The organism is Flavobacterium cerinum (genome assembly GCF_024496085.1).
Taxonomy (GTDB): Bacteria; Bacteroidota; Bacteroidia; order Flavobacteriales; family Flavobacteriaceae; genus Flavobacterium; species Flavobacterium cerinum_A.
Genome location: NZ_CP101751.1, coordinates 3805031 through 3862701 on the forward strand (window position 1 = coordinate 3805031; position 57671 = coordinate 3862701).

Genomic DNA, 57671 nt, shown 5'->3' on the forward strand with positions numbered 1-57671 from the left:
CATAAGGATTATAATTACATTCTTTTTCAAATTCCCAAAAAAGATCGTTCGTTTTTACCGGCAATCTATTATCAACACACATATATTTGTATTCACAATCTCTACATATTTGAATATCATCTTTTTTAACATGCCAATAATTTCTAAAATCAGGTATTAGCAATATTTCGCTTAAATCCATATCACGAATATTTCCAAAAATCATTTCGTCTCCTTCATATCTCAATATACATCCATTAAGATCGATATAAACTCTTCTGTTATAAAATGTATTGAACAATCTTGACTCCATATATAAATCAAGATTAGGCGTAAAATCAGAGATATCGGTTATTTCGTTTTTTACATTAATAATATCTTTTTTTGTACTAAAGAATATACCACCGGCAAATTGATCACTATACTCTTCTTCACTAGCACTAACAATTAATGAAACTCTGTCGTTGATTTTGAAAACACTTTCTACTAAATGCTTTTCAATTGTAGTTTTTTTATCAATCAACACTTGTATTATTCTAGTCGGCATATTATTAAATTCCTTTAATACCGCTATAATAGTATCATAAGTAGCATTAACAAATCGCAATACCAAACATTCAACTTTTACCTTAAAAATATTGTTTAATAATATATTGATATAATTTATCTCAAAAGAATCGATATCAACTATCATTGTAGAAACATTATAAGGCTTTGAAAACTCAATTTGATATTTGGGAAAAGAAGAACTTTTCAAGTTTGAAAAAAAAATGAATTCCTTATTGTATAAAAAATTAAAATAATCAAATAAAGTTTCCTTGTCTTCATTAAACTCAAATGAGTTTAAAAGGTTAGTAAAACTTATATCCTTATATTCTTCTAAAATCTCGTGTAGTGTATTAGGAATATATTCAAAATCTTCTCTTTGCAAATCATAAATACAGGATCTATTATGCCCTTTAACTAAAATACAAGAAGCAAATAAATGAAATGGGATATCAATTGGAAAGCTTGTCATATTACTATATTAGAATGTTCTTTTATAGAATAACTTGACTACAAGATGCCTTGTTTTATGAGAACTTGAATAACAGAGTTTCAGAACTGAATTATCAGCAATTTCACTTTCCGGGTCTATTAATATTAATTGAAATGAAACATTATGTTCCGATTCTAAAATTTTAATTATCTCTTTCATTCGTTAATTTTTGTTCATTACTTAATGACATCAAATCATTCGCAATAATTTTTTCTAAGTTGTAATTACAATTTAAAGAAACCATACCAAATTGTCCAACCGGATTAATTTCCAAAAATACATAGTTCCCTTTATCATCATAAATTAAATCAATGGATCCTGTGTTCAAATCGAGCTCATTTAATAACATCAGTAATTTTTCTTCTTCTTTCTCCGGTAGTTTAAAAGGGACATATCGATTTGGTTTTTCCCAATTGTAATTTCTAAAATCAACTCTTGTTTGTACATCATTTTGGCTGAACATTGCCATAGAGTAAACCCTATCCCGATGAATAAACGTTCTTATCTCAAACGCCTTGTTAATGTTTTCCTGAAATAATGACGGGAAAAACAGCTGAGGAAAATTCTTTATATCATTTTCAGAAACTTCTTTAGTATACATAGGTGCTACTTCTTCTCTATATCGAAAACAATTTGCCTCATAAATAGGCTTAGTGATTATATTTCCATGTGTTTTCAAAAATAATTCGACTTCTTTTTTTGAAGACGTTACAATAGTAGCTGGAATTTTTATCCCTTTATCTTTTGCTCGTAAGAGTACATCTAGTTTATTAATATTTCCTCTTGCCTTACTTGGCTTTGGTATCCATATTTTATCCTTAAATATTGAAAAAACACCATTAATATAAGCTGTTGATTCCTGTTGTAAATACTTGTTATAAGCTTCAACTAAAAGTGTTTCATCATTTGTAAAGCCAAGTTGTTTGAATTTCTCAAAAAAAGTTTTTTTCTCAGTTGGTTTAATCCATCTTCTGTACCAGACTATACTGATTTCATCAGGACTAATCTCTTTTTCATCGTTAGTTACAACAATATTATTATTAATGTCAATTTTTACATTTTTATTTTGCAAAAAGTCATCGCCATTCAAACGTAAAAAACGTGCATTGTAAAAACTTAACCAATCAATAATATTATTTGTCGGTTCATCGATATGTTCATGAGATAGAATTAATATCATGATAAAATGGTATTACTAAATTACAAAGAATGTTTATTTACACTCTTTGTAATTCTAAAATGGCTTTAATTAGTCGACATTGTCGTCATCCCCACAGTCTTGTTCACGAGTACCGTCCGGAAGATTCGTCACTATCCCTTTACACTTTGTTTTGGTAAAGTCAGCGTAAATAAGACCTCCTTTAATTGTTTTCATTTCTTCTCTAGTAAAGAGTTCTTTCTTTAAAGATTCTAACTTTTTCATAATATAAAACTTAAGTATTAATAGCACAGTTATTTTTTATTAAACGAGTCAACATAGTCTTTTAATTTACCCAATCCCATTTCCTTTCTCAGTTCATCAACTTTACCGGGAAATTCAAGCTCAGGATCCGGAACCATATATCCTGCTTCATTACGACCTAGTTGTGTTCCATATAATTGTTTTTCTCCTTTATTTTTCTTTACTCTGTCGTACAAATAAGCGTAATTCCTTGGTAAAACATTATTTTTCTTTAATTCTCTTTTCATAGCTTTTAACATTTCTTCCTGAAAAACCACATCATGATCGCTATGCTGTACCAATAACCAAAATTTTACAGAAGTGTCTCTTCCATTCTCCTTAAGTCCGGGATAAGCATACTTTTTGTAATATTTTTTTATAGTTTCACAATTCGCTCTAACAACTTTATCCATCTCAAACTCCATTGAGTCTATATATTTATCATCCATTAATCGTTTGGTGTCCCAATCCTGAAGTTGTTGATCTTTATCATACATCCTCACCAATTCTGTCTTCATTTCCTGAGAATATGGTTTTGATATCTTACATGAATTAAATAGTATAACTATAAAAACAAAATAAATTTGTGTCTTAAAAAACACACTTTTTCTAATTTTTATTGTTGCTTCCGTTCCTTTTACAGAATCGATTTTCAATTTTTCCGGAATTAAAACATTTGGGAGAAGACATAAGTTGATCCTGTATTTCTTGTTTTTTTGAACCATGGGATTAAATCTTTTTATTATTCAGACATCCTGAAATTAATTCAAACCATACAACTTAAGCTACTTACAATTAGAATAGTCTTTTTTTCGCACCTAATTGTCTATTTGTTAAAATTCACTAACCACTGATCATCAATACAATAAAAAAATAAATTATAATAAAAAGGGATGCCGACAGTTATCTTGACACCCCTTTATAAAGAAATCTGTCAGGTTTAAGTACCTGACAGGTTTATAAAATTATTGCACCGCTAACTGTGCATTGATATTACCATGACCGAAGTCTCCGTTTTTGGTCGGATAGAATGTTGACGATTGTTTCATTTTAGTTAATACCTGATCTCTTGTCCATCCCGGATTTTTAGCCCAAACCAATGCCGCAATTCCGGCAGTTGTAGCCGTTGCCACAGAAGAACCGCCAACATAATTAGCCGCATTATTATAATAACTCAATACCGGCACATTGTTATTCGTTCCGGAGCGTTCCATTACAATTGTAAAATCGATTTTACCACCTTTATGGCAAACATCACATTCCTGGAATGTCGTTCCTTCTTTTACACCGGTTACCGCTACCGCTTCACTCATCGAAGCCGGGAAAATCACGCCGGCAAAGTTGGTAAAACTTGTTGATGTTCCGCCGGCACAAAAAATCAGTTTTCCTTTGCTGTAAGCATATCTTACACCATCCTCGATTTTTCCAACCGAAATAATATGTCCCATAGACATTGAGATGATTTTCACACTATTGTTATTTCCTAAAGCTGTAAAAGCCAGTTTTACACCTTCCTGTTCGTGATAGCCATCCAGAACCACATTAGATGCTGCTCGATACGTAATTAAATTGGCATTATAAGCAACACCAACCGGTAAACCACTGTTATTTCTCGGTGCAGTTGCCACAGAAGCCATACTCGTTCCGTGTCCGCATTGATCATCAGGTCCGTCAAATCCGGATGACCATGGCCAGATTGAATCTACATAAACACCAAATCGCTGAACCGTTCTACCGGAAGAGGATCCGGAATTAAAACCGGTATTCATCAGACTTTGTTGCGGCGATAATCCGGTATCAACAACTCCAATTGTAATACCGCTTCCCGTACTGTAATTCCAGGCTCCCGGAATATTGTGTTTATAAAAATTCCACGGTACTCTCGCATTTGGCGTTATCGTAGTATAATCGGCTGAAGATATTGTTGCCGATGAAAAGCCGCAGCCTGAACTGGAACTCACTTCCGGTCCATAAACCGGACGCGCATCAATTACATCAAAATAACGGTAATTAGCAGGCTCAATATAGCGGATGTTTTTCTCTTTTAATAAAGCTTCCAATGTCTCTCGTTTTTTGATCACTACTTCTATAATATTCAGATCGTTATCTTCTTTAAAAACAAGATCTCGTCCGACGCTCTTTTCCGATTCCAGAATCAGGTTTTTCAGATGTGTTTTGATCTCATCTCCTTTTCCGGTTTTATGTGCATCGAAATCGCCTGCATGTTCTCCGAATCCGATCGTCACCATATTATCACCTCTGATAATAGCACTCCATAGCATCTGGTAACCTCCGTCTTTCCAATGGAACGATCCTTTTTCATTACTAATCTGATCAATACGAGAATTAATCGCTGCTTTGGACAGTGTATCCTTCTGAAACAATTCTTGTCCTGACTGATTTTCTCCCGAATAACGATCTTCATCTTTGGAACAGGCCGAAAAAAGCACCGCACTTAGCAGTACCAGCATAACATAATTTTTTTTCATTATTAAACTGTTTTTGGGGTTATATTTCTTAAAAATAACAATATTTTTAACACAAAAACAAAATATTTATAACAAAAAGATTTAAAAATACTACATAATACACAACAAAGCCTTATAAATACTGGTTTTATAAAAAATAGTATCTTTAAGCACTAATGCTAATTCAAAATGAGAAAACTACTTTTTCTATTCCTGTTCATTATGACATCTTCTCTCTATGCACAAGAAGTGACGACTACTTATTTTTTGATTCGCCATGCTGAAAAAGCGGATCAATCTAAAGACACTGATTTATCTGAAAAAGGCTTTGAACGAGCCGCTAAGTGGGATCAGGCCTTACAGCATATTTCTTTTGATGCCGTTTATGCTACCGTTTACAAACGCACACAGCAAACCGCTCTGCCAATCGCTGATCGCAATCATAAAACGATTATTATATACGATCATAAAAATCCGGATATCCCGAAATTTAAAAAAGAAACACTCGGAAAAACAGTATTGATTGCCGGGCATAGTAATTCGATTCCCGGTTTTGTAAATGCTTTAATCGGAAAGTCGAAATACAAAGAAATTGATGAGACTAATTTCGGAAATCTGTATATCGTCACCATCAAAGGAGATGCAACGACAGACTATCAGTTACAATTCTAAAATAAGAAAGGCTGCTAAAGAGCAACCTTCTTATCAAAAAACCACTAAACCACGTAATTAGAATCGCATCCCAACCCCTAATCCTAATAACCATGGATTTATTTTTACATCAGCCGGAATACTCAAACCATCAGCCAGATTGGAAGCATCCACTGTAACATCTGTTTTTAAGAATAAACGTTTTACATCGGCATTGATAAAGAACTTATCGGTTATCATAAGGTCAAAACCAGCCTGAACCGCATAACCTAATGCATTATCATATTTTACATCTTTAACTGTATTTCCTGCTTTTACATCATAAAAGAAGGTATAATTTAGTCCGGCGCCTACATACGGTTTAAACACTTTTTCACTCATCGGATAAAAATGATACTGTGCCATCAAAGTAGGCGGTAATAACCGAACGGAGCCTAGATCGACATTAGCATTAGTCGGTCCGCCCACAGCCGAAATATCAGATCCAACGGTATGCACATCGTGTTTTGAAGTCCCCAGAATCAATTCTACAGCAAAATTTTTGGTGAAGAAATAAGAGAAATCCAGTTCCGGAATAACCGTATTCGAAATAGAAGCGTCACCGCCAATTGTATTAATCGTAGCACTTTCGTTTGGCACTACACCTACTCCACGTACCCGAACCTGCCATCTTTTAAAATCATCGGTTTTATTTGTTTCCTGTGCCTGTACCCAATTTGTTCCTAAAAAAAGTGCCATTGCAGCTAATAACGTTATTTTTTTCATGTCTCTATCATTTAATATTACAGGACAAAAGTAGTGGCATAATTACAGGCAAAAACTGACAAAAATCATAGTACAGCAACTTTTTCATTAGTAATTGGAATCTCAAAATTTTTACGATTCGCTTTTTGTTATTACCTTTGCCATCCTATGCAAAAAACAGTTAACATACTTAATAAAAGAGCGAAATTCGATTATGAGATACTTGATAAGTATACGGCCGGTATTGTATTAACCGGTACGGAGATCAAATCAATTCGCCTGGGTAAAGCTTCCATAGCCGAGAGTTTCTGTGAATTCCACGGCCATGAACTGTTTGTTATCAATTCGCATATCGAAGAATACCTGTACGGTACGCACTATAATCACAAAGCCAAAAGCGAACGCAAACTGCTCTTAAACAAAAAAGAACTGAAAGGTCTTTTAAAAAATATGCAGAATAAAGGGCTAACTATTATTCCGCTTCGTTTGTTTACCAACGAAAAAGGGCTCGCTAAACTGGATATTGCATTATGCCGCGGTAAGAAAAACTTCGACAAACGTGAGACAATCAAAGACCGTGATAATAAGCGTGATCTGGATCGTGTTAAAAAAACCCACTAATTATTATTCAAAAGTGTTTTGATTTTGCCGATTTATGACTAAAATTGTCATGAAAAAGCAAGAAGCATGAAAGACTTACTCAAAAATGCCCGCGAACAAAAAGGGCTTAAAACCCGGGAAGTGGCACAAATGCTTCATATTGATCAAGCATTAATCAGTAAGTTTGAAAACGGTCAGCGAAAACCCACACGAGACCAACTCACTAAATTAGCCACGCTACTGGAAATTGATTTTGACACACTTCTGATCAGTTGGCTAAAAGAAAAAATCATTTACGAAATCGGTCAAGATGAATTCGCTTTAAAAGCCATACAACTGGCGGAAGAAGAAATCAAACGCAATGCTTTTAAAAAAACGTATCCGATTTCCGCTGCACTTCAGCTATTATTAAACGAAATCGACAATTTAAAAGAAAAAGTGACCCGTTTTCGTTCCTTTGAAACCGAAGCAATCAAACAGACGATCGCTCTGGATTATATTTTCAACAGCAATCAATTAGACGGAAACACTTTTTCACTCGAGGAAACAATTGCCGTTATTCAGAAAGGAGAAACCATTGCCGGTAAAAGCATGCGGGAACATCTCGAAGCTATTAACCATATCGAAGCTTTGCGTTATCTCGAAACACTATACAGTAAAAGTGGTTTTATTTCCGAAAAAGAAATTTTCACGCTTCACAATCTTTCCGTTCGGGGTATCACACCGGAAGAATCCGGAAAATACCGTACAACCGATACCGTACAGAATGAAACGTCATATAATCTACCTCGTTTCAACACGATACCGAAATTAATGGCGGATACTTTTTTATGGTATGAAACCAATAAAATCAAATTACATCCGGTTATTCTGGCCGGAGAAATTTTAGCACAACTCCAACAGATACAACCTTTTGCTTTCGGAAATAACAAAGTAGCCCGAATGATTATGAATTTTATCCTGCTGCAACAGGGCTATCTTTCAGCCAATATAAAAGGGGATATGGCTTCCCGAATGCGTTTGGAACATGCTTTGAATGAAGCACAAACTTCTCAAAGTAAAGAGTTGCTGTTACTTCAGATTGCCGAAGCCGAAAAAAAAAGTCTGGAACGTTATCTGAACCTACTGGTTTATCAATAAAAAAACGCCCGAAAAGGCGTTTTAGTTAATTTTTATCTTCCAATAACGGCACAAAACGAAAATCTCCGAATTCATGCTTTTCAAATTGTGTCTCATTTTTCCGGATCAGTAACGTCATAACCTGAACATCTTCACCCAACGGAATTACCAATCGGCCACCGATTTTCAGCTGTGCCATAAGCGGTTGCGGAATAAACGGCGCTCCGGCTGTTACAATAATCCCGTCAAAAGGGGCGAAATTCGGCAGTCCTTTATAACCATCACCAAAGGATAAATGTTTCGGACGCATACCTAATTTCGGCAATAATAACGAAGTGCTTTTAAACAATTCGTTCTGACGTTCCACACTGTATACCTTTGCTCCCATTGTACATAAAACAGCCGTCTGATAACCGGATCCGGTACCGATTTCTAATATTTTATCGTCTTTTTTCACCTGTAATAATTCCGATTGAAATGCTACGGTATACGGTTGCGAAATCGTTTGTCCGGCACCGATCGGGAATGCTTTATCCTGATAGGCGAAATCTTCAAATCCTGAATTCAAAAAAAGATGTCTCGGTATTTTTTTGATGGCTTCCAATACATTTCTGTCCGTAATACCTTTTTGTTGTAAAACGGTTATCAACTGATTCCTAAGACCTTGATGTTTGGCTGTATCTCTCACTTTTATGGCTATTAATTGACGGTAAAAATAACAAACAAATGTACAATTTGAAATCCATCATCTAAAATTATTAACACCCCTTTCCTTAAAAAAAATCACCTAACTTTTAAATTTGAAATAGAAGATTTTACGGCGAAATCTTTTATTTTTGTTGAAAATAGACAATTATGCTAAAAGTTGGCGTATTAGGTGCCGGCCACCTTGGAAAAATACATTTACGATTACTCAATCAATCTGAAAAATATGAATTAGTCGGGTTTTATGATCCGAATACTGAAAATGCCGAGAAAGTTGCACAGGAATTCGGTTACCGAAAATTCGATTCGATAACAGCATTAGTTCAGGCTGTCGATGTGGTAGACATTGTAACGCCAACACTTTCTCATTTCGATTGTGCCAAAGAAGCTATCGAAAACGGAAAACATGTATTCCTTGAAAAACCGATTGCCAATACCGTAGAGGAAGCCCGTGAGATTATTGCCCTGGCAACCAAACACAATGTAAAAGGACAAGTTGGTCATGTAGAACGATTTAATCCGGCTTTTAAAGCAGTAAAAGATAAAATTGAGAACCCGATGTTTATCGAAACCCACCGACTGGCTGAATTTAATCCGCGCGGAACCGATGTACCGGTTGTATTGGATTTAATGATCCACGATATCGATGCAATTTTAAGCGTGGTGCGCTCGAAAGTAAAAAACATCAGTGCCAGTGGTGTTTCCGTGATTAGTGATTCTCCGGATATTGCCAATGCACGGATTGAATTTGAAAACGGCTGTGTTGCCAATGTAACTTCCAGTCGTATTTCAATGAAAAACATGCGAAAAGCCCGTTTTTTCCAGAAAGACGCCTATATATCGGTCGACTATCTTGATAAAATCTGTGAAGTCGTTAAAATGAAAGATGCACCTGAAATTCCGGGTGATTTCGATATGATCCTGCAAAATGCTGAAGGTGTAAAAAAACAAATCTATTACGATAACCCTTCCGTACATCAGAACAATGCCATCCTGGATGAACTGGAAACATTTGCAGATGCCATCAACAACAATACAACACCAATAGTAACACTGGAAGACGGAACAGAAGCCTTACGGGTAGCCCACCAGATTATTGACTGTTTTAAAAAATAATCCATGTTCGAAAAAGTGCTTCAGGATACGGAAACTTTGGTTCATTTCGCTATTATCTGTGGAATGACGCTGTTGTTTTCCTATTTTGCCAATCTATATCTGAAAAGGCTTATCCTGAAAAAATCCAACATAATGGATAGTGATCCTACCAATTATGTCTTTTTCAAACATTTTGCCACAGCCATTATTTATCTTTTCGGATTCGGCTGGGCTTTATTAACTTTACCGATTGCAAAAACCTACGGACATTCGCTTTTGGCCGGAGCCGGAGTAACCACTTTAATAGCGGGATTTGCCTCCCAACAAGCTTTAAGTAATATCGTAGGCGGTATTTTTATCCTGATTTTCAAACCGTTCCGCGTGAATGATTATATTGAATTTCAGGGCAAATCAGGTCGTGTACTGGAAGTTAACCTGCATGACACCGTTATTTTGGATGATACAGACAATAAAATCGTAATCCCGAATACGTTATTATCAAACGGAATTATAACAAACATTAAAAAACAACCATAAAATGAAAAACATAGCTGTAATCGGAGCCGGAACAATGGGTAACGGAATTGCACATACTTTTGCGCAAAGCGGTTTTAAAGTATTATTAATTGATATTTCCGAAAAATCACTGGAAAAGGGAATGGCTACAATCGTAGGTAACCTGGATCGAATGATTGCCAAAGGAACCATTACGGAAGCCGATAAAAAAGCAACTATTGAAAACATCATTACCTATACTGACATTGCAGACGGTGTTGTTAATGCGGATTTAGTAGTAGAAGCCGCTACTGAAAATGTAACTTTAAAATTAAACATTTTCAAACAGCTAAGCGAAGTTTGTAATGAATCTACAGTTCTGGCTACCAATACCTCTTCTATTTCCATTACACAAATCGCTTCTGTGGTGAAAAACCCGGAGCGGGTAATCGGAATGCACTTTATGAATCCGGTGCCGATTATGAAATTGGTAGAAATCATCCGCGGATACAATACTACGGATGAAGTTACAAAAACCATCATGGATTTATCTGTAAAACTGGGTAAAACTCCGGTAGAAGTAAACGATTATCCGGGATTTGTAGCCAACCGTATTTTAATGCCAATGATCAACGAATCTATCGAAACACTATATAACGGTGTGGCAGGAGTATCCGAAATCGATACGGTAATGAAATTAGGAATGGCACATCCGATGGGACCATTACAACTGGCTGATTTTATCGGACTTGACGTTTGTCTTTCGATCCTTAATGTAATGTATGACGGATTTAAAAACCCGAAATATGCTCCTTGTCCTTTATTGGTAAACATGGTAATGGCCGGAAAACTGGGTGTAAAATCAGGAGAAGGTTTCTATGATTATTCCGAAAGCAAAAAAGCAGAAAAAGTAGCGAAAATGTTCGCTTAATTATTTAGTATATCCGATTGGCAATTGGTAATCTCGGTTATCAATTGCCAATTTTTAATTTTGATTCAATGGCACTAATACAACCTTTTAAAGCGGTTCATCCTACAGCTGACAAAGTAAGTCTGGTTACCTCCCGTTCTTATGACGATTACGGAGCGGCAGAACTTGCGGCTTATCTGGAGTTTAATCCGTTTTCTTTTTTACACATTTTAAATCCGGCTTATGTAAACCAACAGAAGATCGGATTTGACAAGCGTTTTAAAGCGGTTGCACACAAATACGCCGATTTTAAAAAGGACGCCATATTGGTTCAGGAAGAAAAACCGGTATTATACCTTTACCAAATTGAATCTAAAAATCATAAATTTATCGGGATTCTGGCCGGGACTTCTATTACAGATTACCAACAGAATACGATTAAAAAACACGAAGACACCTTACAATACCGGGTAGATCTTTTTAAGGATTATCTGCATCAAACCGGTTTTAATACCGAACCCGTACTGATGACATATAATGAAAATCCGGTGCTAAGTCAGTGGATTTTCAACAAATCACAAGAACGTCCGTTACTGGATTTTTCCACAACCAATAAAGAAAAACATACCTTGTGGAAAATTTCAGACGATACTGAAATTCAGTGGCTTCAGGAACAATTTAAAAATATCGGCGATCTGTATATTGCAGATGGTCACCACAGATCGGCTTCAGCGGAATTATTATATGAACAGGATAAAAATTCAGGCAACGAAAACCTGAATTATTTTATGAGTTATCTGATTGCCGATTCTAACATTAAAATTTATGAGTATAACCGTCTGATTCGCGATCTGAACGGTTATAGCAAAGATGATTTTATTAAAAAACTAGCCGATAATTTCGTCATCAAAAGTAAAAAGCAGGAACTGTGGAAGCCCCGTAATAAATTCGAATTCGGAATGTATTTAGACGGCGCCTTTTATTCCTTAAAACTTAAAGAAGAAAATTTTATCTTTGATGATGCTTTATCCGGATTGGATGCTCAGATTCTATACAAAACGGTATTACAACCGATTCTGGGTATCGAAGATTTACGAACGGATGACAGAATTGAGTATGTTCCCGGTACAAAATCCATTACCACGATCAAAGAAAAGGTAGATAGCGACGAATTTGAAGTTGGCTTCATGCTGTTCCCTATCAATATTAAAGAAATTAAAGATCTGGCTGATGCCAATTTAATCATGCCGCCAAAAAGTACGTTTATCGAACCGAAATTCAGAAGCGGACTGGTTATTTATGAAATATAGCCCCTTTGATCAACCAATGATAAGAGAATATGACAATACGTGAAAATCTTACTACAATAAAAGCAAGTCTTCCGGAACAAGTTACACTGGTTGCGGTTTCTAAAACCAAACCGGTAGCGGATCTTATGGAAGCTTATGAAGCCGGACAACGTATTTTCGGTGAAAATAAAATACAGGAAATGACCGAAAAATGGGAACAGATGCCAAAGGATATCCAATGGCATATGATTGGTCATGTACAATCCAACAAAGTAAAATACATGGCGCCCTATGTAAGTCTGGTTCATGGAGTAGACAGTTTAAAGCTTCTTCAGGAAATCAACAAACAAGCTCAAAAAACGGATCGGGTTATTAATTGTTTGCTGCAAATCTATATCGCCGAAGAAGAAAGTAAATTCGGATTAGATGAAAATGAACTGGAAGCTATTTTAAAATCCGACGCTTTTAAGGAACTCAATCACATCTGTATCAAAGGATTAATGGGAATGGCCACTTTTACCGACAGTAATGATCAGATAAAAAAAGAATTCAGCCGTTTAAAAGCTATATTTGACAAGTATAAAGACAATAAAAGCCAAAATACCGACTTTTCCGTTTTATCGATGGGAATGTCCGGCGATTACAAAACCGCAATTGATTGTGGGAGCACAATGGTTCGGATCGGAAGCAGTATTTTTGGTGTCCGGTAACCCCTAAATTTAAAACCTAAGAACAGAATTTGTACGCTATACTCGACATAGAAACAACCGGAGGACAATACAACGAAGAAGGCATTACCGAAATTGCCATCTATCGCTTTGACGGTCATGAAGTGGTTGACCAGTTTATCAGTCTGGTCAATCCGGAAATCCCAATACAGCCGTTTGTTGTTAAACTAACCGGTATTAATAATGCCATGCTACGTTCTGCCCCAAAATTTTATGAGGTAGCCAAACGTATTATAGAAGTCACACAAGATTGTATTATCGTAGCACATAATGCAGCATTCGATTACCGTGTACTTCGTATGGAATTCCGCCGATTGGGTTATGAATTTAACCGGAATACCATCTGTACCGTTGAACTGTCTAAAAAATTAATCCCTGACCAACCTTCTTATAGTTTAGGAAAATTGGTTCGAAGTCTTGGAATTCCGATAGCGGATCGTCATCGGGCGACCGGCGATGCCATGGCAACAGTTAAGTTGTTTAAAATGCTATTAGCTAAAGATGTCAAAAAGGAAATCGTTACGACTTTTATCAAAAAAGAAATCAAATCCGGGATGTCTCCGAAATTACTTGACATTGTGGAAGGTATTCCTTCTAAAACCGGAATTTATTATATCCATCGTGAAGACGGTACGATTATTTACATCGGTAAGAGTAAAAATATTAAAAAACGGGTTAACCAGCATTTCACCGGTACATCCCGTAAAGCCAAAAAAATACAGAACGAAGTCTATGCCGTCACTTTCGAAGAAACCGGAAGTGAGCTGATCGCGCTTTTAAAAGAAAGCGAAGAAATCAAAATCAATAAACCCGTTTATAACCGGGCACAACGTAAAACGATTTTTCCGTGGGCTTTATATGCCGAAAAAGATCAGGACGGTTATATTGCGATTCGTCTGGCAAAAGCCGACGGACGTAAAAAAGAAATCACCTCTTTTGTAACGGCTGTGGAAGGCAAAAACTTCCTGCATAAAATTACAGCCGAATATCAATTGTGTCAGAAAATCAACGGCTTATACGATACCAAAAAAGGTTGTTTTCAATACGATATCAAACAATGTAACGGTGCCTGTATCGGCAAAGAAAATCCGGAGGAATATAATGTTCGTGTACAGGATTTTATCACCAATTATCAGTTCCAAAATCAAAACATGGTGATTGTGGACCGTGGTCGCAGTATCGATGAAAGAAGTGCCATTCTGGTTGAAAACGGAATTTACAAAGGCTATTGTTTTTATGATCTGAATTATCAGATTAGCAATATTGAAATCCTGAAAAAAATCATTATCCCGATGCAAAATAACCGGGACACCCGTAATATCATTCAGAATTATCTTCGCAAAAAGAAAGTCAATAAAGTAGTAACGTTTTAATTCCGAATCGTTATGAGAGCCTTAAAAACCAAATACGATATTTTCAGGCAAAAAGCCTATATCATTATTTATGGTTCCAATACGTTTGCCGGACGTCTTTTCGACTTGACGTTACTGGGCGTAATTTTGTTGAGTGTTCTCCTGGTAATGTTGGAATCCATCGAAAAACTGGATGCCAAACACCATACTTTTATTGTAGTTTCGGAATGGATCATCACGATATTTTTCAGTATCGAATATGCGCTTCGGATTATTTGCAATAAACGACCTTTAAAATACATTTTCAGTTTTTACGGTATAGTGGATCTTATTTCCATTCTACCGATGTATTTGTCCTTTTTTGTACCGGGATCAAGAATTTTATCTGTTATCCGTGCATTGCGATTACTTCGATTATTCGGTATTCTGAATCTGGTGCATTTTACCGGTCAGGAATCCCAATTGAAACTCGCTATTAAAGCCAGCCGGACAAAAATTATCGTATTTATCTATTTCATTTTGGTAGTTTCCATTTTACTCGGCGCCATTATGTATGTCATCGAAGGACCGGAAAGCGGATTTACAAGTATTCCCGTGAGTATTTACTGGTGTATTGTAACCTTAACAACCGTAGGATATGGTGACATCGCTCCGGTTACTACTTTAGGACAAATTATTGCTGCTTTTATCATGATCATGGGTTACGGAATCATTGCGGTTCCAACCGGAATTGTAACAGCCGAATTTGCCAATGCAAAACGCAACGACCCGGATATGGACGGCAAACGTAAATGTCCGTCCTGCACTACTATTATTTATAATGAAGACTCCAGATATTGCCACCATTGTGGCGAAAAATTAACGCATGGCTAATTATTTAATCACCGTCATAGGTCCTACAGCAATTGGGAAAACCGCTTTAAGTATTCAACTGGCACAACATTTCAATTGCGATATTATTTCCTGCGACAGTCGTCAGTTTTTTAAAGAAATGGCGATCGGAACCGCTGTTCCTTCAAATGAAGAACAGGCTGCCGCACAACACCATTTTATCCAGCATATTTCGGTTTTTGATCCGTATACGGTAGGCGATTTCGAAAGAGATACAATCGAGCTACTGGATCAATTATTTGTAAAAAACAACATTCAGGTTATGGTGGGCGGATCCGGTTTATATGTAGATGCCATTTTAAAAGGTTTTGACGATTTTCCGGATATTGATCCTGTTGTACGGGAGAAAATCCGGGAGAACTACGAAAAACAAGGAATAGACTACCTTCAGGATCAGTTAGCGCAACTTGATCCGGATAACTATACAAAAATTAAAGCTGAAAATCCGCAAACACTTCAAAATCCGCAACGAATGATGCGTTTTGTAGAAGTTTGTATCGGAAGCGGACAACCCTATTCATCGTTTCTGAATCAGAAAAAGACGCAACGGCATTTTACGCCGATTGTAATCGGATTGGAGGCCGAAAGAGATGTCATGTACGATCGTATTAACCAACGTGTCGACCTGATGTTGGAAGCCGGTTTGCTAAAAGAAGCAGAAATGCTTTATCCCAATAAAACGTTAAACGCCTTACAAACGGTCGGTTATCGGGAATTATTTAGTTATTTTGACGGAGATTACACGTTCGATTTCGCGGTATCGGAAATTAAAAAGAACACACGACGCTTTGCCAAACGCCAGATGACCTGGTTTAAACGTACAGAAAAAGCGCAGTGGTTTGATTACAATACACCCGCCCGTTCTATTATCGAATATGTGAATCAACAAATTCAAAACGAATAAAAAATGCCTATAACTCCCGATTTTACTTCCGTTTATGAACATGAATGGGAAATCAACTTTACACAATGTACACCATACGGTTTTCTGAAATATACCGATTTATGCAATCTGTTACAATTAACCGCTGCTGAGCATTCTATTCATGGCGGGCTGAGTTTTAATGACATGCAATTGCATGATCAAGCCTGGGTTTTGAGTCGGATTCGGGTAGAAATAACCGATATTCTTCCTAAGTGGATGGACAAAGTGATTGTAAAAACCTGGATTGAAGATTTACAGGGCTCACGTTCAATCCGTAACATCGAAATGTATCTTAACGGAAAAAAGGTAGCCGGAGCTTCAACGTTTTGGGCTGTTTTCAACACCAAGCTACGAAAAGCTGAAGCATTAGCTTTGCCACATGAACATTTTGAAAAATTTCCCGGATGGCATGCTACCGAACAACATTTCTCTAAAATTAATGTATCCCGCGATACTAAAGTTGCCGGAAGCCGCAAAGTCGCTTTATCGGATCTTGACATTGTGAATCATGTGAACAATGTAAAATACCTCGAATGGTGTTTGGATACGCTAAATGCAAAAGCTGTTCTAAAACAGGAAATCAAAAGTTTTGAGATGAATTTTATGCGGGAATTGAACCTTAATGACGCAGTAACACTACACCGGACAACAGAAGAAAAACCAACTTACTTTTCGGTAAACAAAGAAGATAACAAAGTCTCTTTTGCTTTACAATTGGACTGGAAATAAAAAAATAAACGCTCCTAAAAAGGAGCGTTTTTTTCTTTAGTAGATCGGGTGGGTTTATTCTGCAACTTTATTTTTAATCACCAAACGGAAACCTTCTCCGTGAATGTTCAGGATTTCAACATCCTCATCCTGTTTCAGGTATTTACGTAATTTGGCGATATATACGTCCATACTTCTTGAGGTGAAGTAATTGTCGTCTCTCCAGATTTTAGTTAATGCCAATTCTCTCGGCATTAAATCATTTTCATGTAATGCTAACATTTTCAGCAATTCATTTTCTTTAGGCGATAATTTAATCGGCTCTTCTTCCTGGAAAGAAAGGAAACGCAATTTAGAGTTCAGATGGAATTTACCGATCTGGAATTCAAATTTTGTATTATCAGTTTTTACTTCAGAAGCTTTACGTTGAATAATCGCTTTGATTTTCATCAATAATACTTCCGAATCAAAAGGTTTGTTCAGGTAATCATCAGCACCTACTTTATAACCTTTCAATACATCTTCTTTCATTGATTTAGCCGTTAAAAAGATAATCGGCACTTCTTTATTTTTTTCACGGATTTCTCTCGCTAAGGTATAACCATCTTTGTAAGGCATCATTACGTCCAAAATACACAAATCGAAGTTATCTTTTTTGAATTTTTCGAAACCTTCCATTCCATTTTTGGCTAAAGTAACGTCAAAATCATTTATTAAAAGGTAATCTTTGAGCACTGCTCCAAAATTGGGGTCATCTTCTACTAAAAGAATTTTTTTGTTAGTTGTATCCATATCATTAATTTATTAGTGGCACTTTGATAATGAAGGTACTTCCTTTTCCCTTCTCGCTTTCTACAAATATCTGACCGTTATGGTCGTCAATAATACGTTTCACATAGGCTAATCCCAGCCCGTGTCCTTTAACGTTGTGTAAATCGCCGGTGTGCTCTCTGTAGAATTTTTCAAAAATTCGCTTTTGAGCCACCTTACTCATCCCTGCCCCCTGGTCTTTTACTTTAATCAGTACAAAATCTTTGACATTTTCTGTTGTTACATCAATTATTGGGGCTTCTGGTGAATATTTAATTGCATTGTCCAGTATGTTAACCATTACATTGGTAAAATGTACATCATTTAGCAATATTGTGGTTCTTTTTGCATTCAGGTGGCTTTTTATAATTCCGCCTCTGTCTTCCACAATCAGGTTAACGTGTTCAATTGCATCTTCTATTATATTATGAACGTCTGTAGGTTCTTTGCTGATTTCCAATTCTCTTTTTTCGAGTTTGGAAATACGCAGTACGTTTTCTACCTGAGCATGCATTCGCTTGTTCTCATCCCGTATCATTTGCAGGTAGCGTTGTACTTTTTCCTTATCATCTATGATTTTCGGGTTTTTAATCGCATCTAAAGCCAGATTAATCGTAGCAATAGGTGTTTTAAACTCATGTGTCATATTATTGATAAAGTCGGTTTTGATCTCTGAAATCTGTTTTTGTTTTATCAGCTGGTTCAATGCACTAAAATAAGCCACAATGATAACCAGTGTAAAAATGATGGAAAGCGATGTAATTCCTATCAATGATGAAAACAGGAATTTGTTTTTCTGCGGGAAACTCAACAAAAGCTGGTATTTACTTTGCCCTTCATTATCCGGGAAAACCGGGATACTGTAAGTTGAGTTTTTATCGTAGTTAAAATTTTCCGATTTCACTTTGGTTGCCAGCATATTACTGTAAATCCCGAATTCGAAAGGTGTATTTACACCATACTGATTCAGTTCGTTACGCAACATGTTCTGTAATTTTTCTTTCGAAACCCGTTCCTGAATTGGTTTTAATCCTACGATATCTTTAAAATAAATTTCAAACTGAGCTTTATCCAGAATATCAAGGTTACCTTCTTTTTCGATCGTAACATCCGGCATCGGGGCTTTCTGAAAAGTGGCAGCATTGTCTACTACATTTCCATTATAGATTTCTGTTTTTCGTTTCGCTACGAAACTTTTGAGCGAAACGGAGTCAGATCTTTTATCAAAGAACGAACGATTTAAATTGTAATCTTCTAAAACGATGGTGTTGGAGTAAATGATCTGTTCATTTGTTTTCGGATCGCGTTTTACATAAAAATACTCCAGTAAATCACTTTGCCTCGGCACTTTTCCAATACTATCCTTAAGCTTATTGAACTTTTCATAAAACTCGAAGTACTCTTGTTGTTGTAGTTTATTCGCTACACTACCGATAACCTGTTGCACATGGTACTTAAATTGTTCTTCATTATTCTTGTAGGAAGTATTAATCCAGAATAACTGTACCAAGATAATTCCTACCAAAGATAGGCTCATCAAAATTATCAATAAGAGGAATCTCGTTTTATTCATCAAAACAAAATTAACATTTTAACATTTATTCCTTAAAAACATTAACCAAAGATTAACATCTTAACCGGTTTTTACATTTTATTCAATTCTTTAAGAATTAAATCAACTTTACGCAAAGAAGATGCCAAATCAGTGTTCTCTATTATATAATCGCTAATTTCTGCCTTTTTTTCTTCCGTCCACTGGTTTTTCATGCGTTCCAGCACTTGTTCTCTATCAACTCCGTCACGCTTTATAACACGCTCTATTCGAACCTCTTGAGGCGCTGTTACTAATATTATTTTATCGCAATCTTTATAACTACCACTCTCAAAAAGAATTGCAGCTTCTTTAACAACAAAATTGCTTTTTATATTATTTTTTAACCAATTATCAAAATTTTCCTTAACAGCAGGATGAATAATTCCATTCAATTTTTCTAATAATTTAGGCGATGAAAACACTAATTCTGCAATTTTTTTGCGATTTAATTTATCATTTTCTATTACATTTTCAACAAAAATATCCTGAACCTTTTTTACAATTCCGGGATCCTCCATAATCGCTTTAGCTTGATCATCAGCTATATACACCGGAATTCCTTTAGACCGAATATATTCTGCTATAGTTGATTTCCCGCTTCCGATACCTCCGGTGAGTCCAATAATTTTTGTCATTTTCTTATTTTTTAAAGAATAATTCCGGAAATGCACTTTCCGGTTGCTTTTTTAGTACAAATATCCTAAAAAACGATATTAAGAAGCCGGTTCCATATCCGTAAAACTGAATTACACTCGCAATTACAGCCAAAAAACCGATTTTTAAACTGGCGTTTTCTATAATACCAGCCAGTAATAAAATCGCAAAATATAAGGTATAACATTGAAACAGGATTGGAATTCCGAACGCATAAAGCCCGAGAGCAACCACAAATCCTAAACAAAATAATGTCGGTAACCAAAACGTTATCTTTTTGTATTTCGGATACCAGGAATCCAATATCGGTCGTGCTTTCCCGAATTTATTAACCTGCTTATAGAATTTACTCCAGTCAATTCGTCGTTTATGATATACATACGAATCTTTATACAATCTGGTTTTAAATCCCATTTCCCATAATCGTATTGACAAATCCGGATCTTCTCCCGGATGTATGTTTCCAAATCCGCCGGAAGCGCCGAATGCCTTTTTAGACAATCCCATATTAAAGCTTCGGGGCTGAAATTTCCCTATTTTCTCAGAACCGCCTCGTACACCTCCTGTAGTAAGGAAGGAAGTCATTGTAAAATTGATTGCCTTCTGAATATCGGAAAAAGAATCCAATGCCTTATCCGGTCCGCCAAAACAGTCCACATACTCTTTCTCAAGGTTAGCCGCTACAGAAGTCAGATAATTTTCAGGCAAAATACAGTCGGAATCCAGAATAATAAAGTATTGTCCGATTGCCTGTCGCATTCCGAAATTACGGGAATCACCCGGTCCTGAATTCGGTTTATTGTAATACGATATAAATAGTTTACTCTTGAATGCAGCCACAACATTTTCACAAGGTATCGTAGACCCATCTTCAATCACTACTACTTCAAAATCGTCCTTATAATTCTGTCGTGTCAGGCTTTGCAACAGCTCTTCAATTTCATCCGGTCTGTTATACACCGGAATTATCAATGAAAAATACATCAGTCTCTTTTTTTAACAAAGATAAACTTTATAAAAAGAAAAAAACCACCTCAAAGAGATGGTTTTTATGATGATCCGTTTTTACGGTTTTTTTATTCGCCTTTATCAGCCAAGCCTTGTTCGAAAGCTTCCATTACCTCCTGGCTCACTCCCATATTGGAGAATCCACCATCGTGAAGTAAGTTTTGTAATGTTACTTTTCTGGTCAGATCCGAGAACATCATTACGGTATAGTTTGCACAATCTAATGCAGAAGCATTTCCTAGCGGTGACATTTTATCAGCAAATGCGATAAATCCTCCGAAACCTTTTACACCCTGACCGGCTGTAGTTGGCGTAGGTGATTGAGAAATTGTGTTTACACGTACTTTTTTATCTCTTCCGAAGAAATATCCGAAGCTACGTGCAATTGACTCTAAATACGCTTTATTATCCGCCATATCGTTATAATCCGGGAAAACACGTTGTGCTGCCATATAAGTTAGCGCTACAATACTTCCCCATTCGCTCATCGCGTCTTTTTTGTATAAAACCTGCATTACCTTGTGGAAAGAAACAGCTGATACATCCCATCCTTTTTCTGTAAAATCGTAATTTTGGTTTGTATAGTGATTTCCTTTTCTAACGTTTACTGACATTCCGATGGAGTGCAATACGAAGTCAATTTTACCTCCAAGAATTTCTACTGCTTTATCAATAAGGTTTTCCAAATCTTCAACAGAAGTAGCATCAGCCGGAATAATTTGAGAACCTGTTTTTTCAGCCAACTGATTGATCGTTCCCATACGCATTGCAATCGGAGCATTGGATAATACAAATACCCCTCCTTCTTCATGTACGCGCTCTGCCGTTTTCCAAGCAATTGAATTCTCATCTAAGGCTCCAAAAATGATTCCTCTTTTTCCTTTTAATAAATTGTACATAGCTATATTTTTAAGTAAATTTCAATTTTAATTTTTCAAAAATAGTCATTTTATCTTTCACCCTATCCATATTCATCTTCATATTCTCAATAAACTGAGAGCCAAAACCATAGGAAGCCGCTTGTTTATAGGCTGCATAGGATTGTAACAGATCAAATTCCATTTCGTAAATTCTGCCGAACTCACTGTAATAAGAAGCTTTATCCGCTCCTTCAAGATTTTTTAGCGTTTCTGTTATATGTTCTTTTGCTTCCGTTAATCGTCCCAGATCAACCAGAACATACGTATAATTTAAATAAGCTGCCGGATATTTCGGATCGAAACGCATTGCAAGCTTATAATGATAGATCCCTTTTTCGTGATTACTCAGCTTTGTATAATAGATCCACCCCAAATGATTATGTGCTTTTCCAAAATCCGGATATTGTTCCAGAATTTCTTCGAGAATTTCTTTTGCTTCAGAAACATTCCCTTCCGATATCAAAGCATCCGCTCTGATAAACTGATTTTCGTAGTAACTTATATTTTCTTCCAAAATAAAATCCTTTAATCAATTAATAATGATTTCGCATGATTCAGCGCCGAATCGGAGATATCTTTACCGGAAAGCATTTCTGCAATCTCAACGATACGCTCATCATTTGTCAACAATTTCAATTCTGAAACTGTAGTTTCGCCTTGTACCGATTTAAACACTTTATAATGTTGATTTCCTTTTGCAGCGATCTGCGGTAAATGCGTGATCGCAAAAACCTGCATTTGCCGGCTCATCTTTTTCATAATATCGCCCATTTTGTGTGCGATTTCACCGGACACTCCCGTATCGATCTCATCAAAAATAATTGTTGGCAATTTTGTATAATTCGCTAATATCGCTTTTACAGCCAGCATAATTCGGGACATTTCCCCTCCTGACGCTACTTTTTTCAGCAGTCCGAAACTCGTTCCTTTATTGGCCGCGAACAACAATTGTACTTCATCTTTTCCGGATGGTAAAAATGTTTCCGTTTGCTTGATATCAAATTCAAAACGGGCATTTGGCATACCTAATTCTGTTAATATCGCTGTAATCTGGTCAATTAAAACCGGAGCTGCTTTTTCCCGATTAGCCGACAGGGTTTTCGCGAATCCGTTTAGCGCTTCTTTAATCACTATTTCCTCGTTTGTCAGCATTTCAATCTTTGCATCCATATCATCCGCCTGCACTACTTTTTCATCCAGTGCTTTCTGGATTTCAAGTAATTCTGCAACCGTATTCACCTGATGCTTTTTCTGAAGCGTATAAATATTCTGTAATTTCTGATTCGTTAATTCCAACTGCTCCGGATCACTCGTTAAAGCATCCGCGTGGCGTTGTAATTCATCAGCGATATCATCAAATTCGATTAAAACGCTGGAAAGCCGATCAGATAAATCCTGATATTCTTTTGACAGCGGTGCAATCTTCAATAATGTCGCTTTTACTTCTTTTAGATTCTGAACCAATCCGATTTGTTCTTCATTGGCTATCATTAGTGACTTATCCAGTGCTTCCCGGATAAACTCAACATTATTTAGTTTTTCAAACAAAGCTTCAAGCTCTTCCTGTTCGCCTTCTTTTAAATTTGCGACCAGTAATTCTTCTAACAAAAACGTATTGTAATCCTGTTCTTTTAACAACGCTTCTTTTTCCGATTGCAACTGTTTTAACTGCGATTTTACGTTTTTATAACGGGATAATCGGTTTTTGTATTCCTGTAACACATTTTGGTGACCGGCTAATGCATCGAGTATTTGCAACTGATACGCTTCATCGGTTAATTCCTGTGTCTGATGTTGCGAATGAATATCAAGCAAAAAATCACCTAACTCCTGTAATTCCTGTAAGTTTACCGGACTGTCGTTTACAAAAGCTCTTGATTTTCCGGAAGGAAGAATTTCCCGGCGTATTATGGTTGTCGTTTCGTAGTCGAGATCATTTTCATCGAAAAAGGATTGTAATCCGTACGGTTGTATTTCGAAATGGGCTTCGATTATACATTTTTGTTCTTTATCTTTTAAAGAGGTCAGATCCGCACGACGTCCCAATACCAAGCCTAAGGCGCCCAGTAAAATCGATTTTCCCGCTCCGGTTTCTCCGGTTATAATTGAAAATTCATTAGAAAAGCGAATCTCTAACTGTTCAATCAGAGCAAAATTTTTAATCGATAAGGATGTCAACATAATTTGTGCGGCAATTAATTAAAACACAAATTTAATATTTTATATTACTCCATTTAGAAGAATTTAACGGAGATATTCTATTTAACCTTTCTACCAATTGTACGATATCAACATTTGGTCCTCCGGAATACATACTAACAATTTCATCCACTTTAGCGTCGAAAAATACACGCATCAGGAATGAATTCGGACGCACATCGTGAACTTTCGAAAGTGTTTCGATAGCTGCAATTACTTTTTCTTTAGCTGTTTTCTGATTTTCAGCCATTCTGTCCAGACCTTGTAAATGAAACTGATACATGGCTTCTCTGAACGGCATATACGTATTTGACAACATGTCATTGATCAGATAGTAACGTGTGTTTCGTTTTTCCGACTGAATCCACCCTTCATATCCGCTGGATTGCGCTACATTGGCAATCGCCAGTGCCGCATCCAAATATTTTGTTCCACCGGCTTTTTGATAAGTATCACCGTCAATTCCGATAATCATATTAGCATAAAAAGCCAAAACGGAAATCAGATTAGAATCAAAACTATTCGGGTTAAAATACATGTTTTCAAATTCCACATAACGGAATTTAAAATCTTTGTCATTAAAATTGAAAACCGGCGACGAATACGTCGAATTATATACCGGACGTGATGATTGCACTTGTATAGTCGCATCAAAGTTGTTGGAATCAAATCCGTTTACCGTGATAAAAACCACACAATTGATCTTTTCGTTTTGCTTAAAGGTTTTTTCAGTCCACTTCGTATTGTTCATAAACTCCGTGATCTGCTTTTCAAGTGTTTTGAAAATCTGCGGGTTTACGTTCGTAATCTGACTATAATTTACACTTACACTACAATTCAGTTCCTGAGCAAAGCTATTCAACGATAAAAAAGTAAGTAAAAGTAATATCCAGTTACGCATAGTGAGCAATTATTTTGTTGACAATATCCTGAGCGACTTCTTCTTTGGTTTTCAGTTCCATCGGCTCAACTAAAAAATCTTTATCGATAAACGTTACTTTATTGGTTGGCTTTCCAAAACCGGCACCTGTATCATTTAACGAATTTAAAACTATCAAATCTAAGTTTTTTTTCTGAATTTTCTGCTTCGCATGCTCAATTTCATTTTCAGTTTCCAGTGCAAATCCGATTAAAAACTGTTTGGACTTCACTTCTCCAAGCGAAGCGAGTATGTCTTTTGTTTTTTCCAGTTCTATGGAAAACGCAGCATCATTCTTTTTTATTTTCTGACTGGCTACTGTTTTCGGACGATAATCTGCTACAGCAGCAGCCGATACGGCAATATCTACCTGATCAAAACAGGCATGACAAGCCTCATACATTTCCTGTGCCGACACTACTTTTTGAACCTGAACACGATCGTGTTTCAAATCCAGATGCGTCGGGCCGGAAACCAAAATCACTTCAGCACCATTATCAGCAGCAACTTTTGCAATATCATATCCCATTTTTCCGGACGAATGATTTCCTATAAAACGTACGGGATCTATAGCTTCGTATGTCGGACCTGCCGTTACGAGCATTTTTTTCCCCCGAAGCGGTAGTTTCCCTTCCAGATCCTTTTCAAGAAATGCAACAATATTTTCCGGTTCAGCCATACGACCTTCTCCCGAAAGTCCGCTGGCCAATTCTCCTTTTTCGGCCGGGATAATACTATTTCCGAAATCCCTTAGTGCATTAAAACTTGCTATTGTAGAAGGATGCTTATACATATCCAGATCCATCGCAGGAGCGAAATAAACCGGACATTTAGCAGAAAGATAAGTAGCAATGAGTAAATTATCGCAATTCCCGTTTACCATCTTGGAAAGGGTATTGGCAGTTGCCGGAGCAATTACGATCAAATCTGCCCACAAGGCAAGATCTACGTGATTATTCCATACGGCATCTTCATCGTCTTCATTAAAAAAAGTGGAGAATACCGGTCTTTTAGATAAGGTAGATAATGTTAAAGGTGTAACAAAATCTTTAGAAGCAGGTGTCATGATCACCTGGACCTGCGCACCTGCTTTTATAAAAAGTCGTACTAATGTAGCCGTTTTATATGCGGCAATTCCACCAGAAACTCCTAGTATTATTTTTTTACCGCTTAAAACAGACATTATAATTATTTGTTAGAGTCTCTGTAATAGATTTTACCTTCCAACCACTCTTGTACTGCTAAAGCGTGTGGTTTTGGTAATTTTTCGTAGAACTTGGAAACTTCGATTTGTTCTTTGTTTTCAAAAATTTCCTCAAGACTGTCATTGTAAGTAGCAAATTCGTCAAGCTTATCGATCAATTCTTTTTTAATTTCGGAATTAATCTGATTTGCTCTTTTTGCCATAATGGTGATCGCTTCATACACGTTACCTGTCGGCTCTTCAATCTTACTCTTATTGTAGGTAACGGTGTTTACTGGAGCAGTAGTCTTTTTTAAATCCATCGTTATTAATTATTTAGAAAATTGTTGTAATTCTTTATCAATCTGAGCCAACATATCATCGGCTTTTGCTTTGTATTTCGTATCTTCTTTAAAACGTATCAGTGCCGAATAAGCTGCTTTAGCATTATTCAAACGTTCTTCCATTTTAACATGAACACTATTTATCGCCAGTTTATAGGCAGAATCAAATTTATAAAACAAAGCATCTTCTTTATAAATCGTTCCCGGGTAATCGGAAATAAAATTATCCAATGATTTAATGGCCGCATTATAATCTCTCGTCCATTCCCCGATAGTATTGTACTGTTTTGCAATTTCGAAAGCTTTTTTCTCCAGCTTTTGACGCAATTCGGTTACCATTTTATTAGCTTCGGCCATATTAGGCGAATCCGGATAAGCATTGATATACTCCTGTAACTTATCTATTCCTTTTTGAGTATCGGTTTGATCGATAGAATATACCGGTGACAACTGATAGAAGCTTTTAGCGCCTAAATAAGCTGCTTCTTCTCTTTTCTCACTTTTCGGATAACCTGCTACAAATGATTCAAACTGATATCCTGACAAATAATACTGTTTTGTCTTATAATAAGACTGAGCAAACATATAAAACAGTTTTTCCGCCTGCGGTTTCCCCCGGTTCGGCGCTGCAATCTGTTCGAACAAACGAATTGCTTTTGAATATTTTCCGGCATCGTACATTTTAGTTGCCACTTCATATTTCATAGCCAAATCTTCCGATTTTAAGGCTTTCTGATACTGGCTGCATGACGTTAAAAGAACCGCAAAAAGAAAAATATATAGAAATTTACTCATTTTATTTTCAGTTTATATGCCTCAAAAACAAAGAAAAGTCTTTTTTCGAAAGCAAATGCAAATTTAGTTATTAATTAGAGAATACAAAATCTTTTTTTTCGACCGAAAAACAAAAAAAAGATGCCCATAAAATGACATCTTTTAAAACTCTTTTTTCGTGATTTTATTGCACTGTATTCGGTTGATTCCCGCTGAAATTTTTCATATCGTTGTCAAACAGATACAATCCGCCTTTATCATCACCGATTAAGTTGATCTTATCTAAAATGGTTCTTGCCGTAGCCTCTTCTTCGATTTGCTCTGACACATACCATTGCAGGAAGTTATGTGTAGCATAATCTCTTTCCGACAATGAAACATGAACCAGTTCGTTAATACTGGCCGACACCATTACTTCGTGTTCAAACAATTGTGTAAACAATGCTTTAAAAGACGAATAATCCAATGACGGCTCAATTACCGCCGGGATTTGCGCCTGTCCGCCACGTTGGTTTACATATTTTACCAACTTAAGCATGTGCATTCTTTCTTCATCAGATTGCGCATACATAAATGTTGCAATCCCTTCAAAACCCTGAACTTCAGCCCAAGATGCCATGGCCAGATAAATTTGCGAAGAATCGGCCTCCACTTTAATCTGGTTATTAATAGCTGCTTCAATAGTTTTTGATAACATATATTTCTTTTTTTTTTAGTGAAAAGCTAATTTACTATTTTCTTTACAAATTCATCAATGCGTTTTGCTAAATCTTCGTTAACATTTACCAATGGCAAACGCACTGTATCTTCCGACAATCCCAGTGATTTAAACACGGCTTTGATTCCGGCCGGATTACCCTGCTCAAAAATCATATCAATACTGTCAGCCAACAAGTAATGTAAACGATAAGCTTCATCTACCTTACGTTGCAATCCTAAACGAACCATTTCTGAAAATTCTTTCGGGAACCCTTCTCCTATCACCGAAATCACTCCGGAACCACCGGCCAGAACCATTGGTAATGTCACCATATCATCTCCGGAAATAACTAAAAATCCTTCCGGTTTATGCTGAATCAATTTCATTGCCTGAACGATATCACCGGCAGCTTCTTTAATTCCGATAATATTTTTAAAATCATTCGCCAGTCGGATTACCGTTGACGGCAACATATTACTCGCTGTTCTTCCCGGAACGTTATATAGAATAACCGGTATCGGAGAAGCTTCTGCCACCGCTTTAAAATGCTGATAAATTCCTTCCTGAGTCGGTTTATTATAATACGGCGATACGGAAAGAATCGCCTGAAATGCTGACAAATCACGTGTTTTCAACTCTTCAGTTACTTTATGCGTATTATTTCCACCTACACCTAATACTAAAGGCAAACGTCCTTTATTAGCATCAATAACAGTTTGAATCACCAGTTCTTTTTCATCCTGGCTCAATGTTGCTGATTCACCTGTTGTTCCCAACACGACCAAATATTCCACACCGCCTTCCACAACGTGGTTTACAATTCTTGATAATGCTTCGGTATCTACCGAAAAGTCTTTTTTAAATGGTGTAACAAGTGCAACACCGGTTCCGATTAATGACTGCATGGTTATTTAGATTATATTTTATTTAAAATTTTCAGATAGCGGAACAATTCCGATACAAATTCCTGATACTTTTCAGCGACTGTAGCAATCATAAAATGGTACAATCTTTTATCTGCCGTAGAAAATCCGACTTTAAAACGGGCTTTTGACAACATTGTCACCCACATCAGCGGTGCTTTTTCCACATCATAATATCCGATCAGCATATCGAAAGGCGTTTCACAAAAATCGGCAACCTCTTTTTTAGCCAATTCTCCACTCATTGTGATATCTTTTCTACTAAAAAACGGGTAATCAAATACCTCTTTTTTCTTGATCGTATCTTTATAAATTAAAATTTTGATGTTTTTTTCCGGAATTCCCTGTGCGATCAATTCGTTAATCAGATTGTCCTGCGCCGAAAAATAACTCTCATCTAACAACAAACCAATTGTTTGAATTTTCTCTGCTGTAGCGGTAAGTTTATAGTTAGGTAATCTTTTTTTAATGATTTTTTTTAGGGAAAAATCCTTTATTGTTTTTAAAAACATAGTACTTTTACTTGGAATACAAAGTTAATTAAATAAGGATTATAACAAATGACAAAATTAAGAAAGTATAACCGTATTTTAACTTCAATTATTGCCCTCTCGGGTATTTTTTTATCCGTTTCCTGTACCACTCAAAAGTACACAAACACCAAAATTGAAGGAAAACAAATCGGTGTCACAAATGCGTACCCGGATGTTAAATCTATCGAAGATTATGTAGCCCCTTACCGCGACCACATCAACAAAGATCTGGATCATGTATTAGCTTACGCGCCTGAAACTTTAGACAAGAGCAAAGGCACCTGGCAAACTACTATCGGAAATCTTTTGGCCGATGCTACAATTGAAATGGGCAATCCGCTTTTTCAATCCCGCGAGAAAAAGAACATCGACATCTGCTTACTAAATCACGGCGGAATCCGTGCTATTTTACCGAAAGGAGATGTTACCACCCGTACCGCTTACGAAATCATGCCGTTTGAAAACAGTTTGATCATTGTTGAATTAAAAGGCGCTCAGATTCGGGAAATGGCAGAATACATCCTAAAAGAGAAAAAACCACATCCGTTATCCGGTTTAAAAATTGTGGCCGACAAAGACAATTTAAACATTAAATCGTTAAGTGCTAACGGAAAACCCGTTCAGGAAAACCAGATTTACAATGTAGCTACTTCCGATTATCTTTCCAATGGCGGTGATAGTATGAATTTCTTTAAAAAAGGAATTAAATCCTACGACATGGATTATAAACTTCGGAATTTATTGATTGACTATTTCAAAAAAGTCGACACTATCCCTGTTATAACAACCGAACGAATTATCCTGGAATAAAAGATTAAGAAGATGAAAAGAAGAGAATTTTTAAAAGGTACATTAGCCAGTTCAGCTTTAGTTACAGTAGGCGGCCTTTCATTGAGTAGTTTTACCAATGCACCGGATATCAAAAAATTAACCATTCTGCATACTAACGACGTTCACAGTCATATTGATCCGTTTCCTGCAACTGATCCGAAAAACCCGAATATGGGTGGCGTTGCGCGTCGTGCCAGTCTGATCCAGGAAATCCGAAAAGAGAATCCGAATGTACTGCTTTTGGATGCCGGTGATATTTTCCAGGGAACTCCTTATTTTAATTATTACGGAGGTGAATTGGAATTCAAACTGATGAGTATGCTGCAATACGATTTAGCCACTATGGGAAATCACGATTTTGACAACGGAATCGATGGTTTTTATGCGCAATTACCGCATGCTAAATTTGATTTTGTTTCAGCCAATTACGATTTTAAAAACACGGTATTGGACGGAATTGTAAAACCGTATAAAATATTTGTAAAAGACGGCATCAAAATAGGTGTTTTCGGTTTAGGAGTCGAGCTTCAGGGATTAGTTGACAAAAAGCTTTACAAAGAAACCGTTTATAACGATCCGGTGGAAACCGCAAACGAAATGACCCGTATTCTGAAACACGAACAAAAATGTGATTTGGTTATCTGTTTATCGCATATCGGATTTAAATACAACAACGAGCCGGAACGTATTTGTGATGTTCTTCTAGCCCGAAGAACCAAAGATATCGATTTGATCATTGGAGGACATACCCATACATTCTTAACCAAACCGGTAATCGAAAAAAACCGGGACGGAAAAGAAGTTTTAATCAATCAAGTGGGTTGCTATGGCATTAATCTGGGGCGTATTGACTTTTATTTCGATGCCGACAAAACAAAATCACACTCCGGAAAAAGTATTGTTGTATAACATCCTTTTATGATCCATGCTCAATATCGCTTTATAAAGCAAGTATTGCGCCACAACAAACATAGCCAGTGAAATCGGTCTGAATATCAATATTGTAAGATAATACAAATTGATTGTAACAATAAACTGGATAAAAGTAAACAATAAGGTACTTATCAATAAAAGGGTATTTACCTTATTGTTATTTAAAATATAATTGGCTAATGTAAACCCTCCCAGAAAAATCATAAAAACCCCGTTAACCCAAAACAGGTAAACTCCATTTTCAATTTCTGCATTTACTAAATTTGCTACTGTAATATATATAAAGAAAAACGGTATACACCCGATCAGAAAGGGCATCATTTTAGGAAATGTGATTCGTTCGACCAAAGTATAAACCACTGCTATCCGATAAAGCAAAAAGAACAGTGATCCGAAATACACCGTATCTTTTGTAGCGGCCACAAAAGCAATATTAGCGATCCAGTTAAAAAAAAGTGCCAGTATAAAAACATTATTCCGTTTACCGGAATTCAGGTAATACAGAAAAAACAATACCGGCATCAGGAAAGGCTTTGAAATATAAGTCAGAAAATGATCCTCTAAATATTCACTGATCACTGCAATTCCGCCAACCAGAAAATAAAACAAGATTAAAATTCCGTTTATCCCCTCTTTTACTTTTGGCTCCATAAGGTATAACATATTAAAACAGAAGCATTTTTGCCGCAAGGTACAATAGGATAACCTTAGATATCATAAAAACTCAGGGAAAAGCAGATTCTATCGATTTACTTCAAAAATAAACGTTAATTCCACCCGCTTTCCGATCGATAGCTATTCCTTACTGAATCATTATCAGAAAATCATCTTCTGAAATAATCGGAATATTTAACTGACTGGCTTTTTCTAATTTCGACGGTCCCATATTGGCACCCGCTACAACATAATCCGTTTTTTTAGAAATTGAACTTCCTAGCTTTCCTCCGTTATCTTCAATTGCTTTTTTTAAATCATCTCTCGAAAATTTCTCAAAAACACCGGATACGACAAAGGTTTTTCCGGATAACAAATCAGACACAGCCGTATCATGATGTGCTCCCATCTCAAGTTGCACACCAAAAGTTTTCAGCCGTTCGATAATAACTTTATTCGAATCATTGGCAAAGAATTCAACAACACTTTGTGCAATTTTTTCTCCGATTTCATCAACCAATACCAAATCTGTCAAATTCGCCTGCGCAATAGCATCAATCGTTTTATAATGTTTCGCCAGTTTTTTAGCAACCGTTTCCCCTACATAGCGGATACCAAGCGCAAACAACACGCGTTCAAACGGTATTTCTTTCGATTTTTCAATTCCTTTTATCAGATTGTCTGCTGATTTTTCCGCCATTCTTTCCAACGGAACTACCTGTTCTTTTTTCAGTTCATACAAATCGGCATAATCCAGAACCAGTCCGTTATTATATAGCAAAGCAACGGTTTCACCACCTAAACCTTCAATATCCATTGCTTTACGCGAAATATAATGTTGAATACGTCCGATAATCTGCGGCGGACATCCGTAGAAATTCGGACAATAATGTTGCGCTTCACCTTCTTTTCGAACCAATTCGGTCTGACATTCCGGACAATGCGTTATATAAACCGTTTTTTGAGAATCTTCCTGTCTGTTTTCGAGATCAACAGCAATAATTTTCGGAATAATTTCACCTCCTTTTTCCACAAAAACCGTGTCGCCGATACGGATATCCAGTTTTTCAATCTGATCAGCGTTATGTAAGGAAGCTCGTTTTACAATTGTTCCGGCTAATTGAACCGGTTCCAAATTTGCTACGGGCGTAATCGCTCCGGTTCGTCCGACCTGATAAGCAATCGACAGTAAACGAGTCGACACCTGCTCTGCTTTAAATTTATAAGCAATCGCCCAACGTGGTGATTTAGCAGTATACCCCAATTCATCCTGGTATTGCAGGCTATTTACTTTTATCACGACACCATCGGTTTCATAGGGTAACTCATGACGGTGCACATCCCAATGATCAATAAATTCAAAAACCTCCTCCATATTCCGGGCCAGATGTGCCTGTTTGGGTACTTTAAAACCCCAGTTTCTCGCTTTTTCCAAACCTTCAAACTGCGACTGAAACGGTAGTTGTTGCCCCACTATTGCATATAACAAACAATCCAACGGTCTTTTAGCGACTTCCGCGCTATCTTGTAGTTTTAAGCTTCCGGAAGCTGTATTTCTCGGATTTGAATACGGTGTTTCACCGATTTCGATCAACTCCTGATTCATTTTTTCAAAGCCGGCAAAAGGTAAAATAATTTCACCCCGAATGTCGAACTTTGGCGGAAAATCGCCTTTCAAACTAATCGGAACGGCTTTAATTGTTTTGATATTATTAGTCACATCATCCCCTTGAAAACCATCTCCCCGAGTTACTGCTCGTTTTAACTTTCCGTTTTCATAAGAAATCGTAATGGAAGCACCATCGTATTTTAACTCACAGGTATACTCCAATGCCACATCGCCCAATATTTTCTGGGCTCTTTTTTCCCAATCTAATAAATCTTCTTTGGAATATGAGTTATCAAGCGAATACATTCTGTATTCATGAAACACCGTTTCAAAATTCTTCGTTATTGTTCCTCCGACCCTTTGTGTCGGTGAATCTTCATCAAAATATTCCGGATGCTTGCTTTCAAGTTCCTGTAACTCTTTCAATTTCAAATCAAATTCATAATCTGAAATGGTTGGATTATCCAAAACATAATAATTATAATTATGTTGATTCAACTCTTCTCTCAGCGTCTGAATTGTCTGTAAAATATCCATAAAATAAAAAAATTGGGAAAACCAGTTTAAAGGAACTAATTTAACCAATTTCTCTATAATTACAGGCGGTAATTCTAAATTTCTGTTATTCGAGGATATTTTCCATTTGTCGGTATAAATCACCTTCACAAAGAATAGCTCCTTGTTTAATCAAGCCGAATATTTCATCGTTTCGTTCATCAACAAATACTTTTTGTCCTCTTTGGATTTCAACATTATCGGTGAACAAGTTATCACTCAACCATTCCAAACCTTCTTTCGACAGAAAATCCACATCTGTTACTAACGAATGAATCACAATGGTTTGCATATGAATATCACTGCAATGAAACAGGAAGATATGATGCTTTGAGTAATGTTCCAGGTATTTAGCATTAGACAGTACACCTTCCCAGATCAAATCCGAGAAAACATCAATTTCCTGTTCGGCCACTTCCGGGTTTTCTGTTTTAATTTTATCCCATTCGGTTTTATCGACCGACTGAGTTGCCAGAAAGTTAATAAATTCCGGATGTAGTTCTTCCAGTTGTTCTTTTGTTAATCGGGTATATCTCATTGTACTTATTTTAAAGAGCAGTCCGGAAAAATCAAGTCCGCGACACAGGATAAAGGTATAAAAAAAGCCTTCCCGAATGAGAAGGCTTTTACTTTATTTTTCGAAAATTATGCTTTTTCAGCGATAATTTCGTATGCTAATTCAACGATTACATCACGGTGTAAACGAACGGAAGCATTGTATTTTCCTGTACGTTTTACGATACCTGAAGTGATGAATTTTTTATCGATTGCATGACCGTTTTTCTCTAAAACTTCAGCGATATCAGCACTAGTAACTGATCCGAATAATTTTTCACCACCAGCTTTAGCTGTGATTTTAATCTCTAAAGCTTTGATTGCTTCAGCCAAACTTCTAGCATCAGCAACGATTTTAGCTTCTTTGTGTGCTTTTTGTTTTAAGTTTTCAGCTAATACTTTTTTAGCTGACGGAGTTGCTAAAATAGCAAATCCCTGAGGAATTAAAAAGTTACGACCGTAACCTGGCTTAACAGATACTACATCGTCTTTAAAACCTAAATTCTGTACGTCTTGTTTTAATATAAGTTCCATAATCTCGCCTCTTTTTTATTTTAATAAATCAGCCACATATGGCATTAATGCTAAATGACGTGCTCTTTTTACCGCTACAGATACTTTTCTTTGGTATTTCAAAGAAGTTCCTGTTAAACGACGAGGAAGGATTTTACCTTGCTCATTAACGAATTTTAATAAGAAGTCCGGATCTTTATAATCAACATATTTGATTCCGGATTTTTTGAAACGACAATACTTTTTAGTTTTGTTAGTTTCTATATTCAAAGGCGTAAGATATCTGATATCCCCGTCTTTTTTTCCTTTTGCAGATTGCTCAATACTTGACATACTAATTAAGCTTTTGTAGATTTTAATTTTGCTCTTCTTCTTTCAGCCCACGCTACTGCATGTTTATCTAAACTTACAGTTAAAAAGCGCATTACTCTTTCGTCACGACGGAATTCAGTTTCAAATGCAACTAAGATATCTCCAGCTACTTTGAATTCGAATAGGTGATAAAAACCACTTTTCTTGTGTTGGATTTCGTAAGCTAATTTTTTTAAGCCCCAATCCTCTTTCGCTACCATCTCTGCTCCTTTAGAAGTAAGAAAATCTTCAAATTTGCTTACTGTTTCCTTTACCTGCTGCTCAGATAAAACGGGATTCAAGATGAAAACAGTTTCATAATGATTCATAAGAATAAAATTTATTTGTTATAAAATTGGGTGCAAAAATAATGATTTATATTTAATCTACAAGGCTATTTTCTTTTTTTTGAACCTAATCCTATTTTATCCTCAGTATTCTTGCTCAATCCGATCTGTTTTTCTATTTTTATTACTGAAATAACCCTATTTGATTTTATATTAGAATATGAAGATAAACTGTATAGTAGTTGATGATAGTAGTATTCAGCGTTTAACCATAACCAAACTTGTATCCGAAAACCCAAATCTCTCTCTTGTCGGCGAATTTTCCAATGCTATTGAAGCTAAGAATTGTATTACCAACAAAAACGTGGATCTGGTTTTCCTGGATATTGAGATGCCGGTTATTAACGGTTTCGATTTACTCGACGGACTGAAGGCAAAACCACAGGTGATTTTCATTACATCGAAAACAGAATACGCCGTTAAAGCATTTGATTATGCCGCGACAGACTATTTACACAAACCCATTACACGGGAGCGCTTTAATGTTGCTGTTAAAAAAGCGATGAATTTTGTCTTACTCGGAAAAGAGAATTCCGATGAAGAAAGTCCGTTTATTTTTATTAAGAGCAATCTTAAAAAACTAAAAATCTATATTTCAAGAATCAAATGGATTGAAGCTTACGGTGATTATGTAAAAGTAATTACTGATGAAGACAATCATTTGGTATTATCGACGATGAAAGCGTTTGAAAGCGAACTTCCGAACGACAAATTTATTCGGGTTCACAAATCCTTTATTGTAAACATTGATAAAATCGACAAATTCAACAGTAAATTTGCTGAAATCGGCACTAATAAAATCCCTTTAAGCCGGAACAAAAAGGAGGATCTGGTAAAAGCAATCGAAAACACCTAATAGTTATCGACATTAACCATCATTTTTATTGCCCGGTATTGTGGAATCGCTTCAAAACTATTCGCTATTTTTCGAATTGTTTTTTTAGTATTTCCCAAATGGTTTTTCTGCGGAATCTTAATCAGTATGGTCCGGATGTATTCATTCCGGATCCTGCTTATTGCCGGTTCTTCCGGTCCTAATACCGGAATTTGTAACGATTGTGTCAATACATTATACATCCACATTGCCCCTTCTTTCAGTTTATCGAAGTCCCGGTGCTTTAAAGTCAGTTTTATCAATCGGTAAAAAGGCGGATATTTAAAATTGTGCCGTTCATACACCTGTTCTTTATACATCCCCATATAATCATTTTCGGTAACCTGACGAATTATATTATGATACGGATTATACGTCTGAATCATCACTTTTCCTTTTTTCTCGCTTCGCCCGGCTCTTCCCGCTACCTGCATCATCATTTGATACGCTCTTTCATGCGAACGAAAATCCGGTTGATTCAACATATTGTCGGCATTCATAATTCCAACTAATGTCACATTATCAAAATGCAATCCTTTAGCCAGCATTTGCGTTCCAACCAAAATATCGATTTCCTGCTCCCGAAAAGCATCGATTATTTTTTCATAACCAAACTTACCTCGCGTTGTATCCTGATCCATTCGCCCGATATTCTTTTCCGGAAACAGTTCCCGTAATTCCATTTCTATCTGCTCCGTACCGAATCCTTTTGTCGACAAATCTACCGACTGACAGGCGTGACAATGCGTAGGATTCGCAATGGAATAACCACAATAATGGCATCGTAGCTGATTTTTAAACTTATAATAGGTAAGACTTACATCACAACTCGGACATTGCGGTACATGTCCGCATGTCATACATTCTACAAAAGGGGAATATCCTCTTCTGTTTTGAAACAAAATTACTTGCTCGTTTAACGCCAATGATTCTGAAATAGCCTCAATCAGCGTATCACTGAAATGCCCTTTCATTCGTTTCCTTTTATACTTATCTTTTAAATCCACTAAAAAGATTTCCGGCAGCAATACTTTTCCGTAGCGCTCCGTCAGATTTACCAATCCGTATTTTCCGGATTGTACATTATAATAGGTTTCCAGACTTGGCGTTGCGGATCCCAAAAGCACTTTAGACCGATGTGCTGCTGCCAGAACGATAGCCGCATCTCTTGCATGATAACGCGGTGCCGGATCAAACTGCTTAAAGGTTTGCTCGTGCTCTTCATCAATCACAATAAGTCCCAGATTGGAAAACGGTAAAAACAAAGCCGAACGTGCTCCGATTACAATTTTAGCCTTTTCCGAGCTATGCAATACCTGTTGCCAAACCTCTATCCTTTCATTATTGGTATATTTCGAATGATAAACCGCTACCTGGTTTCCGAAATAAGCCGTTAGCCGACTAACCAACTGTACCGTTAGTGCAATTTCCGGCAAAAGATACAAGACCTGTTTGCCTTCCGCGATATATTGTTCGATTAACTTAATGTATACTTCCGTTTTTCCGGAAGCCGTAACACCGTGTAATAACGAAACCGTTTGTTTAGTAAAGCTTTCCCCGATTTCATCCAAGGCTTTTTGTTGTGCTCCGCTTAATTCAAAGCCGGCATCCTCCGCTTTTTCAAAACGCACCCTGTCTTCCGTCAGAAAATACGCTTCAAATATCCCTTTATCGATTAACGATTTAACGACAGCACTTGTCGAACCGGAAGCGTCGATTAATTTTTTAACTGAAACCGGTTTCTTTTCGACCGCCTGCAATTGAAAATAGTGCAACACCAATTCCTTTTGCTTAGGAGCACGGGATAACAATTCCATTAATTCAGACAATTGCTCCTGTTGCAAAAACTCCGATTGCAAACGAATATAACGCGTTTGCTTCGGTTTGTATTTCTCGACAACTTCTTCCTGTAATGTCAATACATTTTTAGAAAGCATTCTGTTTAAAACCGGAAAAACGTTCTTTTTCCCCAGAATTGCCATTATATCTTCCACCTTTAAAGACGATTGTTGCTGCAACGCCTCCCAGATCAAAAATTCATCATCTTCCAACGCTTTACTATTCACATCAGCATCCTGCGGAGAAGCAATGATCGTTTCACTTTCCAGTAAAAAACCGGACGGAAGTGCCATTTTAAATACATCTCCGATCGCACACATATAATAATCGGCAACCCATTTCCAATGTTCAATCTGGTACTCATTTACAACCGGAACCTCATCTAATATCTGATGAATTTCCTTTGCCTGATACAAAAGCGGTTCATTCTGATGCAAATCAATTGCCAGCGCCGTGTAAATTTTATTTTTACCAAAAGGCACCGCCACACGCATTCCTTTTTTAAGGAATGTATATTCGGCTTCTGAAACCTGATACGTAAAGGTTTTATCCAGCGCTAACGGTAAGACAACTTCTACAAAATATGACATTGGTTGATTTTAAAATACAAAGATAAAAGGTGACCATAAAAAAACACTTCCTTTACGAAGTGTTTTTTTACATTATATATAAGGTAAGCTTATTTTACTCTTGACCAGGTTTGTGTTCTTCCGATTAACGAAATTCCTACATAACCTCTAACATTTAATTTATCGCTACCGTCCAATTTAACGGTACATTTATATAATTTTCCTTTATTCGGATCCAGGATTTTACCATCTGTATATTCATCCCCGGATTTTTTCAATCCTTTGATAATTGTTAATCCTAAAATCGGTTTATCTTTATCTTCTCCGGTACAATCTTTACATTTCGCATTCTTTTTGGCCGGATTTAAAATCTCAACCACTTTCCCGTAAATTTTTCCTCCGGATTCTGTAATTTCCACAATTGATTTGGCTTCACCGGTTTCATCGTCAACCGTTTTCCATTTCCCTACCACACTTTGTGCCTGAGTTGTAAACAGTCCTAAAAATGCAACAAAGAATACCGTCAAAAGTTGTTTTTTCATAATTATTAGTTTTTTCGTTTTGTTAAATATATAAATTTTTTCTTTTTAATTTGTTAATAGTCGCGTTTAATTCAAATCCTAACAACAGGATCATGCAGTTTATCCATATATAGAACATCAATACAAGAAGCGTACCAATTGATCCGTATAATTCGTTATATCGCGCAAAACGAACCACATAGATTCCAAATACATACGAACTGATTACAACTAAAACGGTTGTAAAAATCGCTCCGGCATTAAAAAAAGGAATCTGCTTGGTTTCTCTTGTTCCGAATTTAAACAGGAATGATGCCGATACAAATAACATAATCAAGATAAAGGCATATCGTGCTAGTTGAATAAAAAGGACATCATCTAACAACAATCGGTTAGATAGCATCTGAATTACCACTTCCGATACGACAATCGCTGATACGGTGATGATTAAAAAGAATGAAAAAATAACAGACAAACCAATTGCAACTGCATATTGCCTGAAATAACCTCTGGTAATCGTGATGTGATAAGACGATTCAAATCCGCCCAGAACAGCATTCAATCCGTTAGACATTAAAAAAATTGACAAAAAGAATCCCGAAGAAAGGAGGCTTTTGTAACTATTATTCATAATATCCATCAGAATAGCTTCGATAGCACCGTAAGTATTAGGCGGCACACTATCTGAAACAAACCGCAGAAAGTCTTCCTGAAAACCTTCCAACGGAATATACGGTATCAGGTTCAGTATAAAAAGAGCAAACGGGAAAAGCGCCATAAAGAAACTAAAAGCAATAGCTCCCGCCCGATAAGAGAAAGCCCCTTTTGCAATTCCGATTCCGTATAACTCTAACAGATCGTACAAGGACAAGCCTTCCAGACCCGGCACTTTTATCGTTTTGATAAAAGCCATAAGTTTGTTTAGTACCGGAATTTTTTCAATTTGATCTTCGATTTCTTTTGACACTTACAGCAGCTGTTTTAGGTTTTGTGTTGGTTTTTATCTAATGTAATATACAAATTAAATCGCCTTCAGGCTCAGATCCAGATTATAAATCGAATGCGTCAACGCTCCGGACGACACATAGTTCACCCCGCATTCCGCATAGTGACGAACGGTTCCTTCGTTGATTCCGCCGGATGATTCCGTAAGACACTTTCCGTTAATCATTTCAACTGCTTTTCGGGTATCCTCATAATCAAAGTTATCCAATAGTATACGATATACGCCTTCGCTTTCAAGAATTTCGCGAACCTCTTCCAGATTTCTGGCTTCCACAATAATTTTCAGATCCAGATTATTCGTTTTCAGATAATCATTTGTCTTTCCGATGGCTTTTGTGATTCCGCCTGCAAAATCGATATGATTATCTTTTAGCATAATCATGTCATATAAAGCAAAACGGTGATTTTCGCCACCGGCTATTTTAACGGCCCATTTTTCGATCGTTCTGATTCCGGGTGTTGTTTTTCGGGTATCTAATATTTTTGTTCCGGTTCCTTCCAAAAGATCCACAAAAACTTTGGTTTTCGTTGCAATAGCACTCATCCGTTGCATCGCATTCAAAACCAATCGTTCTGCTTTTAAGATCGATTGCGAACTTCCGGAAACATGAAAAGCGACATCACCGTATTTCACAGGCGTTCCGTCTGTTATAAAAACATCCATCTGCAATCCCGGATCTACATATTGAAATACCTTACGGGCAAATTCAACTCCGGCCAGTATTCCTTCGTCTTTTACCAATAACTTTGCTTTTCCGGTAGCCGATTCCGGTATACAGGCTAACGAACTATGATCACCATCTCCTACATCTTCTCTAATAGCATTGGCGATTATCAAATCCAGTTCGTGCTGAAATTGTGCTTCTGAAATCATCTGTTTTCTATTGAGATGCTAAAATAGCGATTCATTTGAAGATTTAAAAATTTCTATTGACTTTAAACCTTTATTAACGCTACAATAACATCCCCTATTTATTTAAAAATTTATGCCTAAAATTCTTTCACAATTTACAGCATACGAGTCGATAAATTAAGTAACTTTATAAGGATTAACCGCTAACAGTTTTAGTTATGTGGCATACTCAAAAAATACGACTCTACTTTGAATTTTACAAAAGTACACTAGCTGTAAACCTCTTTATCTCCTTTATCTGGTTGTTTTACAGTCTGGGTACCTTTTTTATATCTTTTTGTACTTTCGGGCTTATTGCCGCGTTTCTTTTTAAAGAATATTACCGGAAAAACGAATACTATTTTTACCATAATAACAGTATTAGCCGGACTACTCTTTTTATGTTCTGTTTTATTCTCAATATTATTCTTTCTATTGTTATTAAAATCCTGAGCTATGAACTATTGCCTTGAAGCAGACAGCATCATCAAATCCTATGGTGATGATCCGCTACTGACCGATATTTACCTGAAATGCGAAACGAATGATATTATCGGTATTTTAGGACGGAACGGTACCGGCAAATCGACTTTGCTAAAAATACTTTTCGGTACAATGGAAGCCGAAAACAAGTCAATCCGGATTAACAATACGGTTTACGAAACACCTTACCAACAAAAGAACCTGTTTGCTTTTTTACCTCAAAATCATTTTATCCCCGGATATTTTAGTGTCGAAAAAGCTATTTCCTTATTTTTACCATCAGCGATCGGCATTTCATTATATGAAGATTCAGTTATTCGGAGCATTCGCAGTAAAAAAATCCGGGATTTATCAGCCGGAGAACTGCGTTATCTTGAGGTGAAACTGGTTTTACATCTTGAATCTCATTTTGTTTTGCTGGATGAACCTTATTCAAGTCTGTCGCCGCTTTTAACCGATGACATCAACCGGCAAATTGAAGAAAAGACAGCCCAAAAAGGTTTTATCATTACCGATCACCATTATGAAAGTATTTTTAAAATAGCGACTAAAATATATCTGTTAAAAAACGGACAAGCCTATCCGATCCGAAACAAACTGGAACTGGTCGAAATGGGCTATTTAAAATCCAATATGTTATAAAATGAAAATCCACACCCGTACATTCGACGCCTTTACCATTACCACCGACAAATCCAAGCTCGACATCAACGTTATTCATCGCTATTTATCCGGTGAATCGTACTGGAGCAAAGACATCCCGATAGAACGTATTCAGAAATCCATAGAAAACGCTTTGTGTTTCGGAGTTTATCACAATGATCAACAAATTGGGTATGCCAAAGTTGTTTCCGATTTCTCCACTATGGCTTATCTGGGTGATGTTTTTATACTGGAAAGCTATCGCGGCCAAGGATTATCCAAACAACTGATGGAAACCATCATGTCACATCCGGAATTACAAAATTTACGCCGTTGGATTTTGCTTACGGCCGATGCACACGAATTATATAAAAAATACGGATGGCAACCGATAGCCAGTCCGGAAAAATGGATGGAAATCCACCAGCCGGATATTTTCCGTAAGCTATAAAAACAAAAAGGGATGTCATTAATCCAACATCCCTTTTACAATTATTTCCGTATAAAATTAAACCGCTTTTAAAGCTGTTAGCAACAAATCGATATCTTCATTTGTATTGTAGTGGCTTAATGAAATCCGCAGGCTCGGTTTTTTAACATCTGCTTCTGATAATATTTCAGCCAATACATGCGACGGCTTAACACTTCCCGACTGACAAGCACTTCCTCTCGACACTGCAATTCCTTTCATATCCAGATGAAACAAGATCATAGCTGTTTTATCATCCGAAAAAGGCAATAATACATTTACAATATTATAAAAACCGTTTTCACCTCCGTTAATCATTGCGCCCGGAAATGTCGTTTTCAGTTTATCTGTCAAATATTGTTTTAACGATGTCACGTGATTGCGTTCGGATTCTAAATTCAGATATGCTAATTCCAACGCTTTTGCCATACCGACAATCTGATGTATTCCTTCCGTTCCGGCACGCAATCCCTTTTCCTGTTCACCTCCGTATAATAACGGTTGTAATCCTGTATTTTTTCGGACAAAAGCAAAACCGACTCCTTTCGGACCGTGAAATTTATGCGCACTTGCCACGATAAAATCAACCGGTAATGCCTGCAAATCCATTTCCATTTTCCCTATTGACTGTACGGTATCCGAATGAAAATAGGCTCCGTATTGCTTACAGATCCGTCCGGTTCTTTCCAAATCCAGGATTGTTCCGGTTTCGTTATTCACATGAATCAGACTCACTATGGTTTTCAATTCCTGATCCAATAGTTCGCTTAAATGCGTAAAATCGACCGTTCCGTCGGCATTTAGCTTTACATAATCGACCTGAATAGCATATTCTTTTTGAAGTGCTTCAACCGTATGCAAAACCGCATGATGTTCCACTTTCGATGTAATGATACGGATTACGCCCAAATCTTTTACAGCCGATCGCAATATCCAGTTATCCGCTTCCGTACCGCACGAAGTGAATATAATCTCCTGCGCAGTCGCATTTAAATGCTTTGCTATGGACTTTCGAGCCGTTTCCAATAATACTTTAGCACTACGTCCGAAACTATGCGTAGAAGACGGATTTCCGTATTCTTCCGTCAGTACTTTCATCATTTCCTGAGCGACTTCCGGCCGAATAGCAGTCGTAGCCGCATTATCAAGATATACTTTTTTCATAATTATACTTCCAATTGTTTTTTAGTACGCTTAAATAGTAATTTTTCGTTAAAAACCACTATTGAAAGCAAGATCAGCGAATAGGCCAATAACTGCAATCCCGTTACCGGTTCTTTAAAATAGAAAACAGCTAACAGGAAATTAATGATCGGATTGATATAGATCATGATTCCCACCGTTGCCGAACTGACTCCTTTGAGCGCGTACAAATTCAAAAATAAGGGGATTATCGTAAACAACACAACGATTACGAATAAACAAATATAAAACAAACCTTCCGTTGGCAATGCTCCGCTATACACCGGATAAAACGGCAGCATAAATAATCCGGCGATCAACAACTGAACATTTAACAGCAGGAACTTATCCATTTCACTGTTCTTTCGTTGGCTAACTAAATATAAGGCATACGTAGCCGCCACAATCAAACTATAGAAGATATCCATAAAATGATTATAGGACAACAATACACAGCTAAAAACACTAATTCCTACAGCCGTCCATTGCCAGATACTCAATTTTTCCCGAAGAATAAAATAGGCAAAAACCGTAGTCAATATCGGACAGACCATATAAGCAAACGAAGCCGCTTTGACACTCACATGATTCATCACATAGATAAAAAAGAACCAGTTTGCCATTAACAGTAAAGCACCGCCGAAAGTCAGAAACAGAATTTGTCGTTTGTGATTCGGCAGCATATTTTTAAAAGCAGCAATATCTTTTTTGATAATCTGACCACGGAACAAAACGTTGATCAACGACATAAGGATAACGCCCAAAAAAACGCGGTAAAATAAAATATCGAGCGAAGGATAATGATGAATGGGTTTTAGTCCTAAACTGAAAAATCCCCAGATCAAAAAGGCTACAAAAGCAGCCAGGTAGTATTTTGTTGCTTTCATCAGAAAATAAAATTCGGAACAAAGGTAACGATTTCCCTTGCTCCGAATTCTATTTTAGGTTTTTCTTAATTATAATTAATGTCCGCTTTTGACTTCAATAACATCAACATCAATTTTTTGTCGGGCTAATATCGATTTTACGATAATAGCGAAGAATGTCAGGTAAGCGAAACACAGCACCGGAATCACATAGGAATTGTGAATTCCGATTATATCAGCCAGTTTTCCTTGAATCGGAGGAATAATACCACCACCCAGAATCATCATTACTAAAAATGCCGATCCCTGTGCTGTATATTTTCCTAATCCCATTAACGAAAGACTAAAAATAGCCGGCCACATGATACTACAAGCCAATCCACCGGCAAGGAAAGCATAAACAGCAACCATTCCTTCCGTTAAAAGTCCGGTTATCATCGCTGCCAATCCTAAACAACCGAAAACCATCAGCGTTCTTGCCGGTTTATCCTGACTCAGGAAAAAGGCTCCGATCTGAGCCAATACGCAAATTACATAATAGTAAAGCGGCGTTACATCCTGTCCAACCAGGCGATTCAACCTTAAAACTACCAAAAAGGCGATTAACGGCACCACAATTAAGGCTATCATTCTTTTTGTTTTACTCAGATTAAAAACACTTATAGCTCCGGCCCAACGCCCGATCATAAGACTCCCCCAATACATCGAAATATACGGAGCGATTTCAGAAGATTGATATCCGCCGAATTCCGGTAGTTTTAACAACTCACCAAGATTACTCCCGATAGCCACTTCCACTCCCACATAGGTAAAGATCGCTAACATTCCCAGAACCAATTGCGGATACTGCATGGCACCCCAACCTTCACTTCGTTTTAAGGCGCTTTGCTTCACAAATAACAATCCGCCGATGATCACGACTAATGCACCGGATAACCAATACATCCTCTCCTTTTCCAATGGTTTCTTCAGTTCTTTAATCTCAGCTTGAATCGTTTTTACTTTATTATCAATCTGCACATGATCCTCATTAACCGAGATATTCTTTTTTAAAGTTTCAATCTTTATTTCGAGTCCTTCAATTTTTTTCGCAGCTTCGCTTTTATAACTATTAAATACCTGCGTAAAAATCAACGCCAGCAATACTGTCATTACAATCAGAAAGCGCATTGCTTTTCCCGCTTTTTCCATCGGTTCATCCGAAACACCGGCCGGTACTTTTTTCGAAAAATAAAACATCGCCGCTGCTCCCAGAAATAACAAACCAACGCCAATATACAGCCAAATCACTTTATCCAATTCCAGATGTTTAATCTGTTCGTCTGTTACGGATGCTGTAGAACCAAACAAAGCAAGCCCTACCATAATCGGTCCGATAGTCGTTCCGAATGAATTAATTCCACCGCCAAGATTTACCCTACTGGCTCCTGTTTTCGGATCGCCCAATGAAATCGCAAACGGGTTAGCCGCAGTTTGCTGTAACGAAAACCCCAGAGCCACAATAAACAATCCGATCAGCATACCGAGATAGACATTACTTTTCACGGCCACGATCATCGCTCCGGCACCCAATGCAGAAAACAAAAGACCGTATACGATACTTTTCTTGTATCCCCATTTACCGACAACATCACTCCCTTTTAGCGTACCGAAGATAAACAACAGCAAAGCTCCCATATAATAGGCCGTATAAAAAGCAAAATCGATAAGCTGTGACTGAAATTGGTCGAGTTCGAAATAATGTTTACAGAAAGGAATAAAAATACTATTTCCGGCAGCAATAAATCCCCAGAAAAAAAACACGTTGATTAGTGTGTACAGTGCCGGGTAATTTGTCTTCGTTGACGATACATCCATAAGTACAGGAAGTTGATTTAGGTTAGTTATGCGTTTCAAATATAGCAATTAAGTTGAATTTCATTCGATCCGCCCGGAGTAAATACAAAAAAAGTTACTTTTGTTGGAAATTCTATAATCAAATGAAAAAAGTTTTTAGTGCATTTATATGCTTATTCCTTCTGAATAGTTGCGACGATGGGGACATTGTTGTAGAAACGTTTGACTTTGGCACTGCCGCCGTTCAAAAGTGTTCCAACAACGATATCTTACTTAAAACCAGCGGCAACCAGTTGATGCTTTTAAATATCGGTCCGGAGTATTTTAAAAATACGGAAGGAGTTCAAACCTATACTATTCTCAATTCTTCAGATATCATTTACCGTTCGTATACCGGTGCTGTAACCAATAGTTCCATTTGCGCAACAATTCCGCCTTCTACTCCTTCTGTAGTCGACGAATACAATGTAAGTCCGGGAGGAACCGTGCAGGTTACCACCACCATGATTCCGACTGTAGATGCAACATCGTTATCCACCCGAATCACTTATAGCCATTTGATCAAATTTAAAAACGTACAATTCGTTAATAATGCTGCTACTATTTCGTTCCCGGAATATTTATTCGGAACCTACACTTCGGCTAATAACGTACTGAGTTTTTCGTTTCCGAATGCTGAAATACAAACTTGTTCCTACAATAAAATATTCTTAAAAAACGGTGGTCAGTTTTTACTGTTAGATCTACCGGCAGGTTCCTATCCGAATCAGGTCGGAACGCAAACGATCAACTTAGGCGATACCGCCAAAGCCACTTACAGAATGTTTACCAGCACAACAACCAGCGTGGATTTTCCGGCTTCATTAGCCTGTTCTACAACCACACCTTCTCCGTTTGTTTTAAGCGAAGAATGGGTTGCCGATGAAGGTGTTGCTACCATCGTTACAACCGAAATTTTTGACCCGACAAACACTACAGTTATCGGCTACAAACACAACATCAAATTCCAAAATATCAAGTATAAAAAAGGAACACAATCCTTCACGCATCCGGAATTTACATTCGGTGACTACATCACCAACTAACATAACAATATTCTAAATAAAATAAAAAGGCCGGATTAATTATCCGGCCTTTTTTATTGACTAGCGATTAGGATTCTGTTTAAAATAAACCGCCGTTGCGCCCAGTCCGTATTTCTGATAATCGGCATCCTGAAAGACGATATTATCATAACGTCCAAGTAGAAAATCCAACTCCGCTTTTAAAATTCCTTCTCCGATTCCGTGAATAAAAACGATTCTCGGAATCCTGTTTTTCAATGCAAATTCGATCTGTCGTTGTGCCGTTTCCATTTGCAAAGTAAGGATATCATAGTTCGACATTCCTCTTTTAGAAGGCACTAATTTTTCGATATGCAAATCGATTTCCAGTACAAAATCATCCTTTCGGGAACGCTTTTCTTTTACAAAAGAGCGCTTTTTAGGCAGCTCTTTCTCTTTCAAAACGGCATCTAAAGTCATTCCTGAATTAAACACGTCTAACTTGCTGGATTTATCCATTTTAATTAATTCGTTGACAAAAAATGTCATCAAAAAACCATCCTTAGTTTCCACTAAAACCTGATCTTTTTTCACTTCTTTAACCACACCGCTGATATCCTCATCTAACGCTGCAACATGATCACCTACACTAAACATCCCTTTCCTCCTCTTCCTGATTTTTACCCGGAACCTTCTCCATCAATTTCATCATCCCGTAAAAGAAAATAACAACCGCTACTATCTGTACCCAAATGTTCGGATTGGGTTGCGTCTGTTCGTATAATGCCCACGCTCCCATTCCAAAAAACAACACTATATAAATCGTCTTCATAACTTGCTTTTTATTTTGATCAAATTTAATAAACTTTCGCTTCCGTTCTATTTTTCATTTTTCAGTCCTGGTTTTTCAATTTTTAAAAATAAAAAAGCAGCCCGAAGGCTGCTTAATATTCACAAACAATATTCTAATTATTTTTTACTTCTCGAACTGCTGTAAGGTTGTTGTAATGATACGAACACAATCTAAAAGCTGTTCTTCATTCATCACCAACGGCGGTGCAAAACGAATGATATTTCCATGTGTCGGCTTAGCTAAAAGACCATTGTCACGCAATGCCAAACAGATGTTCCAGGCCGTATCACTTTCTTCCGTATCGTTGATCACAATTGCATTTAAAAGTCCTTTTCCGCGAACCAAAGTACAGATCGTACTACCGGCTATATACTCGTTTATTTTTGCCCGGAACAGTTCCCCTAATTTTTCAGCATTGACAGCCAACTGTTCTTCTTCTACAACTTGCAAAGCTGCAATTGCTACAGCAGCCGCTACCGGATTACCTCCGAAAGTAGATCCGTGTTGTCCCGGTTTAATCACATTCATAACACCGTCATTTGCCAAAACAGCCGATACCGGATAAGCCCCGCCAGAAAGTGCTTTTCCTAAAATCAGGATGTCCGGTGTTACATTTTCATGTTGTACTGCCAATAGTTTTCCGGTACGGGCAATACCCGTTTGAACCTCATCCGCAATGAAAAGTGTATTATGTGCTTCACACAATTCTTTTGCCTTTGCTAAATACCCTTCAGACGGCACATACACACCTGCTTCCCCCTGAATAGGTTCAACAAGGAATCCTGCTACGTTTTTATTCGATTTAAGCGCATTTTCCAGCGCGTTGATATCATCATAAGGAATTCGGATAAATCCTTCCGTATACGGCCCGAAATTCTTTCGCGCGTTTTCATCATTCGAAAAAGAGATGATTGTAGTCGTTCTTCCGTGGAAATTATTTTCACAAACGATGATTTGCGCCTGATTTTCCGGGATACCTCTTTTTTCGTAAGCCCATTTGCGGCATAATTTCAATGCGGTTTCAACGGCTTCCGCTCCGGTATTCATCGGTAACACCTTATCAAATCCAAAATAGTCCGTTACGAATTTCTCATAAGCTCCAAGTTTATCATTATAAAATGCTCTTGAAGTCAAAGTTAACGTTTGCGCCTGCTCCATCATCGCATTGACGATTTTCGGATGACAATGTCCTTGATTTACGGCAGAATAAGCCGATAAAAAGTCATAATACTTTTTACCTTCCACATCCCATACAAAAACTCCTTCCCCCTTATTTAATACTACAGGAAGCGGATGATAATTGTGTGCTCCGTATTTATCTTCCAAAGCAATTGCTTCGGCTGAACTGATTTTTTCTAAAACTGACATGCTAAAATATTAGTTGGTTTAGTGATCTGATATTCCTTCTTTTAAGGAGAGAAATCATCCTGTATATGCCGTGCAATTTACTAATTCTATTTGAAAATTATATTCGAAAAACGAATCTTTAACGGTTTTCCATAACAAAAACAGTCCCAAAATCACTTTTCAAAACATTTGTTATTTTCACTACAATATGTTATAAAACCTACATTGACATTCCGTAAATATTTAATCATTTAATTAAGTCATGTCGGAACTAACTCGGTCACTATTGGACACAATTCGCCTTCGCACGCAATATCGACCTAGTTTTACTTCCAAACAAATAATCATTTTATGAACAAACATTTACTTTCATTACTGTGTGCCGTTTTTTTACTCAGCGGAAACATCAAAAGCGCAAAAGCGCAAACGTTTTCCGTCAAACCTTTTACCGCTATTTCCAAAGGACGATCACAAAACGGTCAGGGACCTGAAAAAAGCTATGACGGCAACAACAACACACTCTATCATTCTATCTGGAATACTAACCGAATCCCCGATACTTTAGATTATTATTTCACCAATGTTCGCAACATTGATTCGCTTACGTATACTCCCAGACAGGATCATTCTCCAAACGGTCGATGGGGCAATGTCGAGATATGGGCCACTTCAGCCTATTCGCCAAATTTCCAACTCATCACCACTGTCAACTGGCAAGAGACAAAAGACGTCAAAACTCTAAAACTCCCCGGAACCGGCATCAAGCACCCTTCTGCTATACGGTTTGTCGTAAAATCGGCATACGGGAACAACTCCAGCATTGCTGAAATGGCATTTTATTCGCCCTTTCCACAACATATTAATACTCCACATGTTTTTGAGGTTGACAGCAGTCTTGTTGCCAATCTGGGCGATATTAAAATACCGGTACAAAACGGTACTGCTTCTAATTACCAACCCGGCAGTACAATTGAACGGTCTTTTGACGGAAATCAAAGTACATTGTACCATTCCAACCACTCCAAAAGAACATTCCCCATTGCACTGGAATATGATTTTACAAATATTGATCAATTAGATTACATTGTGTATCATCCTCGAAGAGGGAATAAAAACGGGCTGTTTGGCCGTATTAAAGTAGAAGCCCGAACCAAAACCTCATCTTATCAAACCTTAATTGAAGCATTCGATTGCGAATTTAAAAACACACCTTCACTGATCCGTTTTCCCTCCGGATTTGCTAATCCGGCACAAGTTCGGATTACGATTCTAAGCGGTTACAACAACTTTGCGAGTGCTGCTGAAATCGAGTTCTATCAAAAAGGAACTTTAAAAAACGATTACCAAACTATTTTCGCCAATCGTTTATACAGTGAATTACGACAGGGTATTACACAACAAAGCATTGACACCATTTCTGCTCTTTTTTTTAAAAAACTGGCTCAGGATCTGTTAAAAGGGAATTACGATAAAAAATTCAGAATTCAAAGCTATTCCGCTATTCCGTCACCTTCAAAAACAAGAGAAAAACTTAACCTTGCATTTGAATATAGTCGTTATCAAAATCCGACCGGAATTGTATTTGAAAACAACAGTACTGCTATTATATTTGTTGATCAATATAATACGGATTTAGGGTTAATTTCTTTAAAGGTGAGAAATTTTGCCGATGAAACTTCAGGTCAGGAAAGCGCTTATATACTAAAACCCGGGCTAAATAAATTCACACTTTCCAATGGTGGTCTGGGCTATATTGACTATTACAGTATGGTTCCCGACTTACCAAAAGTCAAAATAAATATTGCAAGCGGATCCGTAAACGGTTATTTATCTTATGAAGACACTGTTGAAAACTGGCGCGAAAGAGTAAGCAGTAGTGTTTATCCTAAAATCGATTTGATTGGCAATCATGTCGGGATAAATATCTTAAAGCGTCCTTTACTTCAGAACGCATTGTTTAACGGAAAAGAAGTCCTTCAAAAATGGGATTCAATCGTTAAAATACAATTTCATCAAATGGGACTGGTAAAATATGACCTTGTTCCTCAAAATAAAATGTTTGCCTGGGTTGAATCAAAAAGCGGTTATTATGCCGTAAACAACTACGCTCATTTTGATCTTACATGGGGTGAACAGGCCATGACATCTGCGGATAATTTAGGAATATGGGGAATTTCACATGAATTCGGACATCAGAATCAAATCTTAAACGGTTTAAAATGGACCGGAACTACCGAAGTAACCAATAATATTTACTCGGCTTATACAAGCTACCTCTTCAACAAATCCAAGCTAACACGTTTAGAAACGGCTAATGATTTGTACCAAGACACACGATTAACCGGCAATCTATACAACATCTATTACAACGAGACCGGTCGAAAACAACAAAATATTATGAGTCGGCCAAATGTTTTTGAACGCTTAATTCCTTTCTGGCAATTACAACTCTTTTATGCTATTGCCGGTGCCGGTATTGAAGCGCCGACTTTAGAACAGGTAATGGCAAATAAAAATATAACCGGCAATACGGATTATGCCAATTGGCTTGGGATTACTGCACAAACTATTCGTAACCAAACAACAACTAATATCCCTAACGGTCAACAAATGATGAATTTCACGAAATATGTCAGCGATGCCGTACAACAGGACTTAACGGAATTTTTCACCAAAGCCGGTTTTTACACTCCGCTTGATGCTATTGTTAATGATTATACCCCGGCAAGAATTACTGTAACTGAAGCCGACATTGAAGCAGCAAAGGCCTATATTACTTCCAAAGGTTATCCGAAACCGCAATCGCCGGTTATCCATTATATAACGGCTCAAAATATGCATATGTACCAAAACAATTTATCCCCGGAAGGTATTCAAAACTCCGGATTTACAATAGACAGTATTACTGTTCCCGGAAAAATCTATTATAAAATAACACACGACGTATGGCAAAACGCAGTGGCTTTCGAAACAATTGACAGCAATAACGAAGTATTATTTATCACTACCTACGCTACCGGTGACCTCAGCAAACAAACTACAACAGTATTGTTTCCGGAAAATGCGGTGAACATACTTGCTGTCGGAGCAGACGGAACGCGATTACCGATACTAGATTCAGCCCGTTTACATCCCAACAAAACGTTTAATACAGCAGATTTACAGGAAGAGGAAGACCAAAGCAATGATGAAACAATAACAATAGCTCCAAACCCGGTAACTGACAATTTTGTTATAACGGTTGAAAATTCGCAAATCAAAGCAGGTAGTCTTGTCGATTTCAACGGACAGGTAGTAAAACAATTTCCCATAGAACATCAAACCCGTGTAACTATTTCCGATCTGAAATCCGGCATTTATTTTATTGTACTGGAAACATCCGACGGCTCCCGAATCGTAAAAAAAATAATGATTCATCATTTATAAGCTATCCCAACTATTTCTTTCTATTACCGGAAACGGTATTTTTCAAAAAAAGCACCTGAAAAGGTGCTTTTTATCATTTTATAACTGTAGTCTAAACTCGGCTTACATCATTACCTCATCGGCACTTGGTCCGTAGCTTCCCGGAATCGGGATGTTTAATAAACGAAGATATACGCCCAACTGAGCACGGTGATGTACGATCTGGCAATAGCTCATACGAATCACTTCATATTTAGAGGATGTGCTGTAAATCTGATCCCCGTTACGCAATGTCCATTCTTCCCAAAACTCTTCTTCATCGTTATTTTCCAATGCTTTTTTACCTTTTTCCAGCGATTCTTCAAAAAAGGTTAACAACTCAGCCGTATCTTTTACGTCTTTTGACACGTATGGATTATTCGCAAAATCAAGTTCACTGGTGGTTAAAGCCATTTCTACCCAGGTAGGCAATTCTGCAACATGAGAAGCCAGTACTTTCATTTTCATACTTTTCGGATGCGGTTGCCAGTCTAATTTATCCGTCGGCACGCAAGACAGCATTTTTCGGGTTACTGCTGCTTCTTTAATCATTTCGTCTTGTAACAATGTGATTAGTTTCATAGATGTATCGTTTTTTTGTTTAACAATACAAAGGAACGACCGGCTAGTGACAACCGTGTGTCAGTAGATTTTTAAACTTTATTCTTTTTTTAAAATTTTTTCAGCCAGTTCTTTTATCCGTAGTTTTAATGCGACCGGCTCAATGATTTCAGCATAATCCGCAAACATAATATACCATCGGGCAAATCCTTCATTAAGTGATTCGGTTAAAAATGTCATTTCAATTTCATTTCCGATTATCCGTTCACTTACGAAACCATAAAAATGTTTCCGTTCCTGTAAGTAAAGCCCAATTGTTTTATCCACACGGATAACCGCTTTTTCGCGTTTAAAATGCAAATCCTGTTTTTTTTCTTCCTGATATTTCTCAAGGGAAGCATGTTCTTTGCGGAAAGGCTCCATAGTGAGTAAAATAGCCACCATTCTATCCGCCCGGAAGTGCCGATATGCTTGTCGGTAATGACAATAGCCCACCGTATACCAATATTCATTTTCGTAGTATATCCCGATCGGCTCAATTAAACGTTCCGTATCCTGTTCGTTACCAAAAGCCCGATATGTCATTTTAACGATACGTTTTTCTGAAATCGCTTTTAAAAGCACGTCCAGACTATTATTAGGAGCCGAAGTGTTTTTTTTTCTTTTACGAACATGGATATGATCTTCCAATCCGGCTACCAGATCTTTTTCCGTACCTCGTAAAACCGATTTCACCTTATACATAGCAGAACTGAAATTATTCTGAATTGCGGTATCCGATAATTTTTCCATCAGTTTTTCAGCTGTTATAAAAGCCATAGCTTCATCCTGAGTAAACATAACCGGAGGTAAACGATAACCTTCTACAATTGAATATCCGATACCGGCTTCTCCATAAAGCGGTACTCCGGCTTCTTCAAGCGTTCGTATATCGCGATACACGGTTCGGAGACTAATATTAAACCGGTCGGCCAAATCCTGAGCTTTCACCACTCTTTTAGACTGTAACTGGATCAATATAGCCGTAATTCGGTCAAATCGGTTCATGGTTATACTATTTAGCGGTCAAAAATAAGACAAACGAAGACCAGTTCAAATTTTATTTTTAGCATTCCTTTTCCGGTTATTACCAGAATTAACATTGTGATCATTTTTAAGATAAAAAAACACCACAATCATAACTTTTTAAGAATATTAACATTATTTTTTACTAACACTACCTTTATAAGTTTGCCGGGTCTAACTAAAACAAACACAATGAAAATTAACAAAGGTATTTTAGGTCTTGTGGCCTTGTCGACCCTGTTGTCGTGTAATTCTGATGACGACACTAACAACACATCAGGAAACAACAATTCGCCGATCGAGTTAAAAAATTACTCCATTACTCCGGCTCTTATTAAAACAATGCCCGGTTTTACGTCATTGGAAACGTATTCTCTTTTTTCAAGTGAGGATACTTTTATCAACACTCCGGAATATGTTTTCGGCGGTTCTGCTGATGGTTCCGGTTTATTCAGAAATAATGACGGTTCTTTTACTTTCCTTGTTAACAACGAGGACAATTTTGCGGTATCCAAGATCACTTTTGATTCCCATTTCAAACCGGTAGCCGGAGAATATGTTTTAAATTCTGACGGATCCGGAAACCGACTTTGTTCTGCTTCTTTGGCTACTCCTGAAATCCACGGATTCGGACCTTTATTTTTAACAGCGGGAGAAAGCGGACCGGAATCTCAGATTATCGGATTGACGCCTTTCGACACAAAAGCAAACAACAGTACGCCGCGTCCGTTATCTGCTTTAGGAAGATGGAGTTCTGAAAATGCGGTTCCGTTACCTAAAACGGCTTATTCCGGGCAAACCGTAATCCTGATCGGTGATGATGATTCCGGAACTTACGGCGGTCAGTTTGTACTATATAAAAGTACTACCGGAGATCTGAACAACGGTAAAGTATATGTTATGAAAAGAACAGACGAAAACATGGCGGAACGCAGTATGACAGAAGGTAATACATATCCGGTTCAGTTTGTGGAAATTCCGAATGCTAAAACGAATACCGGAGACCAGAACAACATTCTTTCTCAAACTTTAAAAGCTATTCCGTTCGGACGTGTTGAAGATATCGACTACCGAAAAGATGCCGGAAAAGAACGTGAAGTTTATTTTAATGTAACCGGACAAGACAATACCGGATCTAATGCTGACTATTCCCGTTCTAAATACGGACGTATGTATAAATTGGTTTTAGATGCCAACAATCCGCTTTCCGGACAACTTACTTTGGTTCTGGACGGAGATAACCGTACGGGGAAAGCCGGTAAATTCCAAAATATCGACAACATCTGTGTAACGCGAAACTTTGTCTATTTACAGGAAGATTCTAACGGATACGGAAACGAAACGCACGATGCTTATATCTATCAATATAATATTGCTACCGGTGATTTAAAAGTCGTTTTTGAACTGGATCACAAACGCAATGAACCGGGCGATAAATATATGAGTGCTACATCTGCTTTAGGATCATGGGAATACGGAGCACTTATCGATGTTTCCGACATCATCGGTATTCCGGATACATTTATGTTGAGCATTCAGACGCACTCCTGGAAAAAAGATCGCTTCCAAGGTGTAGACGGTGGTAGTGTACGCCCGAATGAGAAACAAGGTAGCCAGGTTATTTTAATCAAAGGATTACAACGTTAATACGTCATCATCTATTATCAAAACTATTAGGAATGCGGTACCCACTGCATTCCTATTTTTCAATATATATTATATGAGATTACTTCTTATTACCTTTTCTTGCCTTTTACTCTTCACCTCTTGCCAAAACAAGCAACCGGAAAAATTAAACCCGGTTCAAAAAACACACTATTTCTTAAAGGACAACTATATTGCTTTTGCCGATGAGGTAAAAACGCTTTATGATCTTACGCTACAAAATACACCCGTCGAATCACTTCAAAAGCAATTTAAAAAAGCCCGGCTCGGTTATAAAAATGTAGAAAGTCTCGTTACGTTTTATTATCCCGAAGCCTCGAAAACGATTAACGGTGCGGCTATCGATAAAAACGACGTACACGAAACGAGTCGGAAAATTGAAGAAGCCACCGGTTTTCAAAAAATTGAAGAAAGCTTGTTTACCGAAAACCCGGATCGTGATGAACTACGTAAACAAACCGGTATTT

Annotated in this window: 60 protein-coding genes (2 of these 60 running past the window's edge); 21 read left to right on the top strand and 39 right to left on the bottom strand. The window is 37.2% G+C overall.

The genetic code is table 11. From position 1 onward, the window contains the following. The 5 genes from NOX80_RS17210 to NOX80_RS17230 all read right to left on the bottom strand — a co-directional run. Positions 1–997, bottom strand: partial view of an SPASM domain-containing protein gene (locus NOX80_RS17210; RefSeq protein ID WP_256551047.1) — the 5' portion only. The gene continues 20 nt to the left of window position 1, outside the view; 997 of the gene's 1017 nt are visible here — the first part of the coding sequence; it begins with the start codon at positions 995–997; its stop codon lies off the left edge, out of view. 163 nt (positions 998–1160) lie between these two features. Next, the gene (gwsG, locus tag NOX80_RS17215) at positions 1161–2198 is read right to left on the bottom strand and encodes a grasp-with-spasm system ATP-grasp peptide maturase (protein WP_256551048.1); all 1038 of its coding nucleotides are present in this window, start codon (positions 2196–2198) and stop codon (positions 1161–1163) included. Between the two features lie 69 nt (positions 2199–2267). Then, on the bottom strand, positions 2268–2441 hold the full coding sequence (locus NOX80_RS17220) for a hypothetical protein (protein ID WP_256551049.1): 174 nt from the start codon (positions 2439–2441) through the stop codon (positions 2268–2270). A gap of 29 nt (positions 2442–2470) precedes the next feature. Continuing rightward, positions 2471–3184, bottom strand: a complete 714-nt coding sequence (locus NOX80_RS17225; protein WP_256551050.1) for a DUF6624 domain-containing protein — start codon at positions 3182–3184, stop codon at positions 2471–2473. A gap of 240 nt (positions 3185–3424) precedes the next feature. After that, complete coding sequence (locus NOX80_RS17230; protein ID WP_256551051.1) at positions 3425–4948, bottom strand: S8 family peptidase; 1524 nt, start codon at positions 4946–4948, stop codon at positions 3425–3427. Positions 4949–5116: 168 nt separating this feature from the next. Here NOX80_RS17230 and NOX80_RS17235 point away from each other — a divergent pair, with 168 nt between their 5' ends. Beyond that, complete coding sequence (locus tag NOX80_RS17235) at positions 5117–5599, top strand: phosphoglycerate mutase family protein (protein WP_256551052.1); 483 nt, start codon at positions 5117–5119, stop codon at positions 5597–5599. A gap of 57 nt (positions 5600–5656) precedes the next feature. On the opposite strand, the gene NOX80_RS17240 is transcribed toward NOX80_RS17235, so the two are convergent. Beyond that, positions 5657–6343, bottom strand: a complete 687-nt coding sequence (locus NOX80_RS17240) for an OmpW/AlkL family protein (RefSeq protein ID WP_256551053.1) — start codon at positions 6341–6343, stop codon at positions 5657–5659. Between the two features lie 147 nt (positions 6344–6490). Here NOX80_RS17240 and smpB point away from each other — a divergent pair, with 147 nt between their 5' ends. Then, entirely contained in the window at positions 6491–6943 is a 453-nt protein-coding gene (smpB, locus tag NOX80_RS17245) for an SsrA-binding protein SmpB (RefSeq protein ID WP_256551054.1), read from the top strand. A 66-nt stretch (positions 6944–7009) separates the two neighbouring features. Continuing rightward, positions 7010–8062, top strand: a complete 1053-nt coding sequence (locus NOX80_RS17250; RefSeq protein WP_256551055.1) for a Fic family protein — start codon at positions 7010–7012, stop codon at positions 8060–8062. Between the two features lie 25 nt (positions 8063–8087). Here the strand turns inward: NOX80_RS17250 and NOX80_RS17255 are convergent, their stop codons facing one another. Beyond that, the gene (locus NOX80_RS17255; protein WP_256551056.1) at positions 8088–8729 is read right to left on the bottom strand and encodes a protein-L-isoaspartate(D-aspartate) O-methyltransferase; all 642 of its coding nucleotides are present in this window, start codon (positions 8727–8729) and stop codon (positions 8088–8090) included. Positions 8730–8896: 167 nt separating this feature from the next. On the opposite strand from NOX80_RS17255, the gene NOX80_RS17260 reads away from it, so the two are divergent. From NOX80_RS17260 to NOX80_RS17300, 9 genes are all read left to right on the top strand, one after another. Next, positions 8897–9862: a Gfo/Idh/MocA family protein gene (locus tag NOX80_RS17260; RefSeq protein WP_256551057.1), complete on the top strand. Its 966-nt coding sequence runs from the start codon at positions 8897–8899 to the stop codon at positions 9860–9862. A gap of 3 nt (positions 9863–9865) precedes the next feature. Beyond that, positions 9866–10378, top strand: coding sequence for a mechanosensitive ion channel family protein (locus NOX80_RS17265; RefSeq protein ID WP_256551058.1), 513 nt, complete (start codon positions 9866–9868; stop codon positions 10376–10378). Between the two features lies 1 nt (position 10379). Next, positions 10380–11267 (top strand): 3-hydroxyacyl-CoA dehydrogenase family protein, encoded by an 888-nt coding sequence (locus NOX80_RS17270; protein WP_256551059.1) that lies wholly within the window; start codon positions 10380–10382, stop codon positions 11265–11267. A gap of 68 nt (positions 11268–11335) precedes the next feature. Next, on the top strand, positions 11336–12556 hold the full coding sequence (locus NOX80_RS17275; protein ID WP_256551060.1) for a DUF1015 domain-containing protein: 1221 nt from the start codon (positions 11336–11338) through the stop codon (positions 12554–12556). Positions 12557–12585: 29 nt separating this feature from the next. Next, entirely contained in the window at positions 12586–13245 is a 660-nt protein-coding gene (locus NOX80_RS17280; protein WP_256551061.1) for a YggS family pyridoxal phosphate-dependent enzyme, read from the top strand. 29 nt (positions 13246–13274) lie between these two features. Further along, a complete protein-coding gene (locus NOX80_RS17285; protein WP_256551062.1) occupies positions 13275–14636 on the top strand; it encodes an exonuclease domain-containing protein in 1362 nt (453 codons plus the stop codon). Positions 14637–14648: 12 nt separating this feature from the next. Then, positions 14649–15488 carry an ion transporter gene (locus tag NOX80_RS17290; protein ID WP_256551063.1) on the top strand — a complete coding sequence of 280 codons (840 nt, stop codon included), beginning with the start codon at positions 14649–14651 and terminating at the stop codon, positions 15486–15488. Further along, complete coding sequence (gene miaA / locus NOX80_RS17295; protein WP_256551064.1) at positions 15481–16410, top strand: tRNA (adenosine(37)-N6)-dimethylallyltransferase MiaA; 930 nt, start codon at positions 15481–15483, stop codon at positions 16408–16410. Before NOX80_RS17290 ends, miaA begins: the two co-directional genes overlap by 8 nt. Positions 16411–16413: 3 nt before the next feature. Beyond that, positions 16414–17160: an acyl-[acyl-carrier-protein] thioesterase gene (locus NOX80_RS17300; RefSeq protein ID WP_256551065.1), complete on the top strand. Its 747-nt coding sequence runs from the start codon at positions 16414–16416 to the stop codon at positions 17158–17160. A gap of 54 nt (positions 17161–17214) precedes the next feature. On the opposite strand, the gene NOX80_RS17305 is transcribed toward NOX80_RS17300, so the two are convergent. The 14 genes from NOX80_RS17305 to NOX80_RS17370 all read right to left on the bottom strand — a co-directional run bounded on the left by NOX80_RS17305 (position 17215) and on the right by NOX80_RS17370 (position 29679). Next, positions 17215–17931 carry a response regulator transcription factor gene (locus NOX80_RS17305; protein ID WP_256551066.1) on the bottom strand — a complete coding sequence of 239 codons (717 nt, stop codon included), beginning with the start codon at positions 17929–17931 and terminating at the stop codon, positions 17215–17217. Positions 17932–17935: 4 nt separating this feature from the next. Beyond that, complete coding sequence (locus NOX80_RS17310; protein ID WP_256551067.1) at positions 17936–19522, bottom strand: sensor histidine kinase; 1587 nt, start codon at positions 19520–19522, stop codon at positions 17936–17938. A 71-nt stretch (positions 19523–19593) separates the two neighbouring features. Continuing rightward, a complete protein-coding gene (gene coaE / locus NOX80_RS17315; RefSeq protein WP_256551068.1) occupies positions 19594–20178 on the bottom strand; it encodes a dephospho-CoA kinase in 585 nt (194 codons plus the stop codon). A gap of 4 nt (positions 20179–20182) precedes the next feature. Continuing rightward, positions 20183–21181 carry a glycosyltransferase gene (locus NOX80_RS17320; RefSeq protein ID WP_256551069.1) on the bottom strand — a complete coding sequence of 333 codons (999 nt, stop codon included), beginning with the start codon at positions 21179–21181 and terminating at the stop codon, positions 20183–20185. A 92-nt stretch (positions 21182–21273) separates the two neighbouring features. Next, positions 21274–22104, bottom strand: a complete 831-nt coding sequence (locus tag NOX80_RS17325) for an enoyl-ACP reductase FabI (protein ID WP_256551070.1) — start codon at positions 22102–22104, stop codon at positions 21274–21276. Between the two features lie 10 nt (positions 22105–22114). After that, positions 22115–22639 carry a tetratricopeptide repeat protein gene (locus tag NOX80_RS17330; protein ID WP_256551071.1) on the bottom strand — a complete coding sequence of 175 codons (525 nt, stop codon included), beginning with the start codon at positions 22637–22639 and terminating at the stop codon, positions 22115–22117. Positions 22640–22650: 11 nt separating this feature from the next. After that, positions 22651–24306: a DNA repair protein RecN gene (gene recN, locus NOX80_RS17335; RefSeq protein WP_256551072.1), complete on the bottom strand. Its 1656-nt coding sequence runs from the start codon at positions 24304–24306 to the stop codon at positions 22651–22653. 31 nt (positions 24307–24337) lie between these two features. Beyond that, entirely contained in the window at positions 24338–25225 is an 888-nt protein-coding gene (porD, locus tag NOX80_RS17340) for a type IX secretion system protein PorD (protein WP_256551073.1), read from the bottom strand. Continuing rightward, a complete protein-coding gene (gene coaBC / locus NOX80_RS17345; protein ID WP_256551074.1) occupies positions 25218–26426 on the bottom strand; it encodes a bifunctional phosphopantothenoylcysteine decarboxylase/phosphopantothenate--cysteine ligase CoaBC in 1209 nt (402 codons plus the stop codon). The genes porD and coaBC overlap by 8 nt, the downstream gene beginning before the upstream one ends. Positions 26427–26431: 5 nt before the next feature. Then, positions 26432–26749: a DNA-directed RNA polymerase subunit omega gene (locus tag NOX80_RS17350; protein WP_256551075.1), complete on the bottom strand. Its 318-nt coding sequence runs from the start codon at positions 26747–26749 to the stop codon at positions 26432–26434. Between the two features lie 9 nt (positions 26750–26758). Beyond that, positions 26759–27565: an outer membrane protein assembly factor BamD gene (locus NOX80_RS17355; RefSeq protein ID WP_256551076.1), complete on the bottom strand. Its 807-nt coding sequence runs from the start codon at positions 27563–27565 to the stop codon at positions 26759–26761. Positions 27566–27728: 163 nt separating this feature from the next. Next, positions 27729–28241, bottom strand: coding sequence for a ferritin (locus tag NOX80_RS17360; protein WP_256551077.1), 513 nt, complete (start codon positions 28239–28241; stop codon positions 27729–27731). Positions 28242–28267: 26 nt separating this feature from the next. After that, complete coding sequence (dapA, locus tag NOX80_RS17365) at positions 28268–29149, bottom strand: 4-hydroxy-tetrahydrodipicolinate synthase (RefSeq protein ID WP_256551078.1); 882 nt, start codon at positions 29147–29149, stop codon at positions 28268–28270. Between the two features lie 11 nt (positions 29150–29160). After that, positions 29161–29679, bottom strand: a complete 519-nt coding sequence (locus NOX80_RS17370; protein WP_256551079.1) for a DUF6913 domain-containing protein — start codon at positions 29677–29679, stop codon at positions 29161–29163. 48 nt (positions 29680–29727) lie between these two features. Here NOX80_RS17370 and NOX80_RS17375 point away from each other — a divergent pair, with 48 nt between their 5' ends. Together NOX80_RS17375 and NOX80_RS17380 are read left to right on the top strand one after the other, a co-directional pair. Beyond that, the gene (locus NOX80_RS17375; protein WP_256551080.1) at positions 29728–30510 is read left to right on the top strand and encodes a 5'-nucleotidase C-terminal domain-containing protein; all 783 of its coding nucleotides are present in this window, start codon (positions 29728–29730) and stop codon (positions 30508–30510) included. A gap of 12 nt (positions 30511–30522) precedes the next feature. Next, positions 30523–31440: a metallophosphoesterase gene (locus tag NOX80_RS17380; RefSeq protein WP_256551081.1), complete on the top strand. Its 918-nt coding sequence runs from the start codon at positions 30523–30525 to the stop codon at positions 31438–31440. On the opposite strand, the gene NOX80_RS17385 is transcribed toward NOX80_RS17380, so the two are convergent. From NOX80_RS17385 to rpsF, 6 genes are all read right to left on the bottom strand, one after another. Then, positions 31411–32115, bottom strand: coding sequence for a hypothetical protein (locus NOX80_RS17385; protein ID WP_256551082.1), 705 nt, complete (start codon positions 32113–32115; stop codon positions 31411–31413). The genes NOX80_RS17380 and NOX80_RS17385 overlap by 30 nt on opposite strands. Before the next feature lie 151 nt (positions 32116–32266). After that, entirely contained in the window at positions 32267–34264 is a 1998-nt protein-coding gene (gene ligA / locus NOX80_RS17390) for an NAD-dependent DNA ligase LigA (RefSeq protein WP_256551083.1), read from the bottom strand. Positions 34265–34349: 85 nt separating this feature from the next. Next, entirely contained in the window at positions 34350–34820 is a 471-nt protein-coding gene (locus tag NOX80_RS17395; RefSeq protein WP_256551084.1) for a DUF6495 family protein, read from the bottom strand. Between the two features lie 107 nt (positions 34821–34927). Next, complete coding sequence (gene rplI / locus NOX80_RS17400; protein ID WP_256551085.1) at positions 34928–35371, bottom strand: 50S ribosomal protein L9; 444 nt, start codon at positions 35369–35371, stop codon at positions 34928–34930. Between the two features lie 15 nt (positions 35372–35386). Continuing rightward, positions 35387–35683, bottom strand: a complete 297-nt coding sequence (rpsR, locus tag NOX80_RS17405) for a 30S ribosomal protein S18 (protein ID WP_114678073.1) — start codon at positions 35681–35683, stop codon at positions 35387–35389. A gap of 5 nt (positions 35684–35688) precedes the next feature. Next, positions 35689–36030, bottom strand: coding sequence for a 30S ribosomal protein S6 (gene rpsF, locus NOX80_RS17410; RefSeq protein ID WP_256551086.1), 342 nt, complete (start codon positions 36028–36030; stop codon positions 35689–35691). Between the two features lie 178 nt (positions 36031–36208). Here rpsF and NOX80_RS17415 point away from each other — a divergent pair, with 178 nt between their 5' ends. Beyond that, positions 36209–36904, top strand: a complete 696-nt coding sequence (locus NOX80_RS17415; protein ID WP_256551087.1) for a LytR/AlgR family response regulator transcription factor — start codon at positions 36209–36211, stop codon at positions 36902–36904. Here the strand turns inward: NOX80_RS17415 and priA are convergent. The 4 genes from priA to nadC form a co-directional block, all read right to left on the bottom strand. Next, positions 36901–39351: a replication restart helicase PriA gene (priA, locus tag NOX80_RS17420; RefSeq protein WP_256551088.1), complete on the bottom strand. Its 2451-nt coding sequence runs from the start codon at positions 39349–39351 to the stop codon at positions 36901–36903. The genes NOX80_RS17415 and priA overlap by 4 nt on opposite strands. An 89-nt stretch (positions 39352–39440) precedes the next feature. Further along, positions 39441–39872 carry a DUF2147 domain-containing protein gene (locus NOX80_RS17425; RefSeq protein WP_256551089.1) on the bottom strand — a complete coding sequence of 144 codons (432 nt, stop codon included), beginning with the start codon at positions 39870–39872 and terminating at the stop codon, positions 39441–39443. Positions 39873–39894: 22 nt separating this feature from the next. Continuing rightward, positions 39895–40818: a YihY/virulence factor BrkB family protein gene (locus NOX80_RS17430; protein WP_256551090.1), complete on the bottom strand. Its 924-nt coding sequence runs from the start codon at positions 40816–40818 to the stop codon at positions 39895–39897. Between the two features lie 54 nt (positions 40819–40872). Then, positions 40873–41730 carry a carboxylating nicotinate-nucleotide diphosphorylase gene (nadC, locus tag NOX80_RS17435; RefSeq protein WP_256551091.1) on the bottom strand — a complete coding sequence of 286 codons (858 nt, stop codon included), beginning with the start codon at positions 41728–41730 and terminating at the stop codon, positions 40873–40875. A 474-nt stretch (positions 41731–42204) separates the two neighbouring features. On the opposite strand from nadC, the gene NOX80_RS17440 reads away from it, so the two are divergent. Together NOX80_RS17440 and NOX80_RS17445 are read left to right on the top strand one after the other, a co-directional pair. After that, positions 42205–42873 (top strand): ATP-binding cassette domain-containing protein, encoded by a 669-nt coding sequence (locus NOX80_RS17440; protein WP_256551092.1) that lies wholly within the window; start codon positions 42205–42207, stop codon positions 42871–42873. Position 42874: 1 nt separating this feature from the next. Continuing rightward, positions 42875–43324, top strand: coding sequence for a GNAT family N-acetyltransferase (locus NOX80_RS17445; RefSeq protein ID WP_256551093.1), 450 nt, complete (start codon positions 42875–42877; stop codon positions 43322–43324). Positions 43325–43381: 57 nt separating this feature from the next. Here the strand turns inward: NOX80_RS17445 and NOX80_RS17450 are convergent, their stop codons facing one another. The 3 genes from NOX80_RS17450 to NOX80_RS17460 form a co-directional block, all read right to left on the bottom strand. After that, complete coding sequence (locus NOX80_RS17450; RefSeq protein WP_256551094.1) at positions 43382–44506, bottom strand: cysteine desulfurase family protein; 1125 nt, start codon at positions 44504–44506, stop codon at positions 43382–43384. A gap of 2 nt (positions 44507–44508) precedes the next feature. Further along, positions 44509–45411 carry an EamA family transporter gene (locus NOX80_RS17455; RefSeq protein WP_256551095.1) on the bottom strand — a complete coding sequence of 301 codons (903 nt, stop codon included), beginning with the start codon at positions 45409–45411 and terminating at the stop codon, positions 44509–44511. Positions 45412–45486: 75 nt separating this feature from the next. After that, on the bottom strand, positions 45487–47247 hold the full coding sequence (locus NOX80_RS17460) for an MFS transporter (RefSeq protein WP_256551096.1): 1761 nt from the start codon (positions 47245–47247) through the stop codon (positions 45487–45489). 122 nt (positions 47248–47369) lie between these two features. On the opposite strand from NOX80_RS17460, the gene NOX80_RS17465 reads away from it, so the two are divergent. Next, on the top strand, positions 47370–48311 hold the full coding sequence (locus NOX80_RS17465) for a hypothetical protein (RefSeq protein ID WP_256551097.1): 942 nt from the start codon (positions 47370–47372) through the stop codon (positions 48309–48311). Between the two features lie 60 nt (positions 48312–48371). Here NOX80_RS17465 and NOX80_RS17470 read toward each other — a convergent pair whose 3' ends face one another. From NOX80_RS17470 to rocD, 3 genes are all read right to left on the bottom strand, one after another. Next, complete coding sequence (locus tag NOX80_RS17470) at positions 48372–48926, bottom strand: Smr/MutS family protein (protein WP_256551098.1); 555 nt, start codon at positions 48924–48926, stop codon at positions 48372–48374. Next, positions 48919–49101, bottom strand: coding sequence for a hypothetical protein (locus tag NOX80_RS17475; RefSeq protein ID WP_256551099.1), 183 nt, complete (start codon positions 49099–49101; stop codon positions 48919–48921). Before NOX80_RS17475 ends, NOX80_RS17470 begins: the two co-directional genes overlap by 8 nt. Before the next feature lie 144 nt (positions 49102–49245). Then, the gene (rocD, locus tag NOX80_RS17480; protein WP_256551100.1) at positions 49246–50490 is read right to left on the bottom strand and encodes an ornithine--oxo-acid transaminase; all 1245 of its coding nucleotides are present in this window, start codon (positions 50488–50490) and stop codon (positions 49246–49248) included. A 330-nt stretch (positions 50491–50820) separates the two neighbouring features. On the opposite strand from rocD, the gene NOX80_RS17485 reads away from it, so the two are divergent. Continuing rightward, complete coding sequence (locus tag NOX80_RS17485; RefSeq protein WP_256551101.1) at positions 50821–53895, top strand: M60 family metallopeptidase; 3075 nt, start codon at positions 50821–50823, stop codon at positions 53893–53895. 102 nt (positions 53896–53997) lie between these two features. Here NOX80_RS17485 and NOX80_RS17490 read toward each other — a convergent pair whose 3' ends face one another. Both NOX80_RS17490 and NOX80_RS17495 read right to left on the bottom strand, forming a co-directional pair. Continuing rightward, positions 53998–54495, bottom strand: a complete 498-nt coding sequence (locus NOX80_RS17490; protein ID WP_256551102.1) for a DinB family protein — start codon at positions 54493–54495, stop codon at positions 53998–54000. A gap of 78 nt (positions 54496–54573) precedes the next feature. After that, entirely contained in the window at positions 54574–55521 is a 948-nt protein-coding gene (locus tag NOX80_RS17495; RefSeq protein WP_256551103.1) for a helix-turn-helix transcriptional regulator, read from the bottom strand. Positions 55522–55731: 210 nt separating this feature from the next. On the opposite strand from NOX80_RS17495, the gene NOX80_RS17500 reads away from it, so the two are divergent. Next, complete coding sequence (locus NOX80_RS17500; RefSeq protein WP_256551104.1) at positions 55732–57186, top strand: alkaline phosphatase PhoX; 1455 nt, start codon at positions 55732–55734, stop codon at positions 57184–57186. Between the two features lie 73 nt (positions 57187–57259). After that, a protein-coding gene (locus NOX80_RS17505) for a cytochrome c peroxidase (RefSeq protein ID WP_256551105.1) crosses the window boundary here: on the top strand, positions 57260–57671 show its 5' portion. Its footprint extends 1367 nt past the window's final position; 412 of the gene's 1779 nt are visible here — the first part of the coding sequence; it begins with the start codon at positions 57260–57262; the stop codon falls past the right edge of the window.

Coding starts and splice junctions, on each gene's coding strand:
- gwsG (WP_256551048.1), bottom strand. CDS start 2,198: ATGATATTAATTCTATCTCATGAACATATCGATGAACCGACAAATAAT.
- NOX80_RS17220 (WP_256551049.1), bottom strand. CDS start 2,441: ATGAAAAAGTTAGAATCTTTAAAGAAAGAACTCTTTACTAGAGAAGAA.
- NOX80_RS17225 (WP_256551050.1), bottom strand. CDS start 3,184: ATGGTTCAAAAAAACAAGAAATACAGGATCAACTTATGTCTTCTCCCA.
- NOX80_RS17230 (WP_256551051.1), bottom strand. CDS start 4,948: ATGAAAAAAAATTATGTTATGCTGGTACTGCTAAGTGCGGTGCTTTTT.
- NOX80_RS17235 (WP_256551052.1), top strand. CDS start 5,117: ATGAGAAAACTACTTTTTCTATTCCTGTTCATTATGACATCTTCTCTC.
- NOX80_RS17240 (WP_256551053.1), bottom strand. CDS start 6,343: ATGAAAAAAATAACGTTATTAGCTGCAATGGCACTTTTTTTAGGAACA.
- smpB (WP_256551054.1), top strand. CDS start 6,491: ATGCAAAAAACAGTTAACATACTTAATAAAAGAGCGAAATTCGATTAT.
- NOX80_RS17250 (WP_256551055.1), top strand. CDS start 7,010: ATGAAAGACTTACTCAAAAATGCCCGCGAACAAAAAGGGCTTAAAACC.
- NOX80_RS17260 (WP_256551057.1), top strand. CDS start 8,897: ATGCTAAAAGTTGGCGTATTAGGTGCCGGCCACCTTGGAAAAATACAT.
- NOX80_RS17265 (WP_256551058.1), top strand. CDS start 9,866: ATGTTCGAAAAAGTGCTTCAGGATACGGAAACTTTGGTTCATTTCGCT.
- NOX80_RS17270 (WP_256551059.1), top strand. CDS start 10,380: ATGAAAAACATAGCTGTAATCGGAGCCGGAACAATGGGTAACGGAATT.
- NOX80_RS17275 (WP_256551060.1), top strand. CDS start 11,336: ATGGCACTAATACAACCTTTTAAAGCGGTTCATCCTACAGCTGACAAA.
- NOX80_RS17280 (WP_256551061.1), top strand. CDS start 12,586: ATGACAATACGTGAAAATCTTACTACAATAAAAGCAAGTCTTCCGGAA.
- NOX80_RS17290 (WP_256551063.1), top strand. CDS start 14,649: ATGAGAGCCTTAAAAACCAAATACGATATTTTCAGGCAAAAAGCCTAT.
- miaA (WP_256551064.1), top strand. CDS start 15,481: ATGGCTAATTATTTAATCACCGTCATAGGTCCTACAGCAATTGGGAAA.
- NOX80_RS17300 (WP_256551065.1), top strand. CDS start 16,414: ATGCCTATAACTCCCGATTTTACTTCCGTTTATGAACATGAATGGGAA.
- NOX80_RS17305 (WP_256551066.1), bottom strand. CDS start 17,931: ATGGATACAACTAACAAAAAAATTCTTTTAGTAGAAGATGACCCCAAT.
- NOX80_RS17310 (WP_256551067.1), bottom strand. CDS start 19,522: ATGAATAAAACGAGATTCCTCTTATTGATAATTTTGATGAGCCTATCT.
- coaE (WP_256551068.1), bottom strand. CDS start 20,178: ATGACAAAAATTATTGGACTCACCGGAGGTATCGGAAGCGGGAAATCA.
- NOX80_RS17320 (WP_256551069.1), bottom strand. CDS start 21,181: ATGTATTTTTCATTGATAATTCCGGTGTATAACAGACCGGATGAAATT.
- NOX80_RS17325 (WP_256551070.1), bottom strand. CDS start 22,104: ATGTACAATTTATTAAAAGGAAAAAGAGGAATCATTTTTGGAGCCTTA.
- recN (WP_256551072.1), bottom strand. CDS start 24,306: ATGTTGACATCCTTATCGATTAAAAATTTTGCTCTGATTGAACAGTTA.
- porD (WP_256551073.1), bottom strand. CDS start 25,225: ATGCGTAACTGGATATTACTTTTACTTACTTTTTTATCGTTGAATAGC.
- coaBC (WP_256551074.1), bottom strand. CDS start 26,426: ATGTCTGTTTTAAGCGGTAAAAAAATAATACTAGGAGTTTCTGGTGGA.
- NOX80_RS17350 (WP_256551075.1), bottom strand. CDS start 26,749: ATGGATTTAAAAAAGACTACTGCTCCAGTAAACACCGTTACCTACAAT.
- NOX80_RS17355 (WP_256551076.1), bottom strand. CDS start 27,565: ATGAGTAAATTTCTATATATTTTTCTTTTTGCGGTTCTTTTAACGTCA.
- NOX80_RS17360 (WP_256551077.1), bottom strand. CDS start 28,241: ATGTTATCAAAAACTATTGAAGCAGCTATTAATAACCAGATTAAAGTG.
- dapA (WP_256551078.1), bottom strand. CDS start 29,149: ATGCAGTCATTAATCGGAACCGGTGTTGCACTTGTTACACCATTTAAA.
- NOX80_RS17370 (WP_256551079.1), bottom strand. CDS start 29,679: ATGTTTTTAAAAACAATAAAGGATTTTTCCCTAAAAAAAATCATTAAA.
- NOX80_RS17375 (WP_256551080.1), top strand. CDS start 29,728: ATGACAAAATTAAGAAAGTATAACCGTATTTTAACTTCAATTATTGCC.
- NOX80_RS17380 (WP_256551081.1), top strand. CDS start 30,523: ATGAAAAGAAGAGAATTTTTAAAAGGTACATTAGCCAGTTCAGCTTTA.
- NOX80_RS17385 (WP_256551082.1), bottom strand. CDS start 32,115: ATGGAGCCAAAAGTAAAAGAGGGGATAAACGGAATTTTAATCTTGTTT.
- ligA (WP_256551083.1), bottom strand. CDS start 34,264: ATGGATATTTTACAGACAATTCAGACGCTGAGAGAAGAGTTGAATCAA.
- NOX80_RS17395 (WP_256551084.1), bottom strand. CDS start 34,820: ATGAGATATACCCGATTAACAAAAGAACAACTGGAAGAACTACATCCG.
- rplI (WP_256551085.1), bottom strand. CDS start 35,371: ATGGAACTTATATTAAAACAAGACGTACAGAATTTAGGTTTTAAAGAC.
- rpsR (WP_114678073.1), bottom strand. CDS start 35,683: ATGTCAAGTATTGAGCAATCTGCAAAAGGAAAAAAAGACGGGGATATC.
- rpsF (WP_256551086.1), bottom strand. CDS start 36,030: ATGAATCATTATGAAACTGTTTTCATCTTGAATCCCGTTTTATCTGAG.
- NOX80_RS17415 (WP_256551087.1), top strand. CDS start 36,209: ATGAAGATAAACTGTATAGTAGTTGATGATAGTAGTATTCAGCGTTTA.
- priA (WP_256551088.1), bottom strand. CDS start 39,351: ATGTCATATTTTGTAGAAGTTGTCTTACCGTTAGCGCTGGATAAAACC.
- NOX80_RS17425 (WP_256551089.1), bottom strand. CDS start 39,872: ATGAAAAAACAACTTTTGACGGTATTCTTTGTTGCATTTTTAGGACTG.
- nadC (WP_256551091.1), bottom strand. CDS start 41,730: ATGATTTCAGAAGCACAATTTCAGCACGAACTGGATTTGATAATCGCC.
- NOX80_RS17440 (WP_256551092.1), top strand. CDS start 42,205: ATGAACTATTGCCTTGAAGCAGACAGCATCATCAAATCCTATGGTGAT.
- NOX80_RS17445 (WP_256551093.1), top strand. CDS start 42,875: ATGAAAATCCACACCCGTACATTCGACGCCTTTACCATTACCACCGAC.
- NOX80_RS17450 (WP_256551094.1), bottom strand. CDS start 44,506: ATGAAAAAAGTATATCTTGATAATGCGGCTACGACTGCTATTCGGCCG.
- NOX80_RS17455 (WP_256551095.1), bottom strand. CDS start 45,411: ATGAAAGCAACAAAATACTACCTGGCTGCTTTTGTAGCCTTTTTGATC.
- NOX80_RS17460 (WP_256551096.1), bottom strand. CDS start 47,247: ATGGATGTATCGTCAACGAAGACAAATTACCCGGCACTGTACACACTA.
- NOX80_RS17465 (WP_256551097.1), top strand. CDS start 47,370: ATGAAAAAAGTTTTTAGTGCATTTATATGCTTATTCCTTCTGAATAGT.
- NOX80_RS17470 (WP_256551098.1), bottom strand. CDS start 48,926: ATGTTTAGTGTAGGTGATCATGTTGCAGCGTTAGATGAGGATATCAGC.
- NOX80_RS17475 (WP_256551099.1), bottom strand. CDS start 49,101: ATGAAGACGATTTATATAGTGTTGTTTTTTGGAATGGGAGCGTGGGCA.
- rocD (WP_256551100.1), bottom strand. CDS start 50,490: ATGTCAGTTTTAGAAAAAATCAGTTCAGCCGAAGCAATTGCTTTGGAA.
- NOX80_RS17485 (WP_256551101.1), top strand. CDS start 50,821: ATGAACAAACATTTACTTTCATTACTGTGTGCCGTTTTTTTACTCAGC.
- NOX80_RS17490 (WP_256551102.1), bottom strand. CDS start 54,495: ATGAAACTAATCACATTGTTACAAGACGAAATGATTAAAGAAGCAGCA.
- NOX80_RS17495 (WP_256551103.1), bottom strand. CDS start 55,521: ATGAACCGATTTGACCGAATTACGGCTATATTGATCCAGTTACAGTCT.
- NOX80_RS17500 (WP_256551104.1), top strand. CDS start 55,732: ATGAAAATTAACAAAGGTATTTTAGGTCTTGTGGCCTTGTCGACCCTG.